Annotated in this window: 48 protein-coding genes and 1 pseudogene (1 of these 49 running past the window's edge); 22 read left to right on the top strand and 27 right to left on the bottom strand. The window is 70.8% G+C overall.

Annotation, left to right across the window (positions count from 1 at the left end; all coding sequences use genetic code 11):
- The 6 genes from ACWCPW_RS17430 to ACWCPW_RS17405 form a co-directional block, all read right to left on the bottom strand.
- Window positions 1–1275 carry the 5' portion of a chondroitinase-B domain-containing protein gene (locus tag ACWCPW_RS17430; protein ID WP_449762424.1) on the bottom strand. It extends 153 nt beyond the left edge of the window, so 1275 of the gene's 1428 nt are visible here — the first part of the coding sequence; the start codon lies at window positions 1273–1275; its stop codon lies beyond the left edge, outside the window.
- Window positions 1276–1307: 32 nt separating this feature from the next.
- On the bottom strand, window positions 1308–2741 hold the full coding sequence (locus ACWCPW_RS17425) for a chondroitinase-B domain-containing protein (RefSeq protein WP_449762423.1): 1434 nt from the start codon (window positions 2739–2741) through the stop codon (window positions 1308–1310).
- 51 nt (window positions 2742–2792) lie between these two features.
- Window positions 2793–4169 carry an alpha-L-fucosidase gene (locus ACWCPW_RS17420; protein WP_449762422.1) on the bottom strand — a complete coding sequence of 459 codons (1377 nt, stop codon included), beginning with the start codon at window positions 4167–4169 and terminating at the stop codon, window positions 2793–2795.
- A 118-nt stretch (window positions 4170–4287) separates the two neighbouring features.
- Window positions 4288–5154 carry a carbohydrate ABC transporter permease gene (locus tag ACWCPW_RS17415; RefSeq protein WP_449762421.1) on the bottom strand — a complete coding sequence of 289 codons (867 nt, stop codon included), beginning with the start codon at window positions 5152–5154 and terminating at the stop codon, window positions 4288–4290.
- Window positions 5151–6122 (bottom strand): carbohydrate ABC transporter permease, encoded by a 972-nt coding sequence (locus ACWCPW_RS17410; RefSeq protein ID WP_449762420.1) that lies wholly within the window; start codon window positions 6120–6122, stop codon window positions 5151–5153. Before ACWCPW_RS17410 ends, ACWCPW_RS17415 begins: the two co-directional genes overlap by 4 nt.
- Window positions 6119–7447, bottom strand: a complete 1329-nt coding sequence (locus tag ACWCPW_RS17405; RefSeq protein WP_449762419.1) for a sugar ABC transporter substrate-binding protein — start codon at window positions 7445–7447, stop codon at window positions 6119–6121. Before ACWCPW_RS17405 ends, ACWCPW_RS17410 begins: the two co-directional genes overlap by 4 nt.
- A gap of 482 nt (window positions 7448–7929) precedes the next feature.
- Between ACWCPW_RS17405 and ACWCPW_RS17400 the strand changes: the two genes are divergently transcribed.
- Window positions 7930–8940: a hydroxyacid dehydrogenase gene (locus ACWCPW_RS17400; RefSeq protein WP_449762418.1), complete on the top strand. Its 1011-nt coding sequence runs from the start codon at window positions 7930–7932 to the stop codon at window positions 8938–8940.
- 226 nt (window positions 8941–9166) lie between these two features.
- Here the strand turns inward: ACWCPW_RS17400 and ACWCPW_RS17395 are convergent, their stop codons facing one another.
- The 3 genes from ACWCPW_RS17395 to ACWCPW_RS17385 all read right to left on the bottom strand — a co-directional run bounded on the left by ACWCPW_RS17395 (window position 9167) and on the right by ACWCPW_RS17385 (window position 12639).
- A complete protein-coding gene (locus ACWCPW_RS17395; protein WP_449762417.1) occupies window positions 9167–9994 on the bottom strand; it encodes an MBL fold metallo-hydrolase in 828 nt (275 codons plus the stop codon).
- A gap of 310 nt (window positions 9995–10304) precedes the next feature.
- Window positions 10305–11366, bottom strand: a complete 1062-nt coding sequence (locus tag ACWCPW_RS17390) for an alpha/beta fold hydrolase (protein WP_449762416.1) — start codon at window positions 11364–11366, stop codon at window positions 10305–10307.
- A 10-nt stretch (window positions 11367–11376) separates the two neighbouring features.
- Window positions 11377–12639, bottom strand: a complete 1263-nt coding sequence (locus ACWCPW_RS17385) for an esterase/lipase family protein (protein ID WP_449762415.1) — start codon at window positions 12637–12639, stop codon at window positions 11377–11379.
- 332 nt (window positions 12640–12971) lie between these two features.
- On the opposite strand from ACWCPW_RS17385, the gene ACWCPW_RS17380 reads away from it, so the two are divergent.
- The 3 genes from ACWCPW_RS17380 to ACWCPW_RS17370 all read left to right on the top strand — a co-directional run bounded on the left by ACWCPW_RS17380 (window position 12972) and on the right by ACWCPW_RS17370 (window position 17359).
- Window positions 12972–14291 carry a tannase/feruloyl esterase family alpha/beta hydrolase gene (locus ACWCPW_RS17380; protein WP_449762414.1) on the top strand — a complete coding sequence of 440 codons (1320 nt, stop codon included), beginning with the start codon at window positions 12972–12974 and terminating at the stop codon, window positions 14289–14291.
- Window positions 14292–14442: 151 nt separating this feature from the next.
- The gene (locus ACWCPW_RS17375; RefSeq protein ID WP_449762413.1) at window positions 14443–15237 is read left to right on the top strand and encodes a 3-hydroxybutyrate dehydrogenase; all 795 of its coding nucleotides are present in this window, start codon (window positions 14443–14445) and stop codon (window positions 15235–15237) included.
- Window positions 15238–15406: 169 nt separating this feature from the next.
- Window positions 15407–17359 (top strand): helix-turn-helix domain-containing protein, encoded by a 1953-nt coding sequence (locus ACWCPW_RS17370; protein ID WP_449762412.1) that lies wholly within the window; start codon window positions 15407–15409, stop codon window positions 17357–17359.
- 134 nt (window positions 17360–17493) lie between these two features.
- Here the strand turns inward: ACWCPW_RS17370 and ACWCPW_RS17365 are convergent, their stop codons facing one another.
- From ACWCPW_RS17365 to ACWCPW_RS17355, 3 genes are all read right to left on the bottom strand, one after another.
- Window positions 17494–18504 (bottom strand): TauD/TfdA family dioxygenase, encoded by a 1011-nt coding sequence (locus ACWCPW_RS17365; RefSeq protein ID WP_449762411.1) that lies wholly within the window; start codon window positions 18502–18504, stop codon window positions 17494–17496.
- A 45-nt stretch (window positions 18505–18549) separates the two neighbouring features.
- Window positions 18550–19596 carry a hypothetical protein gene (locus ACWCPW_RS17360; protein WP_449762410.1) on the bottom strand — a complete coding sequence of 349 codons (1047 nt, stop codon included), beginning with the start codon at window positions 19594–19596 and terminating at the stop codon, window positions 18550–18552.
- Between the two features lie 457 nt (window positions 19597–20053).
- Entirely contained in the window at window positions 20054–20344 is a 291-nt protein-coding gene (locus tag ACWCPW_RS17355) for a hypothetical protein (RefSeq protein ID WP_449762409.1), read from the bottom strand.
- 62 nt (window positions 20345–20406) lie between these two features.
- Here ACWCPW_RS17355 and ACWCPW_RS17350 point away from each other — a divergent pair, with 62 nt between their 5' ends.
- Complete coding sequence (locus ACWCPW_RS17350) at window positions 20407–21039, top strand: TetR/AcrR family transcriptional regulator (RefSeq protein ID WP_449762408.1); 633 nt, start codon at window positions 20407–20409, stop codon at window positions 21037–21039.
- A 220-nt stretch (window positions 21040–21259) separates the two neighbouring features.
- Here the strand turns inward: ACWCPW_RS17350 and ACWCPW_RS17345 are convergent, their stop codons facing one another.
- From ACWCPW_RS17345 to ACWCPW_RS17320, 6 genes are all read right to left on the bottom strand, one after another.
- Window positions 21260–22072: a GntR family transcriptional regulator gene (locus tag ACWCPW_RS17345; RefSeq protein ID WP_449762407.1), complete on the bottom strand. Its 813-nt coding sequence runs from the start codon at window positions 22070–22072 to the stop codon at window positions 21260–21262.
- Between the two features lie 168 nt (window positions 22073–22240).
- The gene (locus ACWCPW_RS17340) at window positions 22241–23035 is read right to left on the bottom strand and encodes a sulfite exporter TauE/SafE family protein (RefSeq protein ID WP_449762406.1); all 795 of its coding nucleotides are present in this window, start codon (window positions 23033–23035) and stop codon (window positions 22241–22243) included.
- A 31-nt stretch (window positions 23036–23066) separates the two neighbouring features.
- Window positions 23067–24464 carry an MBL fold metallo-hydrolase gene (locus tag ACWCPW_RS17335; protein WP_449762405.1) on the bottom strand — a complete coding sequence of 466 codons (1398 nt, stop codon included), beginning with the start codon at window positions 24462–24464 and terminating at the stop codon, window positions 23067–23069.
- A gap of 102 nt (window positions 24465–24566) precedes the next feature.
- Window positions 24567–25769 carry an NAD(P)/FAD-dependent oxidoreductase gene (locus ACWCPW_RS17330; protein ID WP_449762404.1) on the bottom strand — a complete coding sequence of 401 codons (1203 nt, stop codon included), beginning with the start codon at window positions 25767–25769 and terminating at the stop codon, window positions 24567–24569.
- Between the two features lie 574 nt (window positions 25770–26343).
- Window positions 26344–28041 (bottom strand): flavin monoamine oxidase family protein, encoded by a 1698-nt coding sequence (locus tag ACWCPW_RS17325; RefSeq protein WP_449762403.1) that lies wholly within the window; start codon window positions 28039–28041, stop codon window positions 26344–26346.
- Window positions 28042–28286: 245 nt separating this feature from the next.
- On the bottom strand, window positions 28287–28982 hold the full coding sequence (locus ACWCPW_RS17320) for a TetR/AcrR family transcriptional regulator (RefSeq protein WP_449762402.1): 696 nt from the start codon (window positions 28980–28982) through the stop codon (window positions 28287–28289).
- Between the two features lie 230 nt (window positions 28983–29212).
- Between ACWCPW_RS17320 and ACWCPW_RS17315 the strand changes: the two genes are divergently transcribed.
- The 6 genes from ACWCPW_RS17315 (at window position 29213) to ACWCPW_RS17290 (ending at window position 36427) form a co-directional block, all read left to right on the top strand.
- Window positions 29213–30895, top strand: coding sequence for an amidohydrolase (locus ACWCPW_RS17315; RefSeq protein ID WP_449762401.1), 1683 nt, complete (start codon window positions 29213–29215; stop codon window positions 30893–30895).
- Window positions 30896–30992: 97 nt separating this feature from the next.
- A complete protein-coding gene (locus ACWCPW_RS17310) occupies window positions 30993–32648 on the top strand; it encodes an ABC transporter substrate-binding protein (RefSeq protein WP_449762400.1) in 1656 nt (551 codons plus the stop codon).
- A 26-nt stretch (window positions 32649–32674) separates the two neighbouring features.
- Entirely contained in the window at window positions 32675–33676 is a 1002-nt protein-coding gene (locus ACWCPW_RS17305; protein ID WP_449762399.1) for an ABC transporter permease, read from the top strand.
- Window positions 33673–34554 (top strand): ABC transporter permease, encoded by an 882-nt coding sequence (locus ACWCPW_RS17300; protein WP_449762398.1) that lies wholly within the window; start codon window positions 33673–33675, stop codon window positions 34552–34554. The genes ACWCPW_RS17305 and ACWCPW_RS17300 overlap by 4 nt, the downstream gene beginning before the upstream one ends.
- On the top strand, window positions 34551–35552 hold the full coding sequence (locus ACWCPW_RS17295; protein ID WP_449762397.1) for an ABC transporter ATP-binding protein: 1002 nt from the start codon (window positions 34551–34553) through the stop codon (window positions 35550–35552). The genes ACWCPW_RS17300 and ACWCPW_RS17295 overlap by 4 nt, the downstream gene beginning before the upstream one ends.
- The gene (locus tag ACWCPW_RS17290) at window positions 35549–36427 is read left to right on the top strand and encodes an ABC transporter ATP-binding protein (RefSeq protein ID WP_449762396.1); all 879 of its coding nucleotides are present in this window, start codon (window positions 35549–35551) and stop codon (window positions 36425–36427) included. Before ACWCPW_RS17295 ends, ACWCPW_RS17290 begins: the two co-directional genes overlap by 4 nt.
- Before the next feature lie 216 nt (window positions 36428–36643).
- On the opposite strand, the gene ACWCPW_RS17285 is transcribed toward ACWCPW_RS17290, so the two are convergent.
- On the bottom strand, window positions 36644–40048 hold the full coding sequence (locus ACWCPW_RS17285) for an outer membrane protein assembly factor BamB family protein (RefSeq protein WP_449762395.1): 3405 nt from the start codon (window positions 40046–40048) through the stop codon (window positions 36644–36646).
- Window positions 40049–40507: 459 nt separating this feature from the next.
- Between ACWCPW_RS17285 and ACWCPW_RS17280 the strand changes: the two genes are divergently transcribed.
- From ACWCPW_RS17280 to ACWCPW_RS17260, 5 genes and pseudogenes are all read left to right on the top strand, one after another.
- A complete protein-coding gene (locus ACWCPW_RS17280) occupies window positions 40508–41488 on the top strand; it encodes a sigma-70 family RNA polymerase sigma factor (RefSeq protein WP_449762394.1) in 981 nt (326 codons plus the stop codon).
- A 236-nt stretch (window positions 41489–41724) separates the two neighbouring features.
- Entirely contained in the window at window positions 41725–42135 is a 411-nt protein-coding gene (locus tag ACWCPW_RS17275) for an SgcJ/EcaC family oxidoreductase (RefSeq protein WP_449762393.1), read from the top strand.
- Between the two features lie 340 nt (window positions 42136–42475).
- Window positions 42476–43588 carry a serine hydrolase domain-containing protein gene (locus ACWCPW_RS17270; RefSeq protein WP_449762392.1) on the top strand — a complete coding sequence of 371 codons (1113 nt, stop codon included), beginning with the start codon at window positions 42476–42478 and terminating at the stop codon, window positions 43586–43588.
- 581 nt (window positions 43589–44169) lie between these two features.
- On the top strand, window positions 44170–44550 hold the full coding sequence (locus ACWCPW_RS17265) for a hypothetical protein (protein WP_449762391.1): 381 nt from the start codon (window positions 44170–44172) through the stop codon (window positions 44548–44550).
- Between the two features lie 168 nt (window positions 44551–44718).
- A pseudogene (locus ACWCPW_RS17260) lies at window positions 44719–44865 on the top strand (aldo/keto reductase); the annotation flags it as partial.
- Window positions 44866–44930: 65 nt separating this feature from the next.
- On the opposite strand, the gene ACWCPW_RS17255 reads toward ACWCPW_RS17260, so the two are convergent.
- From ACWCPW_RS17255 to ACWCPW_RS17245, 3 genes are all read right to left on the bottom strand, one after another.
- Window positions 44931–45386: a tellurite resistance TerB family protein gene (locus tag ACWCPW_RS17255; RefSeq protein WP_449762390.1), complete on the bottom strand. Its 456-nt coding sequence runs from the start codon at window positions 45384–45386 to the stop codon at window positions 44931–44933.
- Window positions 45387–45512: 126 nt separating this feature from the next.
- The gene (locus ACWCPW_RS17250; RefSeq protein ID WP_449762389.1) at window positions 45513–45785 is read right to left on the bottom strand and encodes a DsbA family protein; all 273 of its coding nucleotides are present in this window, start codon (window positions 45783–45785) and stop codon (window positions 45513–45515) included.
- 47 nt (window positions 45786–45832) lie between these two features.
- Window positions 45833–46834, bottom strand: a complete 1002-nt coding sequence (locus ACWCPW_RS17245; RefSeq protein WP_449762388.1) for an MFS transporter — start codon at window positions 46832–46834, stop codon at window positions 45833–45835.
- Here ACWCPW_RS17245 and ACWCPW_RS17240 point away from each other — a divergent pair.
- Window positions 46817–47146, top strand: a complete 330-nt coding sequence (locus ACWCPW_RS17240; RefSeq protein ID WP_449762387.1) for a hypothetical protein — start codon at window positions 46817–46819, stop codon at window positions 47144–47146. The two genes, ACWCPW_RS17245 and ACWCPW_RS17240, sit on opposite strands and share 18 nt — an antisense overlap.
- Before the next feature lie 538 nt (window positions 47147–47684).
- On the opposite strand, the gene ACWCPW_RS17235 is transcribed toward ACWCPW_RS17240, so the two are convergent.
- Window positions 47685–48077: a hypothetical protein gene (locus tag ACWCPW_RS17235; RefSeq protein ID WP_449762386.1), complete on the bottom strand. Its 393-nt coding sequence runs from the start codon at window positions 48075–48077 to the stop codon at window positions 47685–47687.
- A 953-nt stretch (window positions 48078–49030) separates the two neighbouring features.
- Here ACWCPW_RS17235 and ACWCPW_RS17230 point away from each other — a divergent pair.
- A complete protein-coding gene (locus tag ACWCPW_RS17230; RefSeq protein WP_449762385.1) occupies window positions 49031–49522 on the top strand; it encodes a hypothetical protein in 492 nt (163 codons plus the stop codon).
- Window positions 49523–49681: 159 nt separating this feature from the next.
- Here the strand turns inward: ACWCPW_RS17230 and ACWCPW_RS17225 are convergent, their stop codons facing one another.
- Entirely contained in the window at window positions 49682–50188 is a 507-nt protein-coding gene (locus ACWCPW_RS17225) for a DUF1269 domain-containing protein (protein ID WP_449762384.1), read from the bottom strand.
- A 761-nt stretch (window positions 50189–50949) separates the two neighbouring features.
- Here ACWCPW_RS17225 and ACWCPW_RS17220 point away from each other — a divergent pair.
- Both ACWCPW_RS17220 and ACWCPW_RS17215 read left to right on the top strand, forming a co-directional pair.
- Window positions 50950–52065: a hypothetical protein gene (locus ACWCPW_RS17220; protein WP_449762383.1), complete on the top strand. Its 1116-nt coding sequence runs from the start codon at window positions 50950–50952 to the stop codon at window positions 52063–52065.
- 461 nt (window positions 52066–52526) lie between these two features.
- Window positions 52527–52835 carry a chaplin gene (locus ACWCPW_RS17215; RefSeq protein ID WP_449762382.1) on the top strand — a complete coding sequence of 103 codons (309 nt, stop codon included), beginning with the start codon at window positions 52527–52529 and terminating at the stop codon, window positions 52833–52835.
- 226 nt (window positions 52836–53061) lie between these two features.
- Here ACWCPW_RS17215 and ACWCPW_RS17210 read toward each other — a convergent pair whose 3' ends face one another.
- Window positions 53062–53292, bottom strand: a complete 231-nt coding sequence (locus tag ACWCPW_RS17210; protein WP_449762554.1) for a hypothetical protein — start codon at window positions 53290–53292, stop codon at window positions 53062–53064.
- On the opposite strand from ACWCPW_RS17210, the gene ACWCPW_RS17205 reads away from it, so the two are divergent.
- On the top strand, window positions 53185–53541 hold the full coding sequence (locus tag ACWCPW_RS17205; protein ID WP_449762547.1) for a helix-turn-helix domain-containing protein: 357 nt from the start codon (window positions 53185–53187) through the stop codon (window positions 53539–53541). The two genes, ACWCPW_RS17210 and ACWCPW_RS17205, sit on opposite strands and share 108 nt — an antisense overlap.
- Here the strand turns inward: ACWCPW_RS17205 and speB are convergent.
- Together speB and ACWCPW_RS17195 are read right to left on the bottom strand one after the other, a co-directional pair.
- Window positions 53474–54727 carry an agmatinase gene (speB, locus tag ACWCPW_RS17200; protein ID WP_449762381.1) on the bottom strand — a complete coding sequence of 418 codons (1254 nt, stop codon included), beginning with the start codon at window positions 54725–54727 and terminating at the stop codon, window positions 53474–53476. The genes ACWCPW_RS17205 and speB overlap by 68 nt on opposite strands.
- A gap of 238 nt (window positions 54728–54965) precedes the next feature.
- Window positions 54966–56303, bottom strand: coding sequence for an aminotransferase-like domain-containing protein (locus tag ACWCPW_RS17195; RefSeq protein WP_449762380.1), 1338 nt, complete (start codon window positions 56301–56303; stop codon window positions 54966–54968).
- Between the two features lie 257 nt (window positions 56304–56560).
- Between ACWCPW_RS17195 and ACWCPW_RS17190 the strand changes: the two genes are divergently transcribed.
- Complete coding sequence (locus ACWCPW_RS17190; protein WP_449762379.1) at window positions 56561–57406, top strand: aldo/keto reductase; 846 nt, start codon at window positions 56561–56563, stop codon at window positions 57404–57406.
- Window positions 57407–57671 lie beyond the last annotated feature (265 nt).

Below are 57671 nucleotides of genomic sequence, written 5' to 3'. Positions count from 1 at the left end.
GATCGCCGGGCTGCCCGCCGTCAGCCGCAGAACGCCGTCCGCGCCCTGACCGAGCCGGGGGTCGGCCCGGATGAAGCTTCCGGCGGGGATGTTGCCGTTGGCGGCCGCCCCCCACAGCAGGTTGCTCTGCCAGGTGAAGCCGGTGGTGGCTCCCATGGCGACGAGGCTGCCGGAGTCGCCGACCAGCAGGTTGTCGGCGATGGTCACGTCCTGCGGCTCGAACGCCCGCGTCTCGCCCGACAGCATGCCGGCGTTGTTGATCAGGGAGTTGTGCGCGATCACCGCGCGGTCGCAGGCGTCGTTGCCCCGCCGCTGGGTCTCCGTCTCACTCGGGGTGTGGTCACGGGTGCTGCCGCTGCCGACCACCAGGGCCCGGCCGGACAGCCCGCTGAGGTAGTTGTTGACGATCACATGGTCGTTGCCGTAGATCCGCACCCCGTCGATGCCGCCGATCAGGTAGTTGCCCTCCACCGTCGAACCGTTGCCGTGCCGCAGCACGATGCCGCCGCGGCTGTCGCGGATGGTGTTGTACCGGATGGTGTTGCCCGAGGACTTCACCGAGATGGCCTCGGGGTCGCCGTCGCAGCGCTCGAACAGGTTGTACTCCACCTTTCCGCCGGCGTCGGCCAGGGCCCGGCCGCTGACGCCGAAGCGGATGGGCTCGCCGCCGTTGTCCCCGGTGAAGCTGTGGTCGGAGAAGTGGTTGCGGAAGATCTGCACGTTCTGCGCCATGTCGGTCTTGCCGGGGCCGTCGACGACGACGAAGATGCCCGTGGTGGTCTTGTTGTGGAAATGGTTCCGGTCGATCTTCGTGTCGTTCGCCCGGACGACGACCCAGTACGGATCGCCGCTGTCCGCGAACTGGAAGTCGTTGCGGGTCAACCGGATCGCCGAGCAGTTCGTCGGGACCTCGAGCGTGGTGCTCTGCCGGAAGGCGAAGCCGCTGATGACGATGTTGCTCGAATTGGCGAGCACGAAGCCGCGTGCGCCCCGCAGCACCACACCGCCGCGCGTCTTGGACACGATGGTGATGGGCGCGGCGCTCGTGCCGTTCTTGCCGGAGATGTTGATCGAGCCGCCCGACGGGACCGTGTAGGTTCCGTCGGCGACGACGATCCGGTCACCGGGTGCGGCGCCGTTGATCGCGCTCTGGAGCGCCGCGAGGGAGGCGACCGGGATGTCGGCCGCCGACGCGCTGCCCGACAGCGAGGTGGTGAGGGGTGCTGCGGCGAGTGCGGCCACGGCGGAGCCTTTGAGGAACGTGCGTCGTTGCATGGTGCCTCCTGGATCGAAGTGGGCGGGTGCGCTCAGTCGGCCCGGGGACCGACGTCGGCCGGGGTCAGGGGTCCGCGCCTCGGCGCCCGGCGGGAGTATTCGTGCGCGCCCACGTCCGGCGTCCTGGTGCGGGGCTGTCCGTCGATGTCGTGCGTGATGCGCGGCCGGCGCGGCGTGCCGGCGTCGATCGCGGGGCTGCCGGCGGCCGGCCGGGCGATGCCGTACGGGTCCTTCACCAGCTTCGGGTCGACCCGGGTACCGCCGCCGGCGGGGATGTTGCCGTCCGCGGCGGCACCCCACAGGAGATTCCCCGACCAGGTGAAACGCACGGTGTTCGCCATCGCGACCAGTTCGCCCGTGTCCGCGACGAACAGGTTGTCGGCGACGGTGACATCCCGCGGCTCGTGCGGACGGTGGCTCTCCCCGGAGATCGTGCCGCCGTTGTTCACCAGGGTGTTGTGGGCGATCAGGATGCGGTCGGGGGCGTCGTTGCCGCGCCGCGCCTCGGGCGTCTCGCCGGGCAGGTGATCGCGCTCCGATCCGCTGCCGATCACCAGGGCGCGCCCGGCCAGGCCGGAGAGGTGGTTGTTGACGATCACATGGTCGTTGCCATAGATCCGCACGCCTTCGGTGCCGTCGATGAAGTGGTTGGCCTCCACCCGGTTGCGGTTGCCGTGCCGCAGTACGATCCCGCCGAAACTGTTGCGGATGGTGTTGTGCCGGATGGTGTTGTCCGAACTCTTCACCGAGATCGCCTCGGGGTCCCCGTTGGCCCGTTCGAACAGGTTGTACTCCACGATCGCGTGGGCGCTGGACAGGGCGCGGGGGCTGACGCCGAGCCGGATCGGTTCGCCGCCGTTGGAGCCGGTGAAGGTGTGGTCGGAGAAGTAGTTGCGGTACACGTGGACGCGCTGGGCCATTTCCTCGGTGTTCGCGCCCTCGATGCCGAGGTAGATGCCGAGGGTGCTCTTGCCGTGGAAGTGGTTGTGGTCGACCGTGCTGTCGTCCGCGCGCACCATCACCCAGTGCACACCCTCGATGTCGGCCAGGTGGATGTCGTTGCGGGTGAGCCTGATGTGCGAGCAGTCCGGGGGGATGTCCAGGGTGTTGCGCTGCCGGAAGGAGAAGCCGCCGAGGGTGATGTGGCACGACGCTTCGAGGACGAAGCTGTGCTCGCCTTCCAGGATGACGCCGCCCTGCGTCCGGGCCGCGATGGTGATGGGCGCGCGCCCGCTGCCCTGCTTGTTCCGAATGGTGAGCGGGCGGTCCGAGGGGACGGTGTAGGTCCCGTCGGCCACCACGATCCGGTCGCCGGGTCGTGCCCGGTCGATCGCGGCCTGCAGCTCGTCCAGTGTGCGGACGGCCCTGGGGGCCGCGCTCGCGCTCGCGGTCAGCGCTCCGCCGACGGGGGCGGCGGCCAGCGCCACCCCTGCCGCGGTACCCATCAGGAACGTGCGGCGTTGCATGGTGCCTCCGTGAGGATGTGGTGGAGGTACGGACGGTGTTCCGGCCTGTGATCAGCCGGCGGTCGGGGTGTCCCGGGTGGTGTCCTCGGCGTCCCGGGTCGCCTGGGCGTCCAGGAACAGTTCGATGACCGGTACGGGGGTGTCGGGGCGCCTGACCGGGAGTTGGAGCGTGAGCGTTCCGGCGGGTTGGCCGCCCATCTCGGTGTTGACCGCGGGCCGGTCCGGGTCGATGTGGACCGGGACGATCTCGGACGCGTCGTTGAGGAGCTGGGCGTAGCGCACCCGGCCGGCCAGGCCCGGCAGGTGCAGGTGACGCATCGGCCAGGCGAACAGGTGGACGTAGAGCCGGTCGCCGCGCTGGGTGTACCGGCATTCGGCGGGGGCGGTGTACGAGGAGGGGCCGCAGTCGCGAATCGACCGCTCGTGCAGCCGCATCCACCGGCCGATCTCGTCGAGGATCGCGGTGTCGCGCGGGTCGAGCGCGCCACGACCGTCGGGCCCCGCGTTGAGCAGCAGGTTGCCGCCCTTGGACACCCCGTCGACGAGCATGCGGATCAGCAGGTCCGGACTCTTGTGGTCCAGGTTGTCCCGGTCGTAGCCCCAGCTGCCGTTGAGCGTCTGGCAGGCCTCCCACAGCACGGGTCGCCCGTTCTCGGTCATGGGACCGGACGGCTGGTACTGCTCGGGGGTGACGAAGTCCCCGGGGATGCCGGTCCGGTCGTTGACGAGGACGTGCGGCTGCAGTTCGCGAATCGTCCGCAGGAGCCGCGGGGAGTCCCAGTCGTCGGGTCCCTTGCCGCCCCACCAGGAGCGCTCGGCATACGAGAAGTCGAAGAACAGGTAGTCGATCCGTCCGAACGAGGTCAGCAGTTCGCGGACCTGACCGTGTAGATAGCGCTGGTAGTCGCGGATGTCCCGATCGGCGTTGGCCGCCTTGAACGCCTCGTCGTCGCGCTGTGGATGGGTGCCGTCCACGGGGAAGGACGGGTGGTGCCAGTCGATCAGCGAGTAGTAGAGACCGACCTTGAGCCCTTCGGCGCGGCACGCCTGGACGAACGGCCCCACGAGGTCACGGCCGTGCGGGGTGTTGGTGACCTTGTACTCGGTGAGGGCGCTGTCCCACAGGCAGAAGCCGTCGTGGTGCTTGGTGGTGAGGACCACGTACCGCATGCCCACCGCCTTGGCCGCCCTGGCCCACTGGGCGGGGTCGTAGCGATCGGGTTCGAAGTGGTCGAAGTACACCTGGTATTGCTCGTCGGTCAGCTGCTCACGGTTTTTGACCCACTCGTGCCGTGCGGCGAGGGAGTACAGACCCCAGTGGACGAACATGCCGAACCGGGCGGTGGTGAACCAGGTCGTCTCCGGACCCGCCTCGGGGTCCGGGGTCGCGGACGGATGCGCCTGCGGGAGGTCAGCGCTCGCAGTCATGGGGAATCGCTCTTTCTCGTCGGCGTCCGGTGGCTTTTCGGCGCGCGTCAGGGCTCGGTGCGGGGTGCGGGCCCGGTACGGGCTACGGAGTCGACGGGGCCGCGGGTCGGCCCGCGGGTCAGCCCTTGAGTGCCCCGGAGGACAGACCGCTGACGAAGGACCGCTGGAAGAACAGGAAGACGATCACAGAGGGCAGCAGGGCCAACAGGGAGGCGGCCATCACCACTCCGGGGGTCACGGCCGGGTCGATCCGCAGGGTCCGCAGCGCCAGCGGCAGCGTGTACGAGGAGGAGTCGGTGGCGACGAGCAGGGGCAGCAGGTACTGGTCCCAGATCATGGTGAAGCCGAAGACCCCGATGACGCCGAGGGCGGGCTTGCACATCGGCAGAATGATCTGGGCGAAGATCCGCAGGTCTCCGGCGCCGTCGATGCGCGCGGCCTCTTCGAGTTCGCGCGGCACGTCCTTCATGAACTCGGTCATCACCAGGATGGAGAATCCCCAGGCGCCCAGCGGGACGATCATGCCGGCGAGGGTGCCGATGAGGTTGAAGTGCACGACCGGCAGGTCGGCGAGAATGACGGACAGCGGCAGGGCCAGGATCTCCTCGGGCAGCATCAGCGTCGCCAGGATGGCGACGAGTGCCAGCGTCATTCCGGGGAAGACCTTCCTGGCCAGCGCGTATCCGGCCAGGACGGAGACGGCCACCTGGAGCAGCAGCCCGAAGCCGACGACGAAGAACGAGTTCAGCAGGTACTCGAGCACCCCCTGGTCGAAGGCGATCCTGAAGTTGTCCAACGTGAAGCCCGAGGGCACCACGCTCAGTTGCGTCGGGTCCTTGATATCGCCGAAGGCACCGACGAGCAGGGCCAGCAGCGGACCCGCGAACATGGTCAGGACCAGGAGGTGGACCACGGCCTTCAGAATCCGTCCGCCGACGCTGCGGCTCTCGGTCAGGCCCAGCGCGGTCTCGGTCGACTCGCTCACTTGCTCTCCCTCCGCCGCAGCAGTTGGACGATGATGGTCAGGATCAGCGTCGCGACGAAGAGCAGAACCGCTCCCGCCGCACCGACACCGAGCCGGTTCTGCTCGAGCCCGAGCTTGTAGATGAGGGTCATCAGGACCTCGGTGGAGCCGTTGGGCCCCCCGTTGGTGAGCAGGAACACCTCGGTGAACACCCGCAGTCCGCGAATCGCGGCGAGGATGAACAGGATCGAGAACACCGAACGCAGTCCGGGCACCGTCACGTGCCGCACCCGCTGCCACCGGGACGCGCCGTCGACCCTCGCCGCCTCGTACAGACCGCGGTCCACACTCGTCAAACCGGCGAGGAAGATCATCATGTCGTAGGGGGCGCCCCGCCAGACGCCGGTGAGCATGATGGACGACATCGAGGTGTCGGGGTCGTTGATGAACCCCGAGGGGCCCAGCCCCGCCAGGCCGAGAACGGAGTTGAGCATGCCGTCCCCGGTCGGGTGATACATGATCCGCCACAGTTCGGCGACGACCGCCATCGGCACCACCACCGGCAGGAACGCCGCGGAGCGCACGAAGGACAGTCGACGGCTCTGCCCCTCCATCAGCAGGGCCAGGGCGAAGCCGAGCGCCATCGAGCCGGCGGTCTGTCCGGCGGCGAGGACGACCGTGTGCCACGCGGCCTCGCGGAATCCGTGGGACTGCAGCACCGTGGTGTAGTTCTCGGTGCCGACCCACTTGTTTCCCAGGTAGGGCTGAACCTCCTGGAAGGACATGGTCACGGCGCTGGCCATGGGGATGAACTTGAAGTACAGGAAGAGGAGCAGAGCCGGGGCGAGGAACAGCCAGGGCGTCCACCACCGGCCCGATCTGCGGTTGCGCCCCCGGCGGCCGGCGATCCCGCCGCCCCGGCGGCCCGCTTCTCGCGGGGCGGAGCCGATCGCCGACTTGGCGGCCGGCTCCGCCTGGTCGAGACTCATGACGCGGCGATCCCCTGCTCCTTGAGGATGTCGGCGAGCTGCTTGTCGAGCTCACGCAACTTGGCGTTGATGTCGAGGCCGCAGTCCGCCATCAGCGCGTTCACCGCGTCCGCCGTCACCTGCCGCACCGGCGTCCAGTTCGGGATGGCGGGCGCGTACCGCCCGGAGTCCTGGTACGCCTGGGCGTAGGTCTTCCAGCGAGGGTCGGGGCGGATCTGGGAGATGTCCACGGCGGTGTTGACCGGAATCTGCACGGTGTAGCCGGTGGTGCCCTCCATCCCCTTCTTCTGGCCTTCGACGGAAACCGCGAAGCCGGCGAAGGCGTCCTGGCCGGCCCGGTTGTCGGAGCCGGCCATCAGGTAGATGGAGCTGCCCTCGGCGAGGACGGTGGCGTCCTTGGGCCCCTTGGGCATCGGCACGACCTCGTACTTGTCCGCGCCGAGGGACTTGTCGAAGCGCGGCAGCAGGTACGGGCCGACGACGTACATGCCGGCTTTGCCCGCCTCGAACGTCTCGTTCGTCGGCGGGGTGTCCATGGTCACGGCGCCGGGCTGGATGGCCTTGGCCTTGCACCCCAGGTCGCGGAACCACTGCATGGCCTGCACGGACGCAGTGGTGGTCATCGCCGGCTTGTACTTGCCCTTCCCCGCCTCGGTGATGAAGTCGCCACCCGCGGCCCAGAGGAAGTTGGAGAAGTACCAGGAGGCGTAACCGCGCTTGGTGGACAGCGGGGCGGCGAGCCCGGCGGTGTTGTTCTTGCCGTCGCCGTCGGGGTCCTGGGTGGTGAAGGCGGTGGCCATCGCGGCGAAGTCGTCCCAGGTCCGCGGGACGTCGAGCTTCAGCTTCTCGCGCCAGTCCTTGCGGATCAGCAGCGCGGACGCCTGCGCGGAAATCGGCAGTCCGTACTGCTTGCCGTCCAGGCTCTTCCCGGACTCCAGTCCCTGTCCGATAATCTGCTTGTTGTCCTTGATCTTGCCCAGGTCGATCTCCCGGAGCAGACCTTGGCTGTGCATGGTGCCGATCTGCGTCACGTCGTTCATGACGATGTCGGGAAGCTTCTTCTGGGCGGCCCGCTGCTGCAGTTTGGTCTCGAAGTCGTCGAAGATGGCCGTGACCTCGACCTTGAAGCCCGTGGCCTTCTCGAAGGCGGCGGCGAGTTCCTGCGCGCCCTTCTCCCCCGGTCCGCCCGGCGTCGTCCTGGTCCAGAGCTCGAGAGGCGCCTTGGAGTCCTGCTTGGCGTCCACTCCCGCAGGCCCGGATGTACAGCTGGTGAGGATCAGGGCCGAGGCGAGAGCCCCCGCACCGATCCATCGCGATCTCTGCATGACAACTCCTGTTTCCGCTGCATCACACTGGCCTGGAAAGCGCTTGCCAGGACGGTAACCGGGTCCGAATCGCCGGTCAATAGTCCGATGAATACAAAGGATTCTGACGGCCGTCGAGAGTCCTCATCCAGCGCGCTCCCGCGCCCCTCCCACGTGATCCGACGGACGGGAAGGGCAACCGAATACCCATAAATAGGCTCTTGAATGGGCAAATTGGGCATCGATCGGAACGGCCGTCCACCCTGAGGCGCGTCTCGCTCTCCGCAACAGCCACCCGACCACAGCGAGATCGGGTGTCCAAGGTCACGGCGATGACATTTCAATGATCCGATGTATGGTTCCTGCGAGCTACAGGCCGGACAACGCACAGGCCACACCGATCCGCGGCATTCACTCAGCCGCTTGCCACCGCCTCCGCGCGGGGACCGCCGACCGTCCGGCCGTCGGTCCACCACCGGACAGGCCGAGGAGACCGACTCGACATGAACGAACCGGCCACCGCACCGACAGCCCTGCTGGTCATGGAGGAGGAACGCCGGGCCGACGTCTACCCGCCCGAAGTGCTGGCCGAGATCGGCCGGCTCGTGCACTGGCAGGGACCGCCCCTCACCCGGCAGGAGCTCGACGCGGACCCCGATGTGCTCCGGAACGTCGACCTTTTGCTCACGGGCTGGGGGGCACCGGTCCTCGACGGCGCCCTCATGTCGCGTGCCCCTCGGCTGCGGGCGGTTCTCGTCGCGGCGGGGTCCGTCCGGCACCTGACCACGCCCGCCTTCTGGGAGCGCGACATCCCGATCGTCTCCGCCGCCGCGGCCAATGCCGTTCCGGTGGCGGAGTTCACCCTCGCCCATGTCCTCCTGGGACTGAAACAGGCCCACCTCATCGAGCGTGAGATGGCGCAAAGCCGCCGCTTCCCCACCGATCCCGACGTCCCGGGCGCCTACCGGTCACGGGTGGGCCTGTTGGGACTCGGGCACATCGGCCGGCTCGTCGCCGCCCACCTCGCCCGCTTCGACGTCGAGGTCCTCGCCACGGATCCCGTCGCCTCCCCGGAGACCGCCCGGCGCGCGGGAGTCCGGCTGATCCCCATCGAGGAACTCTTCGCCACCTGTCACGTCGTCAGCCTGCACCTACCCCTTCTGCCCGAGACCCGCGGCTCGATCGGGGCACGCCTGCTGAACTCCATGGGGCCGGGTACGACACTGATCAACACCGCGCGGGGCGCACTGATCGACGAGACCGCCGCCGCGCGGGTCCTGCGCGCCAGGCCCGACCTCACCGCCGTACTCGACGTGACACACCCCGAGCCGCCGGCCCACGACTCGCCGCTGTTCACCCTTCCCAACGTCGTCCTGACACCGCACCTGGCCGGCGCCCTGGGCGCCGAACGCCACCGCCTCGGACAACTCGTGCTCGACGAACTCCGCCGCCTCACCCGGAACCTGCCGCTCCAACACGCCATCGACCCCGCGCGCGCCGCCTCGCTGGCCTGACACCGCCGGGCACTGCCGGGCGCTGTCGGGCACTGTCGACGAGGCTCCCTTCCTCGGGAGCCTCCGATCGGCGACGTCGCGCAAGGTCGTTGTAGACGAGTCGGGCAACGCAACCGCCCCGCGGGACGCGGCGCCCGCGATCGAGCGCTCAACGCCTTCTTCGCCGGGGCCGAGGCCCGGTACCGGGAGGACATGGGCCGGGTCGTCGTGTGCCGCGGCCCGATCGTCAGCCGGGCGTACCGTCGCACCCCGTTCTTTGGGCCTGGCGCCGGAGTTGCCCCGTGTGCACGTCGCTCACCCATTCCCAGCCGGGCTCGGCCGACGGGCCGATGCGCGGGTCGTCGAGAGTACGGCCCTCCCGCAAGGCATGCGCGTACGCCCGGTCCCGGTCGATCCGTACGCGTAGCTGGTCGGCTCCGCAGACGGACCCGTGTCCGGGGACGAGGACATCGACGTCGCCCACCACGCCCTCCAGCAGCCGCAGCCCGACAAGGTAGTCCTCGATCGGGTCGGTGGTGTCGTCGAGCATCGGGACCAGGACGTCGGAAAGCATGTCGCCGGCGACGAGAACGCCGCTCTCCTCGATCAGCAGCGCCGCATGGCCCGGGGCATGGGCCGGATGCTCGATGATCCGCACCCGAGGGCCGTCCCAGGGAATCCACGCGGTTCCGGCGGGCAGAGCGGTGATGAGGCCGAACTCGTCCAGCGGTGTCTCCTCGGCGATCTCCGGCGGCAACCCCTCGGCGACCCGGGCCCTCCAGTCCGCGTTCGCCCGCACATCCCGCATGTGAGCCGCACACCGGGCCGTACCGTAACGGGGCGCTTCGCCGAGCTCGGCGTGCCAGAGCACGTGATCCCAGTCGGGATGCGTCGCGAAACCCGCCACAACGGGCCGGCCCAAGTCGCGAAGGTCGTTCGCGAGGCAGGCCAGCTCGTCGCCGGTGATGCCGGGGTCGACGACCAACACGCCGGCCCGGCCCTGCACGACAACGGTGTTGTTCCGAAGCAACGCGCTCTGGTGGACCAGAACGCCCTCCGCGACCCGCCTCAGCATGGGGACTCCATCCGCTGGTGATTGCCAACCGCTTGTCGAGACCGTACGGCCTGGCGGTGGTGATCTGTGCGCTCCGGAGCACCGGCCGGGGCGGCGAACCTCGCGACCGGCGGCTCGGCTGCCGCTCTCGGGGCCTCGGGGCCGGCGAAGGGACCGGGTCGACGTACTCCGGGCCCCTCCGCCACGACCCGCACAGTAGACCCGACCACCGACACCACACCGCGGGTCGCGCCCCACCCGGCGTTGAGACGGCGCACCGGGGCGGACGCTGCCCGACGGCTCGAGACAGGCTCTCCCGGTGTCTACGCGGTCACCGGGCCGGGGCTCCGGCGCCACCCTCGCGCAGCACCCCCAGCAGTTCCGCCAGGAACTCCTTCGGGCGCTCGATGTGCACGCTGTGCCCCGCGTCCTCGACCACCGCCTCCCGGACCGGGCCGCCGGCTGCCGCGTAGCGGGCCAGAACGGCGCGGGTCTGGGCGAGCATGGGCTGGGCCGGGCAGCGGTCCTCGCCGGGCCAGCCGGGGACGGCGCCCAGTGCGCCCAAGTGGGCCAGGTCGAAGAGCGAGGTGTCGGAGACGATCACGTCGGCCGAGCCGCGCAGCCAAAGCACCGGAGGCCGGGCCTCCGCGAGTTCCAGGTCGTCGATCCGAAAGTGCGTCGGCGCCAGGCAGTTGAGCACGCCACGGTCGCCCGGAGCGATGCCCGGCCAGGCCTCGCTGGTGCGCGAGTCTCCGGGGTAGTGGTCGTCGCCGACCCGGGTGGAGAGCATCGAGGCGACATAGCCGTCGGCCGGCTCCACGGGCGCGTTGACATAACAGGCGGCGAAAACCGCGCGGGGTGAGAGCGGCGACTCCCCGCCCTTCTCGCCCGCCGCCAGCAGCCGGACGAACTCCGGGTTCGCGGAGCCGCCGCCGGAGCCCGCGCCGTCCGGGCTGTTCAGCCGGCCGTCGATCCCGCGCGTGCCGCCGAAACCGTAGGGGGAGACCGGGTTGACCAGTGTCACCGAGCGCAACCGCCGGGCGTGGTCCCGCAGTTGCTGCAGGACCACGCCCCCGCCCAGGCTCCAGCCGACCAGGTGCACCCGGCCCAGGTCGAGCGCCTCGATCAGCGCGCTCAGATCGTCGCTGTAGTCGCGCAGGCCGCGGGTCGCGTCCACCGGCAGCGGGTCGGTGTCGCCGAAGCCGCGCAGGTCGAGCGCGATCGGCCGGTATCGCGCCGGCAGGTCGAGCATCGCCTGTTGCCAAAAGAGCGAGGACGAGACGTTGCCGTGCACGAAGACCACCGGCTCGCCGAGGCGTCCTTCGATCTGAAGGCAGTTGACGGAGAGCCGGGAGGTCGCGATCCGACCGGCGGCGATGGTGGGCAGCAGCATGCTTGATCCTTCAGTCGAGCCAGCCGGCGACCTGGGCCGAGACCGCGGCGTTCCAGCCGAGTTCGAGGTGGTTGGCACCGGCGACCAGCGCGGTCCCGCCGACCGTACCGACTCCGGTGGTGTCCAGGGCGCTGGAGACGAAGACCACGCCGTCGCTGGGTCCGCGGTTCTCGTTGAAGATGCCCAGGATGCTCGGTGTACCACCGGCCAGCAGGAAGGTGCGGACCTGGGCGGGGATGCCGGCCTGGTGCAGCGGTGCGATCAACGAGCCCGCCGCGATGGCGGATTGGATGCCGGTGCCGTCGGTGTAGAAGCCCTGGCCGCCGTAGTAGGTGGTGTACCAGTCCTGTTGACTCCGGTCGACTCCGTACGTGCCGTCCCAGCGGGCCAGCATCTGCCGCTGCCCCGGGTAGTCGTCGTAGCCGCCGGTCGGGGTGAACGCGTACTCGGGATGCGCCTGATAGGTGCCGTAGCAGGTCATGCGCAGGTGCGGGGAGGGCGCGTTGACCTTGCCGCCGCACTCCGGCCAGATGCTGAAATCGTGCGCCCAGCCGTGCGCGTAGGGGTAGTCGTAGCCGCCGTTGGGGCCGCCCAGGGTGATCAGCCGCCGCACGTCGCCGGCGTACGGCCGCCCCCACGAGGGCTTGACCGAGGAGACGTACGCCCGGGTGGACATCTCACCCTTGCTCCAGCCGACCAGATCCACCTGGCCGACGCCCAGCTTGGCGCGGATCAACGCGACCGCGTCGCCCACCTCCTGCGCCTGCATCAGGTTGTCACCCTGCTTGTGCGCGAAGCCGATGGCGAAGACCCGGTATCCCCGCGTGGAGAGGTACTGCATCAGTCCGGTATTCGGGCAGGACGCCCTCCCGCAGCCGTAGCCGCCCGACTCGCCCGGATTGGCCCAGGCCCGGTCCGGGTTGTCGTTGGCGCCGTGCACCAGCAGCACCGGCACCTGGTGCGCGCCGCTGTTCCAGCCGGGCGCGGAGTAGAGCAGGAAGCGCCCCGAATACGGCTGCTTCACCCCGCCGAAGAAGGTCGATCGCTGACCGTCCTGGTCACCGCGACCGTCCGGCGGGTACTGCTCCTGGCGGAAACCGGCGGTGGTGTCGAGATAGCGCTCGACGTGGTCCCACCCGTTGGCCGGCGTGTCGTACCTCGCCTCCATCGTGAGGTAGGCCGGCGCCGCGGCCGAGGCGGGCGGCGCTCCGGCGAGCCCGGTCATCAGCGCGAGCAACACCGCGAGGATCCAACCGCCCGACTTGCGCACCATCGTGACTCCTTCGCCCGGCGGGCCCGGAGCGGCCCGCCCCGACACGGTAGGCGGGACCGGTGGACCGGGCCCATGAGGACGGCCCACACGACGAGCGGCCGGAGGTGTGGGTCGCACCCCTGGCCCCGGGTCCCCCGCCGCGTCGCCCCTCTCGCCGCCCTCGACCGGGAGTCGAACAGTTGCCCCGGCCGGTGTGGTCCGCGACCATGCCCGGGCGGCATCGCATGAGACTCGACGCCATGGACGAGGCCCGGGTACCGCCATACCGTCGTGCGGATACCCGGCGCCCGGCACGATGCGGGCGCGTCCCACCCGTTACGAAGGAGCCGGCGATGGCGGACACCACGGAAGGCGGCGCCGTGCGCGCCGGGGGCGTCGAAGCCGGCCCGACGGTCCGCGTGCCGGGAGCCGAACACCAACAGGCCGTGCGGCTCGAGGATTTGACCACCGTGGGCACCGCCGCCGGAGGGCACACCGTTCCCGCCGACTGGGAGCACCTGCACGCGTCCGGGACCCCACGGCCCGATCCGGTGCCGGGACTGCAGATCGACGGCTGCTTCCCCGCCGAGACGCGGCTGAACCCGCACCACGGCTGGTACCACGACGCGCAGTTCGTGCTGCGCCTCCCCGACGCCTGGAACGGCAAGCTGGTCGTCACCGCGGCTCCGGGAGTCCGACGGCAATACGCCGGCGATCGCGTCATCGCCGACGGGGCGCTCGCCGCGGGCTATGCCTACGCGGCCACCGACAAGGGCAACTCCGGCCCCGACTTCCACACCGCGGGACGCCGCCCCGGCGACGCGCTCGTCGAGTGGTCCCGCCGTCTGTACGAACTCGCCGTCGCCGCACGCCTGGTGGTGCGACGCCACTACGGCACGGAAGCGCAGCGCACCTACGTCACCGGGATCTCCAACGGCGGCTACCTCACGCGCGCCCAGCTCGAGCGGCACCCGGACCTGTACGACGGCGGCGTGGACTGGGAGGGCCCGCTGTGGCCGGCCGAAGGCCCCAACCTGTTCACCCATCTGCCGACCTTCCTGGCCCACTATCCGCGCTACCGGGACAGCGGTGATCCGCACGCGTCGGCACGGCTGATCGACGCGGGACTGCCGGCCGGCTCGGAGTTCCTGTGGGAGATCCACCACCGGACGTACTGGGACGTCACGCAGCGCACCTACCGGGCGGTCTTCGACCCGCACTATCCCGGCCCGGGTCTACCACCCGCCGGTGTCCCCTTCGTCGGCGCCGGCGAAGCGGGCAGCGACGCCGACTACGACTACCCGAACCGTCCCCGTGCCGTCCACGAGGCCGTCGCCCGGGTGGCACTCACCGGGGCGATCGGCAAACCCCTGCTGTCCCTGCACGGGACTCTCGACGCGCTCCTGCCCATCACGCTGCACTCCGACCGCTACGCCGACCTTGTCGCCGCCGCAGGTCGCGCCCACTTGCACCGCCAGTACCGCATCGAGGGCGGCAACCACGTCGACGGATTCTGCGACCTCTTCCCCACCCGGCTGCGTCCTCTCCTGCCCGCGTACCGCACCGTGTTCAAGGCCCTCGAGGACTGGGTCGAGCGCGGCACGAACCCGCCGTCGAACCGCACCGTGGCCTGGCACGACGGCGTCGACGACGGCGATATCAGCACCTGGTGACCCGGGGGCGAGGGTTCGGGCATCCCGTCGGCACGCGCTGCGATGCCGCCGCGTCGGCGGGATCGGGATGGGGCTTCGGGCCACGGTGTGCCCCGCGACTATGGCGATGGACTCCATGTGCCCGCAGGCCCGCGTTTCCTACGGTATGGCCATGGACACCAGTGCGATCACCGGCGACCTCTCGCCCACCCCCCTCGACGACCCATTCCTCGCCGGACGCGTCGCGTTGGTGACCGGGGCGGCGAGCGGGATCGGACGCGCCTGCGCCCTCGCGTTCGCCGCCGCGGGCGCGCACGTCCATGTCGTGGACATCGCGGTCGACGCGGCCGAGGCGGTCGCCGAGCAGATCGGCGGCACCGCGCACGGAACCGACCTGGCCGACCCGGACGCCGTGGACGCCCTGCCGGGCCGGGTCGACATCGTGGTCAACAACGCCGGCCTGCAACACGTGGCGCCGATCCAGGAGTTCCCCCTCGAACGGTTCACCCTCATCCACAAGGTGATGGTGGAGGCGCCCTTTCGCATCATGCGCCGCACCCTGCCGCACATGTACGCGCGAAACTGGGGGCGCGTCGTCAACATCTCCTCGGTGCACGGTCTGCGGGCGAGCGCGTTCAAGTCGGCGTACGTGAGCGCCAAGCACGCCCTGGAGGGACTCAGCAAGGTCGCCGCCCTGGAAGGCGCGCCGCACGGGGTGACGAGCAACTGCGTCTGCCCCGGCTACGTCCGCACGCCGCTGATCGAGGGCCAGATCGCCGCCCAGGCCACCGCGCACGGGATCCGCGCCGACGACGTCGTCCGCGACATCCTGTTGGACCGCACGGCGATCAAGCGGCTGATCGAACCCGAGGAGGTCGCCGCGGCCGCCCTCTTCCTGTGCCGGCCGCACGCCCGCCACATCACCGGAACCTCGTTCGCGCTGGACGGCGGCTGGACCGCGCACTGACGCGCGCGCCGGCGCCGCGCCCCGCCCTCGCCGCGCTCGTCATGGTGTGCCCGCACACACATCGATGCCGGGCTGTGTCCTCTGGCACCATGTCCCGTCGTGGCGGGCGCGTCTACGGTGGCGCACGCATCCCTTCCCTGCCACCACCTCGGCGGATGGACGGACCACCATGGCAGAGCAACACCCCGGGCGAACCGCACGGTTCACCCGGGACCTTCTCGACCTCCTCTCCGCGGATGCGCCCGCCGAGGACTTCCGGGCCCTGACCGCGCAGGCCCGCGCGGCCGGTGCCACTCCCGACGACCTCGCGGAACTCGGGGACGCCACGGCGAAGGCCCTGCGCATCCGCGGCACACTGCGCGAACACCGGCGCCGGGAACGGGAGTTGACCGCGCTGTTCGACACCGCGAGCGACCTCGCGGCGCTGCGGGACCTGGACTCGGTGCTGCGGTCCATCGTCCGGCGGGCGCGGATGCTGCTGGGCACCGACACCGCGTACCTCACCCTGCCCGACGAGGAGGCCGGCGACACGTACATGCGGGTGACCGATGGATCGGTCTCCCCGATCTTCCAGGGCCTGCGCCTGGGGCTCGGGGATGGGCTCGGCGGCCTCGTCGCGCAGACCGCACGGCCGTACGCGACCCCCGACTACCGCACGGACACCCGCTTTCGGCACGTCGACCGGGTCGACGAGGGGGTGCTCGACGAGGGGCTGGTCGCCATCCTCGGGGTGCCCCTGCTGCTGGGTTCCACGCGCGGCGACGGTGGCAAGGTCGTCGGTGTCCTGATGGCGGCCGACCGGGCCCCCCGCGCGTTCGGCGGCGACGAGGTGGCGCTGATGAGCTCGCTGGCCACCCACGCCGCCATCGCCATCGACACCGCGCGCGCCATGGCCGACACCCGTGCGGCGCTCGCGGAACTGGCCGAAGCGAACACCGTGATCCGCGCGCACGCCAACGCGGTGCAGCGCGCCGAGGAGGCGCACGACAAGCTCACCGACCTGGTGCTGCGCGGCGGCGACCTGCCGGACGTGGCCGCGGCGGTCGCCGAACTCCTCGGCGGGTCCGTCGCCATCCACGACACCGGCGGCCTGGACCTGACCGGCACCGCGACGGACGCCGACTCCGTCCCGCTCGACCGCGCCGACCTGGTCCGGGCCGCCGAGGAGTCGCACGCGCTCGGACGCGCGGTGGCGCGGCACGGTGGATGGGTCTGCGCCGTCCTGGCCGGGCCCGAAGCCCTCGGCAGCCTGGTGCTGCACCGCGCCGATCTCGACGACGCCGACCGGCACGTCTTCGAGCGGGCCGGCGTCGTGGCCGCGCTCCTGCTGCTGCTGCGCCGCTCGGTCGCGGAGACCGAGAACCGGGTCCGCGGCGAGTTGCTGGCCGACCTGCTGACCGATCCCGACCGCGATCCCGCGTCCTTGTCGGCACGGGCGCGGCGTTCCGGAATCGATCTCGACCGCCCCCACCTGATCCTCGTCGCCGACACCGCGACCTCGTGTCAGGAGCGGCTCGCGGCCCGCGCCCGGCAATACCTGTTCGCGGGCGGCGGCGTGACCGCGCAGCACGCCGGGTCCACGGTGTTGCTCCTGCCGGACGAGGGCACGCCGCCCGGCGAGGCGGCCCGGCGCGCCGCGAGCCGGCTCGGAGTACTGACCGCAGCGCCGGTCACGGTCGCCGCGGCGGGTCCCGCCGCGGGTGCGCGCGGCATCGCCGCGGCCCACGCCGAGGCGGCCCGCTGCGTGCGTGCCCTGGTCGTGCTGGGCCGCACCGGCGACGGCGCGTGCGCCGCGGAGCTGGGGTTCCTGGGCGTTGTGCTCGGCAACCGGCAGGACGTCGAGGCGTTCGTCGGTGACGCGTTGGGCCCCCTGCTGGCGTACGACACGCGGCGCGGCACCGAGCTCGTGCGCACACTCCGGGCCTACTTCGCGTGCGGCGGCAGCCTGACCCGGGCCAAGGACGAGCTGCACATCCACGTCAACACGGTCGTGCAACGGCTGGACCGTATCGAAGCCCTCCTGGGACCGGGCTGGAGCCGGCCGCAGCAAGCGCTCGAACTGCAACTCGCCCTGCGCCTGCACCAGCTCACCGAACGCACTCCGCCGAAACGGAACACCTGACCCGCAGGCGGGGAACGGCCGATCCCGCGCCGCCCACGCGAAACCGCCGCACCTCCGGCGCGAGTTCCACGCCCGCCCGGCCCGGCGCAGCGACGCACCGCGTACGTGAACACCCCCGTGGGGCCGGACGCCGGTCAGCGGGCGAGTACGTGGCCGTCGTGAGGGCGGTGATCGCGGGAGCGGCGCAGGTCGGTGCTGACGTAGGTGCGTTGCAGCCAGCGGTCTGCCCCGTCGTAACGGGGGCGGAAGGCGGTGCGGCCGTGGACGGTGACGCGGTTGTCGATGATGACCAGGTCGCCGGGAGTCAGGCGCAGGGTGCGGGCGGTCGCCTCGCAGGCGCGGCCGAATTCGGTCAGCGCCGCGGTGGCCCGAGGGGTGAGCGGGGTCGTGACGAGTTGGGCCATCCGGATGTCGGGATCCTCGACCGCTCCCGACAGCACCGGTCGGGGCTTGACGTCGGGCGCACTCGCGGCGGCGTCGGGGCCGAAGGAGGGTGGTGGTGTGGTGATGAACTCCGGTGCGAACAGGGCCTGGCGGCCGGCCGGGGTGAGAAGCGGCAGCGCTTGGCGGATGCCGGCGACGCGCATGCCGGCGATCCGGTCGTGGTCGGCGCGCAGGCACAGGAAGACCACGTAGTCGGGTGGGTGGGGGTGGAAGCCGTTCTCGGTGTGGAAGGACAGCGGCACCGATCCGGCGTTGCCGTGGAAGCTCTCCTGCCCGGGCACGGGTACCACGTCCTGCACGAGGGCACCGGTTTTCTCGGCCCGGTAGGCGAGAGGCTCGCCAAGCCCGCAGGCCACCATGGTGAGCACCGCGGCCGAGACGGTGGCCCGGCGCTGGACCGAGCCGGGTACGGACGGTGTCGCGGGCAGGGCCGCCTGATCGACGGGCAGGCCGCCGATCACCAAGGTGCCGTGCGGGCCGGAGTGCCTTCGAAACCGGCGCACCCCACGGCGCAACGGGAACGGAAGGTCCTCCCAGGCGTCCCGGGCCCGGGCCACCCACTCGGGGTTGTCGACGTGTTCGTGCCCGCCGGTGCACAGGGCGCGGGCCAGCCGCTCGCACGCGCCGGCATCGGCCGGGTCGAGCGCCCAGTCGCCGGCGACGGCGGAGTCGGGGGTGGTGCCGGGCGTGGTCTCGGGCATCAGGGTCTCCTACCTACCGAAGGTGTGGGCGGCGGACACGCGAACTCACGAGTGGCGCAGGCCGGCCACGGCGTCGGCGACGTAGTGGTCCCCGAATCGGATCAGGGGGGCGTACCGGGCGGCGCGGCGATGGCGCATGTGCCGTAGCTCGGCGACGGCGTTGTCGGGGCCTTCCGGTTTCTGGGCGATGGAACGATGCAGATGCACCATCGAGTACGCGAGGGTGACGTGCCGTTCACCGTCCACGATGTCGGCTTCCAGAAGAGCGTCCCGCGCCTGGGCCAACTCCGGTGCGCGGGCCGCCAATTGCTCGTAGGAATCGGGAACCGCGGACACCAGGTCCTTCATCGCCCCGCGGAACAGCTTGTATCCGCGATGTTGGCGCCCGCTCAGCGGGACGTCCACCGACGGAGGCGCCATGGTGTGGCGTATCGCCGCCATGTAGTAGTCGGCCGGGACCGTACTGGCGTGCGTCATGGCCGCGGGGAAGCCCCGCACGTACACCGTCGCATCCGCCAGCCGCGGCAGAGCGGCATCGCCGTCGCCGTGCCGCAGATGGCGGGTGGCGTCGGCCACGGCGACCGCGGCGCAGACGTTGAACAGGACATGGACCTGGTGCCCGATGAGCCACCGAGCACTCCACACACTCTCCAACGACGCCTCCGCGGCAGGCTCGGGGACGGCCTGCGGTGGTGGTGCGGATTCGGGGTCGGTGCCCGGCGCCGCGCCGGTGAGGTCGAGCACGGACTGCCGCATCCCGGCCGCCTCCAGCGCCAGGTCGGCACCCGACAGCGGGGCCTCACACAGGTCTTCCAGACCGCGGTGGACGACCAGAACACCGTGCAGGGCGGCCTGTTGGTCCGACAGTTCCCGTTCACGGACCCGGAAGAACGACTGACTGGTCGACTCCGCCGGCAGTCCCTCACCGGCCACTGCCGGAGCCAGAGCCGACAGCGCGGCCACCAACTCCCCGGCAGCCGCGGCGGCCTGCCGTAGCGCGACGGTCCGCTCGACGGGTCTGGCATGGGTCGCCAACCCGGCCAGCACGCGCGCGGTGCGCTTCGCCTCGGCATCGACCCGCCTGCCCAGCACCGGAGCGGACCGCCCGCCTCGGGGCTCACGGAAAACTGCGACAGCGGGATGACCGGCAACCGGCGATATGTCCATGGCTGAAGTTCGCCAAGAACACCCCGCATGAAACCCTGATCCGCAAGACCGTTCCCGTGCGGTGCCTCGGAGTCGGCCGGCGCGGTCCGCGGCGGCGGGCCTCGCGGCACCTGCAACCTGGCCGAGTTCATGGTGGTGCCCGGTCTCTCGCCTGCCCTCTACCCGGCCCGGGCGCGCAGCGACGTCGCCCTGACGGCGACCGTGGAACTCCTCGCAGACTTGTTCGAAAGACCGCAAGGACCTGCCGGACCTGCCGGGCCCGCACACGCACGACCCTCCGGCTGGAGGAGGCGTCACACCTTCGGGAACTCGAGGATGAGTGGGACGACCGGCTCCGGTGCCTTCAAGATCGGACTGTGGCCGGTCGGACTCCCGTCTCCGGTCAGTCGCCGATCCAGGCGTCGATCATCTCCAGTTGTTCGACCGCGGGCTCGGGCGGACGGAAGCCCAGCGCCGCGGTGACCACACGATCCACGACCGGATGCAGGCGCTCCCCGGCGAACCTCCTCCAGTGGGCCTCCGACTCCCACACGTCGACATACCGCAGCCCACCCGGTGTGCGGTGGACGAGGTGGGCCACCAACCCCGGGGGCTTCTCCGACCCCAACGCCTCCTTGATGCGTGCGTAGGTGGCCGGGTCGATCGGCACCTCGAAGGTGAACGCGTACGTCACGGGACCACATCCCTCATATTCAACCGAAGCCGTTTCGGATGAATACGATTAGCATCGACCGTGTGGACACAGAGCACAAGAGGCAATACGACACCAGCCGCCGCCGGGCCGCGGCGCGGGAGACCCGTCGGGCGATCCTGGACGCGGCCACGCGGCTGTTCGTCCAACACGGCTACGCGGCGACCACCATGGCGCAACTCGCCGACTCCGCGGGCGTCGCGGTCGACACCGTCTACACCGTCGCCGGCCGCAAACCCGCGCTGTTCCTGCACCTGGTGGAGGCCGCCGTGTCCGGCACCGACGACGCCGTCCCGGCGACCGAACGCGACTACGTGCGCGAGATGCGCGCCGAGCCGGACGCGGCCCGCAAACTTCGCCGCTACGCGCGGGCCATCCGGGAGATGCACGTCCGACTGGCACCGCTGCTGCGCGTCGCCCGCGCCGGACCCCCCGAAGTCGTCCGGATCTGGCAGGACATCACCCTGCGCCGCGCGGACAACATGCGACTGCTCGCCCGCGACCTGGCGGCGACCGGACAACTGCGACCGGGACTGGACCCGGACGAGGTGGCCGACGTCATCTGGGCCACCAACTCGCCCGAGTTCTACTGCCTGCTGGTCGAGGACCGCGGCTGGCCACCGGAAAGGTTCGAACGGTGGCTCGCCGACACCTGGTGCCGACTACTGCTCACCTGACAGCGGGATCGGCCGGCAACGGCGTCGGCAGCGCGGCTGCCGCATCGCGTCCTCGTTCCCGGCACTCACCGGTCGGCGGCCCCCGGATGCGGTCACCCGACGGGTCGAACGGGCCTGCCGCGTCCAGGGGATCACCTCGACGGCGCCGACGAACGGCCGCCGGTCCACCCGGCCTGCCGCACCCAACGGATGGGGTGGCGAATCCGCCGCGACCCCGCGTTCACGCCTTGGGCATCGCCGGCGACAACCGGCCTTCCGCTTGCTCGGCCGTCCCCAGTCGGTATCCGTCCTCGGCGGAAAAGGCCGCGGTCACCGTGAACCGATCGGCACGCACCAGCGTCTGACGCCACTCCACCGGACGGGCCGAGGCCACCCCCAGTCGGTCGATCGCGAACAGGGCCGTGTTCGACGGGCATTCCAGCAGCGCGCGCTCGGCGCGATTGGGCACCACGGCTCGGATGCGTTCCCATCCCCCGGTGATGCCGATGCCGCAATGCCGCTCCAATTCGGCGTACAGCGCCGTGTGCGTGAAGTCGACCCCCAGCAATGGGGCGGTGATGTCGGCGGGGAGCCATACCCGATCGACGGCGAGCGGCCTCTCGTCGGCGAGGCGAAGGCGCTCCAGGTGGATCAGCGGTGTCGACTCCTCGAGGCCGAGCCGGGCCGCGACCACCCCGTCGGCGCGCCGATCCAGGACCCGCACCACACTGCGCTGCACCGCGCCGATCTCCTCGACCGAGGCGAAGAGACTGTACGGCGTGCCCACCTGCTGTTCCATCGAAGTCTCCGCGAGTGCGGACACTCGTCCCCGGTGGGCCGTGACGATGCCTTCGCTGCGCAACTGACGCAGGGCCTCACGAACCGTGTGGCGGCTGACTCCGTAGTCGGTCGCGAGGGCGTGCTCGCCGGGGAAGTGGTCGCGGAACTGGTCGGCCTCCAGGCGACGGCGAAGGTCGGCTCGCAGTTGGGCCCACAGCGGCACTCCGCTCGTGCGATCGACGGGATGCGCTCCCGCGGGCTGTGGTGATGTCACCGAGGGTTCCCCTGACGTGCGACGGATCCGTGCTCGTGTCCTGTGTGAGGCCACGAAAGTACGGAAGCGCGCCGTCCGGTGGCAACTCCGCGCGGGCGCGCCGTGGGCGTCCGGAGCACTCGCTCGGCGAACCGCGCGTACCGGGCGTTCACGGCCCCGTCCCACCGGTCAACGAAGGGCATCCACGAGCATGAACACCGCCAGGGCGACGAGGAGCGCGGAGAACATCCGTTGAAGGGCGATCCCCGACAGTCGGGCGGCCAGACGCCTGCCGTCCCAGGCCCCCAGGATCGCCGCGCCGGCGAAGGGGCCGAGCGTCGCCGGATCGAGTGTGGTCGGCCCCACCGCCAGTCGGGCGGTGAGCGCGGCTACGGAATTGACGGCGATCACGACCAGGCTCGTACCGACCGCCAGGCGCATGCGCAGCGACAGGACCGTCACCAGGGTGGGCACGGCCAGGAATCCTCCGCCGACGCCGAGCAGACCCGTGACGGTGCCCAGACCCGCTCCCGCGCCCATCACCTTGCCGACGCCCTGAGCCCCACCGGCCGACGTCCCCCGCGCGCCTCGATCGGGTTCGCCGTGCTCCGCCGACTCGCCCGGGCCGGCATTGCGGAGCATCGCGATGGCGGCGAGCAGCGTGACCACCGCGAACGCCGTCGTGAGCGCGGCCTTGGGGATGTGGCCCGCCAGGATGGAAGCGGCGATGGCGGGGAGCACGCCGGCCGCGGCGAAGACCACGCCGACCCGCCAGCGCACGGTCCCGGCTCTGGCGTGACGGAACACGGCCGTCACCGAGGTCGCGGTCACGACGATCAGGCTGGTGGTGGACGCCTCGGCCGGCGCCACGTGCAGCAGGTACACCAGTGCGGGTACGGCAAGGACTCCCCCACCGCCACCGAGCGCGCCGATGGCGAGCCCGACCGCGGCGCCGGACACGAGCGCGACGATCAGGACGCTCACCCGGGGGCCGAAACGTCGGTTGTGGCGCGGCTCACGGGGAGTCCGGTCGTGCGATGGGGTGCTCGTCGCGGTAGGAGGCGAAGCCGCCCCGGAGATCGCACACGTTCGTGAAGCCCGCCGCACGCAGGACCGACGCGGCGATGGACGATCTGCGGCCGCTCGCACAGAACACGGCGACGGGCTCGCCGGGCACCAACTCGTGTATTCGTGACGGGAGTTCGGGGAGCGGGATCAGTTGGGCCCCGGGGATCGTGCCATCGGCGCGCACCTCGCCGGGGTTGCGGACGTCGACGACGCGCGTGTCCGCGCCGAGCGCGAGGAACTCGTCGACGCGATACCGTACGGCGATCCGAAGGTGTCCGGGCTCGATGCCGGGCGCCCCGTCGGCCAGCGCTCCCGGCACGCGGTCGAAGCCGATCCGGGCCAGCCGGTTGCGGGCCTCGCGTTCGGTGCCGGGGTCGCAGACGAGCAGGATGGGGCTGTCGGCGCTCAATACCTCGCCCGCGAGTTCGGCGAATCGACCGCACAGGGGGATGTTGATCGAGCCGCCGAGATGTCCGGCGGCGAACGCGTCGGGATCTCGGGTATCGAGCACGACGCCCCCGGTCGATGGGGCATGCGCGATCTCGGCGAAGGGCAGGGCGGGAACCGGGGTGGTCTCGTCCAGGGTCGACCGCCTCTGCCGATTGCGCGCGGCCGTGAACGGGAAGTAGCGCGGCACGCGGGTCCGCACGGAGCACAGCAGATCCACGAAGTCGTCCTCGGCCATGTCGGCCAGCGCGTAGTTCGTACGCCGTTGCTCTCCGATGGTGCTGCAATGCGCCGCGGACAGGTTGCCGCCGCACGACGACCCGCTCCCGTGGGCGGGATGGACGCCCGTGGCGTCCGGGAGGGTGAGCAGGCGTCGGGTGGAACGGTACAAGGCGCGTGCCGATTTCTCCGGCGACCAGCCGGCGCCGGCGGCCAGATCGGGACGTCCCACGTCGCCGACGAACAGCGTGTCCCCGGTCAGGACGCCGAAAGGCACCCGGTCGCCCGCGCGGGCTCGCACGACCACGCAGATCGATTCCGGGGTGTGCCCGGGGGTGTGCAGGATCTCGAGTTCGACCTCACCGAGCGAGAGTTTGCGGCCGTCGTGCAGCGGATGGACGGCGAAGTCGACCCGGGCCGTGGGGCCGTAGGAGATCCGCGCCTCGGTGCGGGCGGCGAGTTCGAGGTGTCCGGACAGGAAGTCGGCGTGCACGTGGGTTTCGATGACCCGCTCGATGTTCAGGTTCAGTCGTGCCGCGTCGGCGATGTACTCGCCTACATCGCGTTGGGGGTCGACCACGACGGCGCGTCCCGAAACGCGGTCGCCGACGAGGTACGAGGCGTGGGAGAGACAGTCCAGGTAGTACTGCTTGAAAACGAGCGTGTCGACGCGTTCCACTGCGGAGCTCCCGCCGGGTCGGATGGGTGATTTCTTCGGGTGCGGCGAACACGGACGGGCGCGACTCGTCGCGGCGGCCTCGCGGCGGGGGTGGCGATGTTGTCAGGCGCGCCCGCGAAGCATCAGGTTCCAGTACAGGAACGGCAGTCCGTAGCGCTTGAGGTACCACATGTCGGTGCGTTCCCGGGTTGTGTCGATCACCGGGATGGAGGGGGTGGGCCTCATCGAATAGTCGAATTCCGCGAGCAGCATCTTGCCCCGGGCGGTGGTCAGCGGGCAGGACGCGTAGCCGTCGTAGCGGGCCGGTGGATTCAGCCCGCTCAGGTGCGCGAGGAGGTTTCGCACGACGACCGGGGCCTGCCGGCGCACGGCGGCGCCGGTCTTGGAATTCGGGGACGAGCCGACGTCGCCCAGCGCGAAGACGTCGGGGTAGCGCGGATGTTGCATGGTCCACTGATCGACGAGGACGTAGCCCGCGGGGTTCTCGGGGTCGGCCAGGGGGCTCTTCTTGATCCAGTCCGGAGCACTCTGGGGAGGCACCAGGTGCGCCATGGTGTAGGGCAGCGTGGTGGTCGCCCGGGTGCCGTTGTGGGTGACCACGACTTCCTTGGACCCGGAACGGACCTCGCTCACCTCGCTGTCGAAGTGCACGGTGATGCCGTATCGCCGAACGACCCGATCCAGGACGCGAGAGAACTCCGGGACCGCGAACATGGTGGGCGTCGGGAGCACCAGGTGCACATCGATGTTGCCCAAGACGCCTTCCCGGCGCCAGTAGTCGGCGGCCAGGTAGGCGATCTTCTGCGGCGCGCCGCCACATTTGATGGGCCCCGACGGCATGCCGAACACGGCGGTGCCCGATCGGGTGTCCCGGATGAAGCGCCATGTCGCCGGTGCCGTTTCGGGCAGATAGTTGCTGGAGACGCCCTCCTCACCGAGCGTGGCCTCCAGTCCGGGGATTCTCGACCAGTCGAGCTGGATCCCGGGACACACCACGAGGCACTCGTAGGCGACGGTCCTCCCGTCGTCCAGGGTGACCTCCCGCACGTCGGGATCGATGCGGACCGCGCTCCGATGGATCGACCGCACTCCCCGAGGCACGACGGACGCCTGCGGGCGTGTGCTCTCCCCGATCGCCGCCAGCCCGCCGCCGACCAGGGTCCACAGCGGTTGGTAGTAGTGCCGGGTGGCCGGGTCGATGATCGCGATGTCGCGCTCACCGGAGCGGCGCAGCCGTGCCGCCACGGTGATACCCGCGCTCCCTCCCCCGATGATCACTGTCCGATGACGTTGCGTCGACACCATCACGACCTCCGCATCAAATGTCCAGACATTTAATATGGCCAGAGGCCTCCGGCTTGCGCAAGTGAATGTCCGTACATTTTGATTCCGGCTCATGCGGGGGCGTCCGAGTCACTCGGACGGTTCGGCGGCCCCGAGCCGGCGAAATGCAGCCTTGCCCGGACCACCGGTGATGCCGGGCAGGCGCGGCGTCGGCGACATGTCCCCCTGTCGCGCGGCCTCCCACGAAGACTCGCGGCGAGGCGCGACGACAGCGCAGGATCGGGACACGCACCGACTCGAAAAGGCGGGTGCCGGGCCGAACCAGGGGCGGCGACGGCGGTACCGGGAGATACCACACGGCGCCGTCGGGAGCGCGCGGGGCGGGGGCGGATGTCCGGCGCACACGACACCGCCCGCCGACGGGCGCCGGAACTCCCGGACCGGGTCGGCATCACCGACCCGCCCCGGGTGTTCCGCGCCCACCCCGCACCGGATCTCCGCCGCGCGGCCCGGCGCCCGACCGCCGATCGTCGACGAGCCCGTCACCGCGCCGGACGTCACCGCCCGAAGCCGAGATCCTCGACCCGCCCGGTCCTCAGATCTGGCAGGCGATCTCGTCCGCGACCCGCTCGCCGGAGGCCACCGCCGCGTTCAGGGTGGAGTTGTCCACGTCGGTGTGCTCGCCCGCGAAGTGGATCCTGCCCTCCTGGACGCCCTCGTAGCCGGCGATCGAGGTGTACTGGCCGACCCGGTAGTAGTGGTAGGCGCCCAGCGACCAGGGGTCGAGCGACCAGTGGTCCTCGTACGCCTTGCCGTTGTACGCCGCCGCGGTGCCCGGGAACAGGTGCTCGATCTGTCCGTGGAACCATTGCACGTCGGCGGCCGGTGCCGGGCCGTGCGCCGCTCCGGTGAGGGTGTTCCGGGCGGTGTCGCCGCCGGGGAAGTTCACCAGCAGGGCCGGCGCGCCGTTCTCGCCCAGGTGCACCGAACCGTCCCAGGCGGTCTGGTAGCCGGCCGGGCCGGTGTTGCTGATGCCGTTGCCGCCGACCGCGGGCCAGGTCTTGCGGGTGAGCTGGGTGACGATCTTCGCGTTCTGTCCCATGCCCTGCTCACGGATCGCCTTGAGTTTGAGCGCGGACAGACTCGCACCGGACAGGTCGACGTCGCGCAGCGTGCTGAACGGCAGGGCCAGCACCACGTGGTCGGCGGTGACCGAGACCGTGCTGCCGGCGTGGTCGAACGTACAGGTGTAGCTGCCGGTGGCGTTCCGCCGCAGTGCGACCAGTCGATGGCCCGGTTTGACGGCGCCCGCCGGGAGTTGCGCGACCATGCCACTGACCAACTGGTCGTTCCCGTCGACGATATGGTACTTCTCGTCGAAGCCGCCGCCGGCGAAGACCTCGGAGGAGCCGAGGAAGCCGATCAGGCTCATCGCCGAGGAGTCGCCCGGCTCGCCGCCCGATTGCAGTTGCAGCGCCTGGATCAGTTGGCCGAGCCGGGAATCCGCCGGCAGCCCGATCTCCGCGAGGTAGTCCAGAGCGGACATCCGGTCGAGCCGACGCGCCTCGGCGGTGAAGTTGTTGTAGCGGGGCGTCCCCGCGGCGGCGAAGGAGGCGCTGAACGCGCTGTAGGCGTGCGCGACCCAGTCGTCCTGCTGGGCGATGCCGTCGTACCCGGCGCCGTTGATCCACGCCTTGTAGTCCCCGGTGGCCAGCGCCCCGCCGGCGGCGATCTCCTTGTTCAGACCCAGTCGGCGGGAGAGGGCGAGGATCGCGGTGTCGGTGGAACTGATGAACGAGCCGCCGTGCTCGTGCACTTGGCCGCCGGCGAAGTAGCCGCGCAGGGACCGGCATCGGCCACCCAGGTGAGTGTCGGCCGCCTCGTACACGGTCGCGGCGACGGGGGTACGACCCGTCCAGAGTCGGTGTGCGCAGCGCAGTCCGGCCAGACCCGCGCCGACCACGACGATGCGCGGTGCGCCGGCCGGCGTGGTCGCCGAGGCGCGTGCGGGTGTGAGCAGCCCACCCGGCAGTGCGGCGGCGACGGCGAACGCGCCCGCGCCGCCGAGGAGTCGGCGTCGACCGGGGTCGGCCGCGGCCTCGCGCTCCTCGGCGCGGCGGGCCCGTTCGCGCCGGACGGCCTCGGCCCGCTCGCCGGCCACCTCGGCCACGGGCAGGCCGCGCCGGCGAGCCTCGGCGTGGGTGGCGAAGACGGCGCGCAGCGGTGCGGGCAGCCCGGCGCGGTCGACGGTTCGTGCGGGGGCGGATCGTGGGCCGAAAGGTTCCTTGGGCATGAAATCCCTCGTCTCGGGATCGTGGCGACAAGTGGCGAGCGGTGATGTTCGCCCTGTCGGGCGAACGCGGCCTGTTGCGGCAGGAAGACCCGGACCGGTCGGCGAGCGAAGCGCGACCTGTGCGATGGGACGAGAGTGAAGCGCCTGCGCATCACCGATGTCAACAGTGTTGCGCAGGCGCTGTGGGAGAGATCTTCGTTTGTCGCGGGGGTGCTCCGGACCGGTTCGCCCGTGCGGCCGGGGTGTCAGTCCTCCCGGATCGCGGCCGCGCGCTGCTCGATCGCGGTGATCAGCGCCTCCACCCGGGCGTGGAAGATCCGGTCGTGCGAGACCTCGGCCAACTCCGCGCCCAGCCGGGTGATGTGCGGGAATCCGCGCCCGTCCACCAGCCGGTACTCGATCTTCCAGGCGGACTCGTCCGACGCCCGGACCTCGGGATCGAACAGCAGATAGGCCGCGCGCTGGCCGACATACGCCAGCAGCGAGTCGCCGACCATCCGGTAGTGCAGGGCCGCGTCGGCGCCGTCGAGGCCGGCTTCGGTGACCATTCCGAGGATGAGTTCGACGACGCGGAACTCGTTGGCGCGTCTGGTGGTCCGGCTGGCCATGGTCGAGGCGACCACCGGGTACTTCAGCGCGACGGCGAGCGAGCCGTCGGCCAGCGCGCGCAGTCGATCCCGCCAGTCGAGGCCGTCGGGGATGCTGTCCAGCACCTCGCCCAGCGTGCGGTCTGCGACGGACAGCAGCAGCTCGTCCTTGTCGCGGAAGTGCCGGTAGATCGCGGTCGGGTCGGTGCCCAACTCCTCGCCGAGGCGACGGATCGTGAACGCGTCCGCGCTGCCCCGCGCCGCGATGCGCAGGCTCGCGTCGATGATCGCCTCGGGGGTCAGCTGGGTGCCGGTTCTCTTGCTGCGGACTGGGGTTGCGGGTGGTTTCGGCATGGTGGGGCCAGTGTATCGATTCGACCGTCGGAGTGCGCATCACTGTTGACAGCAGTGTTGCGCTGCCGTTTCACTCCTCACCACGGCCCACGCCCACCGAATTCACCGGGCCGAGGCACGCCGTGCGGACACCACGCACCGCCCCGAACACCGAACCGGCACCGAACCGGCACCGGCACCGGCACCGAACACCGCACGCGGAACACCGCACCGACCCGAAGGACGCGTTGATGGGGACCACCCGGCCCAGGGCCGACACCGTTTTCGTAGGGGGCAGGGTCTTCACCGCGACCTCGCCCGCCCCGATCGACGCCGCGGTCGCGGTCCGGGACGGTCGGATCCTGACCGTCGCCGACGAGCACGCGGTGCGCGAACTCGTCCACACCGACACCGAGGTGGTCGACCTCGCGGGCGGCCTGCTCATCCCCGGATTCCAGGACGCGCACGTACACCCGGCGGTCGCCGGCGTACAGATGGGACGCTGCGATCTGGCGGGCGAACGCTCCGTCGACGGCTACCTCGCGGTGATCGCCGCCTACGCCGACGCCCGCCCCGACGCCGACTGGATCTGCGGCGGCGGCTGGTCCATGGACGTCTTCCCGGGCGGCATCCCCACCCGGGCCATGCTCGACGCGGTGGTGCCGGACCGACCCGTTCTGCTCACCAACCGCGATGGCCACGGCGCATGGGTCAACAGCCTCGCGCTGACCCTGGCCGGCGTCGACCGGAACACCCCCGACCCGACCGACGGCCGGATCGAGCGCGAGCCCGACGGCACCCCGGGCGGCATGCTCCAAGAGGGCGCGATGGACCTGGTCGGCGACCACGCACCGCCGGCCACCCCCGACGAGGCGCTCGCCGGACTGCTGGCCGCGCAGCACCACCTGCACCGACTCGGCGTGACCGCGTGGCAGGACGCCATGATCGGCGTCTTCCCCGGCAACCCCGACAACTTCGACGTCTACCTGCGCGCCGCCGGCGACGGCTCGCTCACCGCCCGCGTGGTCGGCGCCCTGTGGTGGGACCGCGAACGCGGCCTGGAGCAGATCCCGGACATCGTCGAACGCCGGCGCACCGGCCGCGTCGGTCGCTTCGCCGCCACCACCGTGAAGATCATGCAGGACGGCATCGCGGAGAACTTCACCGCCGGGATGCTGGAGCCCTACCTGAACGCATGCGGCTGCGCCACCGCCAACTCCGGCCTCAGCTTCGTCGATCCGAAGCTGTTGGCCGAGGCGGTCCGCGAACTGGACCGACTCGCCTTCCAGATCCACTTCCACGCACTGGGCGACCGCGCGGTCCGCGAGGCCCTGGACGCCCTGGCCGCCGCCCGCGCCGCCAACGGCGGCAACGACAACCGACACCACCTGGCCCACCTCCAAGTCGTGCACCCCGACGACCTGCCGCGCTTCGCCGCCCTGGGCGCCGCCGCGAACATCCAGGCGCTCTGGGCCGCCCACGAACCGCAGATGGACGACCTGACCATCCCGTTCCTGGGCCCCGAACGCGCCGCGCTGCAATACCCGTTCGGCGACCTGGCCCGCGCCGGCGCCCGACTGGTCGCGGGCAGCGACTGGTCGGTCAGCAGCCCCGACCCGCTGTGGGGCATCCACGTCGCGGTCAACCGGATCGTGCCGGACGACGCCCCCAACGCGCCCGCCGACCGGGCCCCCCGCAAGCCGTTCCTGCCCGAACAGGCGCTGACTCTGACCCAGGCATTGACCGCCTACACCGCCGGCAGCGCGTGGGTGAACCACCTCGACGACGTCACCGGCACGGTCGAGGCGGGCAAGTACGCCGACCTCGTCGTGCTGGACCGGGACCCGTTCGCGGGCCCGCCCCAGGAGATCGCCGGCGCCCGGGTCCGCCGCACCTACGTCGAGGGCCGCCCGGTCTTCGTCGCGAGCGACTGAGCATCCCGAACGACCGGGCTCGCCACCGACCCCGCGGCCGATCGAGCACGGACCCCGCCCCACCCGACCGCCACGCCCCACCTCCCGGAGGAAGACGATGCCCGCACCCCGTACCAAACGCCCAAGACGCCTCCGCCGCATCGCCCTCGCCTGCGCCCTCGCCGCGACGTTGGCCGCGAGCGCGTGCAACGGCGGCAGCGGCAAGCCGGCCGCGTCCGGCGACCGCGCCTACGAGTTGACCGCCAAGACGCCGCCCGGCACGCCGATCGACTCGTTCACCTGGTCGCTGTTCGCCGAACCCGCGTCGATCGACTACGCGTACGCCTTCGACTACCCGCCGAACCAGATCCTCGCCAACGTGTGCGAGAGCCTGCTGCGCTGGAACCCGGACCTGACCACCTCGCCCGGCCTGGCCAGTTCGTACACCAACCCGACACCGACCTCGTGGGTCTATGAGATCCGCCCCGGCGTGCGCTTCCACGACGGCACCGCACTGACCGCGGACGACGTGGTCGCCTCGCTGCGCCGCAACCTCGACCCGGAGGTCGGCAGCTACTGGGCCTACCCGTACCGCAACGTGCGATCGGTCGACAAGAGCGGCCCGATGCAGGTCACGGTGACCCTCGAGACGCCGGACTCCACCTTCAACAAGTACCTGGCCGCAAGCCCCGGCACGGTCGAGTCCGCGGCCACCCTGGCCAAGGCCGGCAAGGACTACGGGAACCCGGCCAAGGGCGTCAACTGCACCGGCCCGTTCGCGTTCTCCTCCTGGACCGCCGGCCAGTCGATCGTGCTCAAGCGCTTCGACGACTACTGGAACCCCGACCTCAAGGCCAAGTCGGGGCAGGTGAAGTTCGTCTTCCTGCCGGACGCCACCACCCGGGTCAACGCCTTCCAGACCGGCGAGGTGGACGGCGGCTGGATGGTCCCCGCCAACGCCTACGGGCAGTTGCGCGACACCCCGGCCGGCAAGCTCTACTTCGGCCGCAACACCACCGTCGCCGACGAGGTGGTCGGCAACCTCCAGGGCCCGCTCGGCGACGCCCGGGTCCGTCAGGCACTGCTGATGGCCATCGACCGCAAGGGCATCGTCGACGCCGGCGTGGGCGGCATCGGCCAAGTGGCGAACTCGCTGGTCACCGACGACGTGTGGACCGGCGCCCCCGGCCCGGTCCGGGACGAACTGACCAAGACGACGCCCACATACCCGTACGACGTGACCAAGGCGAAGGAACTGGCCTCCAAGGCCGGCGTCAACGGGCAGAAGATCGTGATCGCCACCAGCCCGCTGGACTCGCAGACCACGATCATCACCCAGGCCGTCGCCCAGGCCGCCACCGCGATCGGCCTGAAGCCGCAGATCGACACCATCTCGCCGGAGAAGTACTCCTCGCTGTTCACCGATCCCCAGGCGCGCAAGGGCATCGACCTGTTCCTGACCTTCTGGTACACCTCGATCACCGACCCGCTGGACATGTACGGCTCGCTGCAGACCGGCGCGTTCAGCAACTACGGCAGTTGGTCGCACCCGGAGTTCGACGCCGCGGTCAACCAGGCCCTGGGCGCCCCGGACCCCGCCGGGCAGTCCGCCGCGGCCGCGCAGGCCCAACAGATCGCACTGCGCGAACTCCCGTGGCTGCCGCTGTACACCTCGCCGGTGAGCGTCTTCCTCGGCAAGCGCATCACCGGCGTGCAGCCCTCCATCGCCTACCTCTACTACCCGTGGGCCGCCGAGATCGGGGCGAAGAGTTGACCCTCGCATCCTCGACCGAGGCAGCCGTGCCCGCCGCGACCCGCCGATCCGGCGGGCGCGGCGGGCGCGGCCCGGCGCTCGCCCTGGCCGCGCTGCGCCGACTCGCCGGCATGGCGACGACCCTGCTGGTCACCTCCTTTCTGGTGTTCTCCTCGCTCTACCTGGCCCCCGGCGACCCGGTGAGCTTCCTGGTCAAGGGACGCAGTCCCAGCCCACAGGAACTGGACACGATCCGCGAGCAGTACGGCTTCAACGACCCCTTTCCGGTGCGCTACTGGCACTGGCTGGAGGGCGTGTCGCAGGGCGACTTCGGCCGCTCGTACCTCTTCCACCAGGGCGTCGGCGACGTGGTCTGGGCCCGACTGCCCGCATCGCTCCTGCTGATCGGCGTCTCCATGCTGCTGATCGCGGTGTTCGGGGTCGGCGCCGGAATCGTCGGGGCGCTGCGCCGCGGGACCTGGGCGGACTCGACCGTACTGCTCATGGTCACCGTCGGCGCTGCGGTGCCCTCGTTCGTCGCGGCGATCCTGCTGCGCTCGGTGTTCGGCGTACAACTGGGCTGGTTCCCGACCTTCGGCAACGGCGAGGGGGCGCTGGACCGACTGCACCACGTGGTGCTGCCCGCGATCGCCCTCTCGGTGACCTTCACCGCGCTGGTCACCCGGGTGACCCGGACCGCGATGCTCGACGAACTGCGCCGCGAGCACGTCGAGGTCGCGCTCAGTCGCGGTATTCCGCGGCGCAGCGTGATCAGGCGACACGTACTGCGCAACGCGCTCGGACCGATCGTGACCGTCTCGGCCCTGCTCGTCTCCGGAATGCTGGTGAGCACCGCACTGGTGGAGACCGCGTTCGGCATGGCCGGCGTCGGCTCGCTGCTGGTGCAGGCGGTGAGCCAACAGGACTTCCAGGTGGTGCAGGCCGTCGTGCTGCTCGTGGTCGCCGCGTTCGTGCTGATCAACGCCCTGGTGGACCTGCTGTATCCGCTGATCGACCCGCGGGTCGCGGCACGAGGGAGCGCCCGATGAGCGCCGTCACGCTTGACTCCGCCACCGCCCCGCCACGCCGCGACCCGTTGCGCCGACTCCGCCGACTCGGCGGCTCGTGGCTGGTGAACACGTGCCTGGTCATCCTGGCGGTGTTCCTGGTGGTCGCCCTGGCCGCACCCTGGCTGGCCCCACAGGACCCCAGGTTCGGCGCGTTGTCGGAGACCTTCGCCGACCCGGGCGCCGCCCACTGGCTGGGCACCGACCAGGGCGGCCACGACACCTTCTCGGCCCTGATCGAGGGCACCCGGACCAGTTTGTTCGGGCCGCTGGCGGTGGTCGTCTTCGCCACCGTCGCGGGCATCGCCGTGGGACTGTTCAGCGCGTGGCGCGGCGGCTGGATCGACGCGGCCATCGGGCGCGTCCTCGACATCCTGTTCGCCTTCCCGGCGCTGCTGCTGGCGATCCTCGCGGTCGCCCTGTTCGGCAAGGGTCCGACCGCGCCGGTGCTGGCCATGGCCGTCGCCTACCTGCCCTACACCGCACGCCTGGTCCGCGGCCTGGCCGCCGCGGAGAAGTCCCGGCCCTACATCGCCGCCTACCGGATCCAGGGCCACTCACCGGTGTTCGTCTCGGTCCGCGGCCTGCTGCCCAACATCACACCCACCGTGCTGGCCCAGGCCACGGTCAACTTCGGCTACGCGCTGCTCGACCTCGCGGCGCTGTCCTTCCTGGGCCTGGGCGTGCAACCGCCTACGCCCGACTGGGGCTCGATGATCAACCAGGGGCAGTCCGCCGTCCTCCAGGAACGACCGCTCTCCGCGATCGTGCCCGCGGTCGCGATCGTGCTGGTGGTCGTCGCGTTCAACGTCGTCGGGGAACACCTCGCCGACCGGGTCGCGGGAAGGGACGCCCGATGACCCTGCTCGACATCGACGCGCTGAGCGTCACCCTCCCCGGCCTGGCCCGCCCGATCCTGGACCGCGTCGAACTGAGCGTCGCCGCCGGTGAAACCGTGGCCCTGGTCGGCGAATCCGGCTCCGGCAAGTCGGTCACCGCCCGCGCCGCGCTCGGCCTGTTCCCGCCCGGCGCCGACCTGGCCGGCCGGGTCCGGGTGGAGGACATCGACCTGGTCGACGCCGACGCCGCCCGGCTGCGCGAGGTGCGGACCCACATCGCGGCGATGATCTTCCAGGACCCCCGGGCCGGGATCAGTCCGGTGCGCCGGATCGGCGACTTCCTGACCGAGGCGCCGCGCCTGGTCGGCGGCTGGTCCCGGGCCCGCGCGAACGCCCGCGCGGCGGAACTGCTGGCCGCGGTCGGCCTGCCCGACCCGGAGCGCCACCTGCGACAATTTCCGCACGAGATGTCCGGCGGCATGCTGCAACGCGTGATGATCGCCGCCGCCCTGTGCGGCGAACCCAGGCTGTTGTTGTGCGACGAGCCGACCACGGCCCTGGACGTCGCCACCCAGGCCGAGATCCTGGCCCTGCTGGGACGCCTGCGCCGCGAGCGCGACCTGGGCCTGCTGCTGATCACCCACGACATCGAACTCGCGGCCGCCTCGTGCGACCGGATCTACGTGATGTACGCGGGACGGATCGTGGAGACCGCGCGCGCGGCCGAGTTGTTCGCCCGCCCCCGTCACCCCTACACCGCCGGACTGCTCGGCTCCTCCCCGCCGCTGGAAGGACCGTTGACCCGGCTCACCCCCATCCCGGGCGCGCCGATGAGCCTGTCGGAGTCCGCGACCGGGTGCGCGTTCGCGCCGCGCTGCCGGTTCGTCGAGCCGGGACGGTGCGATCAGGCGCCGCCCGCGCTCGAACCGCACGGCGCCGGTCGGGTCGCCTGCCATCGCGCGGACGAACTCGGGCCGTCCGTGCTCGCCCGCCTCGCCCCGGACTCGGAGGACCGTTGACCACCGACGTCACGCCCCATGACGGCACACCCCTGATCGAGGTCAGCGGCCTGCGCAAGACCTATCGCACCGGCGCCGGCGAGGTGGTCGCCGTCGAGGACCTGTCCTTCTCGCTGCCGGTCGGTGGCGCGCTGGGCCTGGTCGGCGAGTCCGGATCGGGCAAGACCACCACGGCCCGGATGCTGCTCGGTCTGGAACGCCCCGACGCGGGCCGGATCGTGGTGCGCGGCACGCCCCTGGCGGAAGCCGTGCGCGGCCGGGCCGCCCGGTTGGCCCGGGCCAAGGCGGTCCAGATGGTCTTCCAGGATCCCTACCTGTCCCTGGACGGACGGCTGTCCATCGGCGCGACGCTCGACGGCGTACTGCGACTGCACGGAGTGCGCGATCCGGCCGCCCGCGGCACGCGGATCGCCGAACTGCTGGCCCAGGTCGGCCTCGGCCCCCGGGAGGCCGCGACCCGACCGCGCGCACTCTCCGGCGGCCAGCGCCAACGCGCGGCCATCGCCCGGGCGCTGGCGGTGGAGCCCGCGCTGCTGGTCCTGGACGAGGCGGTCTCGGCGCTGGACGTCTCGGTCCAGGCGCAGGTGCTCAATCTGCTCGCCGACATCCGCCGGGACACCGGCATCGCACTGATCTTCGTCAGCCACGACCTGGCCGTGGTTCGCTACCTGTGCGACGAGGCGCTCGTGCTGCACCGGGGCCGTACCGTGGAGCACCGGCCCGTCGGCGACCTGCTCACCGCGCCCACCGACCCCTACACCCGACTGCTGCTCGCCTCGATCCCGCGCCCCGGCTGGGACCCGGAGCACATCGCCCGACAACGCCGCGAACTACCCGCACCGACCCCGGGCGCCGCAATCCCGAACACCCGGTGACGCGGCGGACATCGCCGGATCCGGCAGCGGACCGGGGCCGCCCCCGTGTCCGACCCGTCCGCGACCCCCGGCACCCGACGCACGCACCCCCGGAGGCAGCACGGTAGTTCTTCCGATCGACGGTGCTCCGGGGGTGCCCTCCCCGGCTGGGGAGGGCACCCCCGGAGCGGGGGATGCGCGCCTACCGGTGGAAGGTCAGGCGGTGTGACCGCGCAACTACCGGGCGGCCAGCGCGTGGATCGTCCCGTCGTCGGTCAGGGCGAACAGCCAGTCACCGCTGATGGAAGGCGCCGAAGCCGGCCCGGCGCCGAGGTTGTACTCGGTCAGCAGCTTGCCGGTGACGCGGTCCAGGACAACCAGCCGACCGTCCCAGGTACCGGCGTACACGAAGGACTCGGTCACCAGGGCGTGCATCGTCGGCGACCCGGCTCCCGGGGTGGTGCATCCCATCGCGACCCGCCACTTGTCGTCCTGGGGACTCTCGCCGGGCAGGTAGCCGACGCCGGTCTGCCACAACGGCTTGGCGGGGTCGACCGCCGTGGTGTCGTACGCGCGGACGACGCCGTCGCGCCCCGCGATGTAGGCGATGCCGCCCCGGACCGCGGGGCTGGTCACCGGGGCGGAACCGGGCTCGCAGGTGGAGCCGCCGCCCACACTCGACTGCCAGGTGACCGCACCCTGCTTCTTCGGGTCGTGCCCGCGGGCCCCGCTCGCGGTCATCGTCACGAGCTGCGGGTTGCCGTTCGCCGGATCGGTCAGGACCGGGGAGGAGTGGCTGTCGATCCCCCCGGCGGTGCCTTGCACCCACAGCCGGCTGCAGGTCGCCAGGTCCATGGCGACCAAGGTGCTGCTGGAGTCCGTGTGCAGGTATGCGGTGTCCGATCCCGGCTCGCGTACCGCCGTGCTGTGGAACTGGCCCCAGTTGGTCGCTCCGCCGAAGCCTCCCAGCAGGTCACCGCTCTTGGCGTCGCGGCACTGGATCCTGTCCCAGTCCTGGTAGACGGCGACTGTTCGCCGCGCGTTCTTCAGGTCGAACACGCTGACCGGCCCTCCGGCGCGGCCGTAGCGGCGCACCGTGTTCCCGTGCTGCTCCTCCTTCTCGATCGCCTGCCAGACCACTCGGCCATTGGACGCGTCGAGTGCGTAAATACGGCCGACCGCCGTCGTCAGGTAGACCTTCCCGTCGTCGAACGTCGGCGCGGACTCCGCGTCGCCGTCCAGGTACGTGCGCCAGATCTCGCGGCCGGACGCGACGTCGTAGGCGAGCATCATGCTGTGCGGCGAGTCGAACGCCCGGGACGAGACGATCACCTTGCCGTCGACCACCACCGATCCGTTGAGGTTGAACTGCTCGCCGGTGTTGGCCGCCCAGCGCAGGTCCAGCGCGGTGCCCGGTTCATCGGCACTCGCGGAGCGCCCCGCTTCGTCCCCGCCCTGACGAACCCAGTCCTGGCCGGTGTTCGGGTTGTCCAACCGACCCTTGGGAACCACCTCGAAGGTGTTCGTGATCGTGGTCCACGGCTTGCCCTTCGTGTCGACCGCGGTCATCTCCGCCGTGTACGCGCCGGGGGGAAGAGGTTTGGTCGCGGCGCTTGCCCGGGTCCAGGAAGTCCGCACCGCAGGACACGGCTCCGGTACGCCCCCGGGGGGCGTGTAGCAGTTTTGGATACCCGTCCTGGGCACCTTGCCACCGAACGTCAATCGGCTCTCCTCCCGGACCTTGCCGCGCGCGTCGCGGATGGTCAGCCGGGCCGTGGCCGGGGTGCGGCCGTCGTCCTCGGCGTAGAGTTCGATCGGGATTTCGGTACCCGTGCCGTGCACGCTGCCCTGCGCCGGGCTCACCAACGCGGCGTCGTCGTCGATGGCGAACTGGCGGTGGACGCCCATCACATAGCCGGTGTCCTCGTTCTCCGAGGTCCGGGGATTGTCGGTGATCCCCTTGAAGTCGAGGATCTTGTAGTCCGGGCGCGCGCCGTCGATACCGTACGTGCCTTGGTTGTTGACCTCGACCGACCGGTCGAAGGCGCCGCGACGGAACTCGGCCTGCTGGTTGTGGCCGGCGGCGAACATGCGTACGTCGTACTTGGCGAGTTCGTCGATGGTCGGCTGCATTCCGGCGCCGGGGCCCCACACGGTGAACAGGGAGCGATGCGCGAAGACGAACACCTGCTTGCCCACGGCGTGACGCTTGAGGTCCTCGCGCAGCCACGCCAACTGCGGTGCGAGGCCGCTGGAGTCGTAGTTGTTCTCGAGTACCACGATGTGGCGCCCGTTGCGGTCGAAGCTGTACCACTCGGGGCCCAGGTTTCTGCGGAAGTACTCCAGACTGCCGCCGTATCCCTGGGAGGTGGCGGTGCCGCCGACGTCGTGATTACCCATCACCGGGTAGAACGGGTGCCCGAGCTTCCCGTCGACCAGTCCCTTGCGCAGGATGTCGTACCCGCCCTGACGGCGGGGCTCCGCGGCGTAGTCGGTGACCGTCAGGTCGCCCGTCGTGATGGTCAGGGTCGCGCCGTCGACCTCGGACATCGCCTCGACCTGACCGGTCCACTGCGGCAGCGTCGTGGCCGCGGCCCCGTCCTGGGTGTTGCTGACCTCGACGTCGGAGACCATCTCCCACGTCTCGGTCGGATTGGCGGCGTTCCCGTCCGGCATCAGGGCGAAGTCGACACCGGTGCGGGGCCCGGTGCCGTCGGGCACCTTGCGGAAGAACCCCGGGACGTAGTCGTCGCGCAGGGTGGGCGTGTACCCGTTCGGCGAGACGATGCTGACGAGGTCCGTCTCCCGGCGCGACAGGTCCACCGAGAGGCTGTACGAGCCGTCGGCGCCGGTGGTCGTCCAGACCGCACCGTCGGTGACGTCGACGCCCGGCATCGGCGTCTCGCCGTTGTCCCGCACCCCGTTGGCGTTGCCGTCCGCGTACACCGTGCCCTGAACCGTCACCGGGGCGGCGGTCACCGCCGGGTCGGCGGCGAAGGCCACGCCGGAGACCGCCTGCTGCGCCAAGCCGGCCATGATCGCGGCACCGCCGACGGCGATCCTCGCGCGGCGTCGACGGGAGGCCCGGACCGGACGCGGCGGCAGCGCGCGGTATCGAAGCACCAGGCACACGATGACCAGCACGATCGCGGCGGCGAGCGCCACGCCCACCACCAGCGGGCGCCACGGGAACGAGAAAGCCGTGGGAGCCGCATGCACTCCCGCCGCGTCGACGATCGGCGTCGCCGCGGTCGCGTCGACCGTCGTGCCGTCGAACTCGGTGATCACCTGGGCCAGTTCGCCTTGCTTCAGCAGCGCGGACAGGTCCAACTTGTCGACGTGGCAGCCCCACGCCAGTTCGACCACGACACCGCCGGGTACTCCGCCGCTGTCGCCGGCGACGCCCGATCCGCTCGCGGGGCAGTCGGCGGTGAGCAGGCGCGACGCCCAGGCACCGGCCTGCTCCGGGGACACCAGGTCGCGGTGGACGATCAACCGCCCGCTGGTGACGCCGTCCTTGGTCGAGACGACGAGTTCGGCATGTTGTGGCGACACATGCGCCGACGCGGACTGGACTCCGAAACACAAACCGAAGACGAGCAGCACAAGACCTGCCTTGGCTGCCCCACATATCCATTTCATGCGGCGGAGGCTATTTCCGCCGGGCGTATTTTCCGCCGCGCGCGCGGAGAGTTTGTCGTCGGGACGGCGAGAGTTCGCCTATGGGCCATGTCGTGACGAAGCGCGATCGATTCCCTTCACGCAGCCGCCGCTCGCCCGTAACCCGGCAGGCGTCCGGCGAGTGATAGCCCGCTTCCCATCACGGACCGTCGTTTCGCCGGCGGCGAGGGCAGGGGGCGCCGCCGGGAATCCCTGCCGATCGGTCGCTTCCGAAGCGGGACCGCCGCTCTCCTCTCGCGGCCGGCCCGACCGCTGGTCACTCGGTGCGGATCGCGCCAAGTCCTCATCACCGCGGGGGCGTCGCGCGCGAACGACGCGACACCCGGCGAGGGAGTGCGATCCCGTGGCCGGCCGGCCCGCGGGAGCGTGTCATCGTCCCGCGGGTATCGTGCTCTCGACAGCAGCGGAGAGGGTGTGGGCGTGACGGCCGAGGCAGAGGGCTTCGATCGCCTGGTCGAACCGTTCCGTTCGGAATTGTTGGCGTACTGCTACCGGATGCTCGGCTCGGCGCACGACGCCGAGGACTTGGTCCAGGACACCTACCTGAGGGCGTGGCGGGCGCGCGAGCAATACGACGAGACTCGCAGTTCACCGCGTACCTGGCTCTACCGGATCGCGACGAACGTCTGCCTGACCGCCTTGGAGGCCCGCGGCCGCCGACCGCTGCCGTCGGGTCTGGTGGCCGCCTCGGAGCCGCTCGCGCCGCTCACGCCGGGAGAGAACCTCGCCTGGCTCCAGCCCCTGCCGGACTCCTTGCTGGACGCGGGCGATCCGGCCGGGATCGTGATCGAACGCGGCAGCCTGCGACTGGCGTTCGCCGCCGCCCTGCAACATCTGTCGGCGCGTCAGCGTGGCGCGCTGATCCTGCGTGACGTGCTCGGCTTCTCCGCGGCAGAAGCAGCGGAAATCCTCGGCACCACCGTCGTATCGGTGAACAGTTCCCTCCAGCGGGCGCGTACCCGGGTGAAGGAGGTCGGGGGTCGACCGGAGCGTGTCGGCGAGCCGTCGACCGCCGAGCAGCGCGCCTGGGTCGATCGCTACATGAAGGCGTTCGAGCAGGCCGATGTCGAGGGTCTCAAGCGGCTGCTCACCCAGGACGTGATCATGGAGATGCCGCCGATGCTCAACTGGTTCGCGGGCCGCGGCAACTACGGCCTGTTCATGGAGTGGGTCTTCGAGGCCGCCGGAACGGACTGGCACCTGAAGCCGGTCGCGGCCAACGGCCGGCCCGGTTTCGCCGCCTACCGGCGCGTCGGTGGCGGATACGAGCTGCACACGCTCCAGGTCTTCACCGTCACCACCCAAGGCATCAGCCGGAATTCGGTGTTCCAGGAATCCGAGGTCTTCGGTCCCTTCGGACTGGCGACCCGACTCGACGCCCGGGGACTAGCGACCATCTGATCGCCGCCCGGGTGAGCCCGATGAGGATCGACGCCGACGGCGTGTACGGGCAGTCGTAGCCGGACTGCTTCGTGCCGGGGTACGGCCCGGAGGTGATGCCGATCCGGCAACGTCTCCCGGTCGAGCACGCCTCGACATCTTTTTACCGCGGGCGCGATGAGTTCCGACCCCGCCGCCGGTATGTAGTGACGAGTTCGCCGGAACACCCCGGGCGAACCGTTCACAAGGGAGATCCGATGTCCGACAGTCGTGCGGAAGACCGGGCCGCCATCCAGGCCGTCCTGGTTGACTCCTACAAGGCCTGGGAGGGCGGCGACGCCGAGCGCATGGTCGCCGACTACACCGTGGACGCGACCGCCATCATGACCGGCTCGCTCCGCGACAGCCGAGAGGTGATCCGCGAGAACATGGCCCTGGCCTTCGCCGGGCCACTCAAGGACACCTCGACCTACAACAGGCAGCTCAGCCTCCGCTTCGTCGGCAGGGACGCCGCGATCGTCGTCAGCGAATCCGGCATCCTCTTCCCCGGCCAAGCCGAGGTTCCGGACTCGGGCAAGGTGAACGCGACCTGGGTTTTCGAGAAGCGGGACGGCCGGTGGCTCATCGCCGCCTATCACAACAGCCCGGCGGCGACGCCTGGGCAGTGAACCCTTCCCGGTAACCGGTGGGCGGTAACCGGTGGGCGGTAGCCGTGTGTTGCGGCCATACTCGGCGTGTATACGCGCCGAGTATGGTCCGCCCGCCGGCCCTCGGCCGCCAGGATCGGCGCGCACTACGCGCCACCGTCCCAGGCCCGCCGTCGAAGACGGGCTCGCCACGTGCCTGCCCATTGCCGCGCCCATGTGTGGAACGCCGTCACCGGGTGGGGGTAGCCCCCCGATGGATACGGCCGCGAGCCCCATCGTCGGTGGACTGCGTTGCCCGACAGGCTTGTTGCTCACGGGGATCGGCCCCGAGGTTCACAACTCGGAAGAATCGGGGGCTGGGATGAAGCGCGTACATCGGGTGTTGGTGACCGCGGCAACGGCTTTGGCGGTGGTCGCGGTGCCGTCCGCCGCGCTTGCGTCGCCGGCGAAGGCGGATCGCAGCGGGTTGCAGAAGGGGCTGGACGACATCACCGCGAACGGCGCCGTGGGTGCGCTCATGGAAGTGCGTGGCGACGGCGGCGTGTGGCGGGGCACGAGCGGTGTCGCCGCGTTGGGCACGACGCGGGAGATGCCGGCGCACGGCCGGTTCCGGGTGGGCAGCATCACGAAGACGTTCGTGGCCACCGTCGTCCTGCAACTCGTGGACGAGGGCCGGTTCCACCTGGACGACACGGTCGAGAAGTGGCTGCCCGGCGTCGTCCCCGGAGGTCATCGGATCACCGTGCGGCAACTCCTCAACCACACGAGCGGGGTGCCCGACTACCGTCGCACGCTGCCGATGCCGCCGACGCCGGAATTCGAGGCCGACCGGTTCCGGACCTGGTCCGCGACCGAGCTGATCCAACGCGCGGTGGCCCAGGCGCCGACTTCCGAACCGGGGACCCGGTACGCGTACTCCAACACCGGCTACCTCCTGCTCGGCGAAATCATCCGGAAGGCGACCGGCCGGTCGTACGCCGAGGAGATCGAGCGCCGGATCATCGAACCGCTGCGGTTGCACGGCACCTCGCTGCCGGGGACGTCGTCGCGTATCCGCGGGCCGCACCCGCACGGCTACATACCGGTACGGCAGGGCGACGAGACACGACTCGTCGACTTCACCGAGATGAATCCGTCGCTGATGGGCGCGGGCGGCGAGATGATCTCCACGACCCAGGATCTCAACGGTTTCATGGCCGAACTGGTCGGTGGGCGCCTCCTGCCCGGTCGCCTGCTCGACGAAATGAGGACGGCGGGCGTCGAAGGGAGGCAGTACGGGCTGGGACTGCAATGGCAGGACACCTCGTGCGGGGTTCGCGTATACGGCAACGACGGTGACGCCTTGGCCTACCAGACCTGGTCGTTCTCCACGCAGGACCGGCGCCGCCAGGTCACGATCGCACTCACACCCGACTTCCGCGGTGACCCCGACGACGCCGTCGAAGCCCTCCTGGACAAGGCGATCTGCGACTGACCGTCGACCGGCCGAATTTCCGAGAAGGACGGTGAGGTCTATGCCGTAGCCAACTCGGAGGGAGAGATCCGCTTCAACGAGATCTGGGCGGGAGTCGACGATCGGCAGGCCATCCTGGCGTCGATCAAGAACGACGTGGCCGAAGGATACTGGGCCGGGGGCTCCCCGGAGAATCCGATGGCAATCGCAACGCACTAATTCGGTCATATTCTTCAATTCACCGCCCAGAAACTCGGGAAGAACGGTGGGGCCGTAAAAGCGAGCGACATCATATCGAAAATCGGACGCAACGCGCGGCGCACGCGAAACAACACCTCCACCGTCGAAGCGGAGCGGGTGCTGGGGAAATATGCGACCGAATTCAAGAAGCTCGACGGCCAAGAGTGCGAACTGCAGGGCCTGGCCTATGAGTCCGTCGAGCTCGGTGCCCGCCTTCCGCACCAGCTCAGCGTGGACGCCTACGGCGAACTGATGAAGGGACTCGGCCGTCCTTGGTCAGGGACGGAGACGGCCGCCGCTCGACCATGCGAGAACGTGTACGAGACAACGTCCAAGAAGCGAAGAGTCTGATCTCCCGCCCGATGCGAAAGGTCGGCGGGGCCGTACTCCGCCCCGCGCGCAAAGTCGGCGAGGCCACGGCGCGCCTCACCCACGGATTTCGCAATGCGCTGCCGGGCTTCAAGCCCCGCGTCTCCGTTCCGTCCTCGGCGCTCAACGACACCAACAGGCCCTTGCCCGACGTCTTCCGGTGGGCAACGCCCGAGGTCGTGACCGCGCTGAAGGCCGGGGGGCAGACAGCGACCCGCGGCTCGGGCGCCGCGCTGGAGAGCCTCGGCTTCGAGCCGGCCGCCCGGACACGAACGAACTCCCGGGCATCGATCGATCACCTGCTGCGCGACCCCGCTCTCAGCGCACTGACGGCGATGGGCGCCGGAGCGGACAAAGCCCTCGAACGGGCATGACGATCCAAGGGACCGGGAGCGCCCCGGACAGCCGATCTGGGACGGCCGACCGTGTCGTACGGTTCAGGCCGGCCCGGTGCGGCGCCGACCCGGTCCCCGCGCCCAAGGCTCGGGGCGCCCGAAGGCCGCGCCTGTGGTGCTTCGTCTTTCGAGCAAGCTGCAGTCCGGGCCAACATCCGCACCGCCGTCGAGGGCTCCCTCAAGCGCCTGCGCACCGACCGGATCGACCTCTGCCACCAACACCGGGTCGACCGGAACACCCCCATCGAGGAGACCATCGGCACCGTGGCCGAGCTGGTCACGAAGTCGTCGGTGTCCCAGACCCGTCCTCCGCCGCGTCCAAGTCCACGCCGGTGATCTCGCGTAACGCGCGCCGTCCCTCAAAGTCCGAACTCGGCACGGGCGATGCCCAATGCGAAGCACGCCTCACGGATGACCGTCCGCTCGCTCGGGTCGAACCTGCCGTCGGCGCCGCCGATGACGATGCCGATCTGGATGACCGCGCGCGCCTCGTCCGGTTTCGTCTTCGCCTTGGCGATCTCCTTCATCACCTGTGCCTTGCCGAGCCGGAAGTCGGTCGACAACCGATCGGCGTGGGCGCGGAAGCGACGCTGCAGGTCGTCCTTGTCGAACTGGCGCAGAGCTTCGTTGTCGGCGATCAACTGTGCGACCTTCCGCGCCTCGGCCTCGTCGATCCTCCCGTCCGCGGCGGCGACCAGCGCGCACATCGCCATGCTCGCGTCCCGGAACGCGTCGCTGGTCAGATCCTGCCTCTTCGCGGTCAACTGCGTCTGCATCTGCTGAACGGACTGCTTGACCTTGTCCCACAGGGGCATGACGTCTCCGTACGTTGCCGCGTCTCCGATCCCGCGCGGTAGCCGCTCGGGCGCACTCCATCCCGACCAACGTAGAGGAACACGGCGTGCGGATGCGGCGCGGGTCGCTAGTGCGCCGCATCGGAGTCAGGTGTCGGTCGCCCGGGCGAGGAGGGCGGCCAGGGCGGCCGGTTCCTGGACGGCGGAGATCGGGGGGCCGCCGTCGACGAGGAGTGTCGGCACGCCGGTGATGCCGTTGTCGGCGGCTCGGCGTTCGTCGGCTCGGACTTCGTCGGTGAATGCGGTGCCGGCCAGGAGTTCGCGTACCCGGCCCGGCGACAGGCCGGCGCGGGTGCCCAGGGTGCGGAGGACCCGGTGGTCCGCGATGTTTTGGCCCTCGGTGTGATAGGCGTGCAGCACGTGTTCCAGGACGCGGTCGGCCAGGTCGGTGGTCGCGGCCAGGTGGATCAGGCGAATGCGTCCCGGGCAGCTTCGGCGAGCGGGGTACCGAGGCTGTCGGGGAGCAGTTCGGCTTCGGACAGCGCGGCGGGCAGCGTCTGGCGCGCGGCCTCGGCGGTGGCGGCGGAAACGCCGTCCGGCATGCGCCCGTCGATGGATTCTGCGTAGACGGCGGCGGCGACGCTGCCCATGACGGCGATGCCCAACGCGCCGCCGAGTTCCGCTCCGGTCTCGGACACCGCCGAGGCGGCGCCGGCGCGTTCGGGCGGAACCGCGTCCAGACCGGCGCCGGTGCCGAGCGCCATGAAGGGTGTCAGTCCCGCGAAGAGGAGAACTGATCCGGCCACCAGGACCGCCGGATTGCGGTCCACCTGGGTGAGCAGTACGGGACCGAGGATCGCCAGGGCGGCGCCGGCGCTCATCAGCACGGGCGGGCGGATCCGGTCGGCCAGGCCGGAGGCCGCCGGCGCCACGGCGGCACCGGTGACCGCGGTGGGAAGTTGCCAGAGCCCCGCCTGCAACGGCGGGTAGCCGAGCACCAGTTGCAGGTACTGCGAGGTGAGGAGACTGGTTCCGAGCAGGAGGAAGCCGACCAGCACCATGCCCGAGACCGCGACCGCGAACGCCGGCGTCCGGAAGAGCCCGAGATCCAGAAACGGCTCGGCCGATCGGCGCTGCCGGCGCCCGAACACGACTCCGGCCGCCACGCCGAGGGCGAGCCCGGACAGGGATGGCACGCCGGGACCGTGGACCGCGAGTTCCTTGATGCCGTACACAACGGCGAGGGGTGTCACCAGCGACAGGGCGAGACTGGCCGGATCCGGACGCCCGACACCGCGTGCGGGTGGATCCGGAAGCAGGAACATGCCGGTGGCAAGCAACATCGCCATGGTCGGCACGGCGAGCAGGAACACCGACCCCCACCAGAAGTACTGCAACAGCACCCCTCCGACCAGGGGGCCGAGCGCGTCGTCGTCCGGGACCTCGCGTCGTTGTGCGACGACGCGCACCTGCTGTTCACGTTGCGCGTCGCGCTGCCCGAGGTGCGGGTGCACGCCGCGCGCGACGCCGACGGCGTGAACGCGTGGATCCACGACGGCGACACCGCCTGGGCCGTGTACTCCGCACAATCGGGCGGCCGAACCACGCTGTACCAGGGCGGAGCGCGGCGACCGGGCGACGAGTTGGAAACGGCCTGGGACCGGTGGATCGCGGCGGCCGGTCCGGGGCTGTACGACTACGGAATGACCGTCACGCCCGCCACGCAGTACGTCTGGGCCCACCACCCCGACACCGGGCCCAGGTGGCCGGCGACCACGTAACCGCGTGTGGACGCCCGGCCGCGGCTGTATCGCCTTCTGTGACCGTTCGCCAAAGACGACACCGATGGAGCATGCCGAGCAGGCCCGATGCTTCGCGTTGATCGCGTTGGGTGGCAACCGTTGGATCGCGCCGACGACATCGCTTCAACAGGCCGGCAACCCCGCAGCGAGCAGCGAGCTTTCGCCGCCTTCCCGAGGGCGCCCACTCGACCGTGGCGACCATACGGGAGGGCGGGTCGGGGCCGACGGTCGCCCACCGGCCCGACCCTCTGCGAACCCGAGGGGGGTTGCGTCCTGGTGGCGGCCGGCTCGGCCGCCACCCACCCCCTTCGTGGTACCTCGACGTCGTCGCGATCCCTGCGGTGCACGTCCGGATCCTCGGCCGGCGGTTCCCGGCGCCCCCGCGCCGTGGCCCCGGAACAGCCGCCAAGGCGTGGCCGAAACGGCCTACCTCGAAGAATCTCGAAGAATTCCGCATGCTCCGTGCCCCTGGCCCCATGGCCGTTCGGGCCGCCGCGCTCCGGTCGAGGTATCCCGATCAGGCTTTGCCGTATTTCCAGCCGGTGCAGAAGTCCGTCGCCTGGTTCCGGCAGAGTCGGATGCGGATGTCGCCCGACCCGTAGTAGACGTAGCTCGCCTTGGTGCCGTACCCCGTGTTGTTGTACACGGTCGTTCTCGTGCTCCAGACACCATTGGTCTTGCCCTGCAGTTGAATGAACACGCCGTAGCCGTCGGCCCGCATGTCCCAGACCGTGCCCTCGTTGTCGACGGCGTCGTAGTACGACGAGGCCACCATCGCACTGCCGACGTAGAGCGAGATGTAGTCCGTGCCGGCGATCGCCTGGGCCTGGCCGGTCATCGTGACAGTGGCGGTGAGCGCGAGCCCGGCGGCTGCGCCGGACTGGGCGATCCGCTTGGTGATGGTACGCAAGGACGTTCGTTCCTTCCTGGAACAAGAAGACATTCGGGCGAGGGGTCGTTCGGGCAAGGGGTCGAGCCGGGTCTGCGCAGCGCTGCCGGCGGCACAACGCGCTCGTTCGCCGCACGTCATGGACAGCATCGGCGTTGCCGCTCCCGGCCTGGTCCGGCGGTGGCCGGCGCAGGAATCGAAGACGCCGACTCAGGCAGCCGCAGACCGGGTACGCATGGGTGTACGGGCGGATCCGTTGGGAGACGACGACAGTCAGCGGATGTGCGAATCCAGGATCACCGCGGGACAGGCGGCACTTCGAGGAGTTCCCCCGCTTCCCGGACTACAGCGCCGCGCGAACGTGTCGGCGGAGCAGGGAAGTTCCGATGATCCGGCGGAACGCTCGCGACACACGGGCGGTGATCCCGTCGGCGACCGCCGACGGCGGCGTGTCCCGTAACGAAGTCACCTCGAATCCTGACGGCATGATCGTCCTCTTCTGTCACGGCACCTATCCAGGCCGGCCAAAGTCTCGTCTCGGTGCGGTCGGCGGTGATGAGCACGCTAGAGGGGGAAACCCGGACCGAACTACGACCGTCGTGCACCAATTTCCGCGGCGGATGGGGCCTTGTGCACCATCTCTCCCACCGGATGTGCGTGGCGGACGCCACCGCTCGTCCACCGGAGGGATCGCGTGCACCGACGCGCGCGGCGTCGCTGAAGGCCCGGGCGTCCGGAGCAGCGTCGAACCGGTGTCGCCGTCCCCTCGTACGGCTTCCGCGCGCCGGCCACGAATGCAGCACTCGGGAGGGGAGGGTGCGGGTTCGCCTCCGACTCCCATCAGGTCTCGCCGATCCGGTCTCGCCGATCCGGTCCGGCGAGTTCGCGGGGGTTTACCCGTTCCGTTGTGTGGACACTCGGGTGTTCGTCCGCGGGCGCTTTCATCCTGCGGTGTCACGCGAGGAGCGACGAACATGACAAGCAGGTACGGGCGTGCCGCGGGAGCGATTTCGATCGCCGCGGTCCTGGTCCTGACCGCGGCGGCGTGCGGTGACGACGACAACGACGGGGGCGGCGACACGTCGACGCCCTCCGCGATCGTGTCCGCGCTCGAATCCGCCGGCAAGGAGGCCAAGGACGCCGTCGCGTCGGCGAGCGCGTCCGCGGCGTCCAAGCTGGACGAGATCAAGGACGGCGTCGACGCCAAGGCGGACGCGAGCGTCGGCCCGACCAGCGTCGACGGGGACCGCACCACGGCCGAGGTGACCGTCGCCAACGGGACCGACAAGAGCGCCGAGTACACGCTCACCGTCAACTTCCGCGACGACGCCGGCAACATCCTGGACGTCGTCGTGGTCGACATCGACAACGTCGGCTCCGGCAAGCAGGGCAAGACCACCGCCCGCAGCCACCGCACCCTCTCGGGCCCCACCAAGGCCGACATCGGCCGTGCGATCCGGCACTGAACACGCCGGGGCCGGGCAGGGCCGAATCCGGACCGCACGGCCGGATCCGGCCCGACACGCCGGTCGGGGCTCCTCCAGCCTCGCGCGGCCGACCAGCGCGGGACGCCCGCCCCGACCGTGCGGCGCCACCGTCGTCGACGGCAGCCGGCGCGAGGAGCGTCAGGAGACGTCGCCGGCGGCTTCCCGGATGGCCTTGTCGATGTCCTTCGAGCTCACGTCGAGATCCTTGGCCACCTGCTTCTCGGCCTTCAGCTCGGCCTTGGCCAACGCGTGCTCGAGCGTGCTCTCGCCGACGATCACCAACGCGGCCTCGCCCTCGTCGATGAGCTCCCCGAACTCCTTCACGTCGGCTCGGGACATGCCGCGCCACAGGTGGCCGCCCACCCCGCCCGCGGCCGCCCCGACGATGGCGGTGCCCACGATCGCCGGCGGGAACAAAAGGCCGACCAGCGCACCTGCCGCGGCACCGCCCCACGCGCCGTGCCGGGTAGCCGTCTCGTCCTTGTTGACGTGCACTTTCCCGCCATCCTTGGTCACCACCGACGCGTCGTAGCTGCCGACGGCACCGAGCGTGTGAAGCTCCTTCACGACCTGGTAGTCGGCACGAGCCGCGGTCTCGTCCGGATAGGTCCCGATGTAGATGAACACTGCCTCGGGCTTCGCCATCCCATTGATCCTTCCTGTGCTCACCCCTGGCTCACCGCACCCGGAAGGACACGGCGACGATCGACGGCCGCACCACGGAACGTAGGCGACGGACCCGCCCAGGCCGAAAGCCGTCCGATCTTGTGGGTCGGTTCCAGCATGTGCTCCTCCACCCGACTCGGCATCCCGTGCGACGGCAAGCCGACCACCGCGCCACCGGCGCTGCGGATCGCGTCCTTCGGCAGGGCCGAAGGTGAGGCCGACGGTGAGGCGGCGACCGCGGTCAAGCCGAGCCGGGACGGCCACGCGCGGCGCCGTCTGCCAGGTCCGCTCGACCGGTGCACCGAGCAGCCGACCTGCCGGAGCGAACAGGCCCGGCCCGGCGTTGCCGGTGAGCGTTGGGTTCAACGGTGAACGTCGGGTTCGACGTGAGCAGCGGAGCGGGCCGAGTCCACGATCCACGAAGCCTCGCCGGGCGTTGCTCTATGCTCGCGACGATCAACGTTGGGCGAGTTCGGGGGAACGTCATGCGTCAGAGAATCATCGGTGTCGTCGCGGTGGGGGTGCTCGGGCTCGGGAGCCCGATGTGGCTGTCCGGCTGTACCTCGTCGGATGGCTCGGGTTCCTCCGCGTCGAAGGGATCCCCCGGGCCGGCGAATGGCCCGAACACCGGGAAGGGGCCCGCCTATTCGGGTCCCACGCTCCCGGGGCTCCAGCCGGGCCCGGTGTGGTCGCTCCCGACGCCGGACGGGGCGGGCGGCGAGATGCCGAACGTCTTTCCGGTGGGTACCGCGGTTGTTGTCGCCACCCCGAACGGCGCACGGACGGCGGTGGAGTTGCGGGACGTCGCCACCGGACAAGTCCGCAAAACCTTCACCGCCGACGGCCGGGTCAGCGGTGAAACGTGGTGGGGCAAGCCGGCGATCGTGGTCCGGGGACAGCGCGTTGTGCCGTCGGACGGCCTGAGCGCCGAGAAGCGCTCGTGGTCGGTCGACGCGTACGACGAGCGCGGCGAGCCGCTCGGGCGAGCCGAACTGCCCTTGTTGGGGCGGGAGAACACCACAGGCGCCGCGGTCGAGGACGGCTGGCTGATCCGGACCACCGACAGCCGCCCGGGTGGGAGTGTGACCGTGTTACGTGCCGGCGACACGGGGCCGGGGCATCAGTTCACCTGCGCGAGCGATTGCGGTTTCTCGGTCGGGGGTGGGCGTCGCGCCTCGGTGGTCGGTGGTGGCGAGGTGCCGCTCCTGGTGAACGGAACGGTGTTCACGGTCGAGCGCACGGGCACCGCCACGCTCGCCCCGCGTCGGATCGTCGCCCATGACGCGGCCTCCGGCGCGCGGCTGTGGGCCACGGATACCGTGGAAAAGCCGGCCGGGGCCGATGCGAAGGCATACGACACCGGCTCGCTGCCGGACGTCCTCGGCTCCGTCGGCGGCAAGATCGCCATCGCGTGGGACACGAAGCCGTACGGCCAAGCCGCGGTGCTGAGTCTCCACGATCCGGCCACCGGTCGCCTGGTGGCCACCGGGCCCACCAGTCCCGAAGGGGCCTCGACCGTCCTCAGCGACGCGACCGGCGCGGTGGCGGTGCTGGGCAGTGGCGGCAGCAAGTCGCGGAGCACCGTCTGGGAGCCAGCGTCGGGCCGTATGTTGTGGCAGCAAGCCGCGGACGAACGCCCGCTCAGCGCCGACAGCGTCGTCGGTGGTGTGCTCTACGGGATCCGGGCCGACCAGGACATGATGAGCACCAGGACCCCCATCGCCGTCGACGTGCGCACCAAGCAGGTTCTGGCGCAGGGCTTCGACACGATCTACCTACCGAAACCGATCGGCGACCGCTTCGCCGTGGTCACCACCCGCCCGGCGATGTTCGTCTTCGCCGTCCAGCCCCGGTAACCGCCGAGCGCCCAACCTCGTCCCGGAGTTCCTCGCGTCGCGCGCACGCCCGCGCCCGCGCCCACGCGAGGAACTCCGGGCGTTCTTGAACGGATCGCCGAGGCTCGTGCACTCGAGTCGCAAGGTGGCCACCCACAAGAACCGGTGGACCCCACCTCGCGGGGGTACCGGGGACGCCTGCACGCGCACGTCGTCGGAGCCGGTCGGCCCGTGAGCGGGTCTTCGGCGGGTTCCCGACGCGCCGCGGGTGTACGAGCCACCGGCCGGGCATCGTTTCGATCGGCCGCACCCGGTACGCCGTCGTCCGCAAACCTCGGGAGCCGGAGCCGGAGCCCGGAATCCGGAGCCGCCGCGTTCGGGTGAACGAACGCGGCGGCCGGTTGCCCGAAGGGGCGGGCGGTCGTTGGGGGTTCGTGCCTCGCATTCGCGGGGCACGACGGACGAATTTCGGGAGAGTACCTGTGAACACGTTCAGGAAGGCCACCATCATGGCCGCCGGTGCCGCCGCGCTGGTGATGACCGGCGCCGGGGCCGCCAGTGCCGGGGCCGACGCGGACGGCGCGGCCGTCGGCTCCCCCGGCGTGCTCTCCGGCAACAACGTCCAGGTCCCGGTGCACATCCCGGTCAACCTGTGCGGGAACACCGTCAACATCATCGCCGGCGGCAACTTCGCGTTCGGGAACACCTGCCTGAACATCGACGGTGACGACGACCACGGTGACCACGGCGACGGCCGGCACGGCGCCGGCCTCGCCGGAAACCACGGCTGACCCACCGAGGGACACCCTCCCTGGGACGTTCCTCCACGTCCCACACCACCGAGACCCCCGCGCCCGCATCCCGCGGGGGTCTCGGCACACCCGCGACCACATCCGCCACGACGGGGCCACCGGGTCGAGTTGCAGCGGCGTTGGCGCCTGGGCTCCGAAGACACTCGAGAGTCGTCCGGGTGTCGGATGTCGCGAGTTTCGAAGGCGCCGGGCTCTGGGGGCGGAGTCAGGAAACGCCGAGAACGGCCTTGCCGCGGACGCGGCCGTGGCCCAGGTCCTCCAGCGCGGTCGCCGTGTGCTTCCAGTCGGCCCGGTAGCCCACGTCGGCGCGCAGTTTCCCGTGGACCGCGTGGTCGAGCAGGGCGGCCAGGTCACGGGCGTCGTCGGCGTCCGGGCTGTCGTGGTGAGCATCCAAGAGGTGGCTCAGCGGGCCGGTGTCGGCGCGACGACCTTCCACCGGCACTTCCCCACCAAAGGCGACGTCGTCGGCGAAGGCGCCGGATCCAGGCGGCGCGATGCCACCACCACGGGGCCGACGCTCGTCCGCGATCGGGGGTGGCCGCTCGCCGACGCGTCGGCCGTGTCGGCCATGTCGTCAGCGCCCATGGACGGGCCGTCGTCGTCGACCGGGCGATGGGTCACGGTATCTCGAGGCCGGCGTCGCGGTCTCGGTCCGCTTCGGTCCCGGCGCGTTGCTCGGCGGTGAGTCGGGTGCCCAGGTGTCCGTTCTCGACGAGTGTGGCGAGAGTGTCCATGACGACGCGGGCGCCGAGCTGCGACGTGGTGTCGGCGACGTCGTACGGCGGGGCGATCTCGACGAGGTCCATGCCGACCAGGCCCTCCTGCGCCACCATCCGCACCGCCTTGAGTGCTTCGCGCGGCGACATGCCGCCGGGTTCGGGTGTGCCGGTACCGGGGGCGCAGCCCGGGTCGACCACGTCGATGTCGAAGGAGAGGTAGACCGCGTCCGCGTCCTTCCACGCGATCTCCAGGGCGATCTCCATGACGCGGTCGACGCCGAGTTCCTCGACGTCGAACATGGTGATGACCGTCGTGTCGCGCTCCTCGGCGACCTGGACGCCGGAGTGGTTGCCGATCCAGCCACCGATGCCTATCTGGACCAGGTTCGACGCGGGTACGTTCGGCAGGTCGGTGGCGTGCGACCAGTGGGTGGTGTGCATCCGCTCGTCCATGGTGGTGATGGCGGTGTCGATGTGCCGATCGAAGTGGATGATGCCGAGCCTGCCGTCGACGTGCTCGGCGATGGCCTTCGCGTCGGGATAGCCGATGCTGTGGTCGCCGCCGATGATCACCGGGAACGCACCCGCGTCGAGGATGTGGGACACGCCCAGGTCGACCTGGTCGAAGGTCTTCTCGATGTTGGCGGGGATGACGAAGATGTCGCCGGCGTCGCCGATGGTGATCTCCTCCAGCAGGTCCATGCCCAGGTCGGGGCTGTACGAGTCGTACAGCGCCGAGATGCGGCGCACGGCCTGCGGCCCGAATCGGGCACCGGAGCGGTAGGTGGTGCCCATGTCGAACGGTGCGCCCACCACGGCCACGTCGTAGCGACCGATGTCGCGAATGTCCTCGACGTACGGGGACTTCAGGAACGTCGGGATACCCGCGAACATCGGGTCCAGCCCCCGCGAGAACAGCGAGATGTTGCGGTCCTTGACGGACCGCGCGGCCTCCAGCCCCAGGTCCAGGGAGCGCTCGACCAGTTCGCGCCGCTTCACCTCGGGCACGTCCTTCAGCCGCCGCCGGGCGCGCATCCCCGACAGGGCCGCACGCTCCGTGGACGCTCCGGCGCCCTCGGTGGCGCTCTTCGGCGGGTTGGGCCGCAGCGGATTGCGGTGATGGCGCTCGTTGTACGCGCGTTGACGGTCCATGACGGCGTCCTTCCCGGGCACGCCCGGCTGCCGGCCGTCTCGAGGAATCGGGGCCCGATGGGGACTGTGCCCACCCGTCCCATGCTGCCTCCGAGTCCCCGCCCCTGCCATCCAAGGCGACGCGGGCGCGAAGCGGCGGCTGTCGTCGACCCGTCCCTTCGAGACGCCCCGGCGTCGCGTGGGATGTGGTGCGCTTTCGGTCCGGGTACGCGTGTGGCAACGGCGGTGTCGTCGCGGGCTAGTCGACCGGTTCGTGCTCCGGGATCGAACCGGCCAAGGCCGCCAGGGCCCGCAGAGCCGCCGAAAGCGCGTCCGGGGTCTGGGAGGCCAGTCCCAGTCGGATCGCATCGTGGGCGGTGGCGGGCGGGACCGCGAACGCGGCGCCGGGTGTGACCGCGATGCCCCGGCGCGCGGCCGCCGCCACGAACGTGTCCGCCCGCCACGGTTCCGGTAGTTCCCACCAGCACATGTAGGCACCGGGAGCGGTCCTCAGCCGGAAACCCGCGAGCTCGGAGCGGACCGCTTCCTGACGGACGCGCGCGTCCACGCGCTTCGCCTCCAGAACGGAGCCGAGTGTGCCGTCGCTCATCCACCCGGTGGCCGCCTCCAAGGCGTAGCGCTGGGCCGTCCACGCACCGGTTCGCAGCGATGCGCGCACCGCGCCGGCGATCCGAGGCGGGACGACCGCCATCCCGATGCTCAGCCCGGGCGTCACACGTTTGGACAGGCTGTCGACGACGACGGCGTACTCCGGAGCCTTGAGGGCGATCGGCGGCAACGCGGCGTCGTCGAACCGCGACCAGACCGCGTCCTCGATCACCGGAAGCCGCAACCTGTTCGCCAGGGCGGCGAGTTCGTTCCGCCGCTCGGCCGGCATCGTGATCGAGAGCGGGTTGTGCAGCGTCGGTTGGAGGTAGATCGCCTGGAGTCTCGCCGCACGGTGCGCGGCGGCGACGGCCGCGGGCCGTACACCGGCGGAGTCCATGGCCAGGGGGACGAGAACCACACCCAGCCGTGCGGCGATCGCGCGGACCACCGGATAGGTCAGTTCCTCGACCCCGAGCCGGCCTCCGGGCGGAACGAGCGCGGCGATGGTGGCGGCGATGGCCTGGCGCCCGCTGCCCGCGAAGAGGATGTCGGCCGGATCGGGGGCCCATCCGGCACACGCCAGTGTCGTCGCGGCCGCCGCCCGGGCCTCCGCGGTTCCGGACACGCCGACGGGGAGCAGGGCGTTGCGCAGGACGTCGGGCCGCTGCATCCGCGCGAGGCCCTCGGCGAGCAGCGGAAACTGCTCGGGGACCGTGGGCACGCTCAGTTCGAGATCGGCGGGCGCGTTCGAGGGCTCGGACAGTGCGAGGGGGCGCTCGGCGGCGGCGCGGACGAAGGTGCCGCGGCCGACCTCACCGAGGATCAGTCCCCGTCGACGCAATTCGGCGTAGACGCGCCCGGCGGTGGAGGTGGCGATGCCGTGGGTGCGGGCGAACTGCCGTTGCGTGGCCAGTCGATCGCCGGGCCGGAGCCGCCCCGCTTCGATGTCCGCCTGGACCGCGTCCGCCACGCGTCGGAAGTCTTCCATGCAAGTGCACCGCCTCGTAGCGTCCCCGAATTCTCAATTGCACCGAGTGCAATTCCATGATTGCACTGAGAACAGGATGTGCATAGCATCGCATGGTGATCGGTGCACGGGTGATGCACGCGGAACCGCCGCAGTACCGGCGGGGCCGCCGCGGTACCACTCGACCCGGTCCCAGTCGTCGACCTCGTCGACACCACGACCCGAGCCCGCACTCAGGCGAGTGCCCGTCTCGGCCGACTCCGACAAGGCCGGAGACGATGCATCCCGACTTCTTCACCCTCGGCCGAAGTCCGTTGCCCCAGCGTCTGGGTCTGTCCACCAGGGGCCTGACCGGCCCGGGGATTCAGAGAACGTCCGAGGCGGGCCGACGGGCTCGAACCGTCCTGCGTCAAGCCGTCGACCGCGGGGCGCGCCTCGTCGATGTCGAGGACACCGCGGAGGAATTGGTCGCCCACGCGCTCCACCCCTATCCGGCGCACCTCCTCGTCGCGGCCCGAGCCGGCGGCACGAACACGCGTACCGATCGTGCGTCCGCGCCGGATCACCCCGATCGGCTCCGTAGGCAGTGCGAAGCCGGCCTCCGCGGACTGCGAACGGAGGCGATCGACCTCTACCGCCTGCCCGCGGCGGATCCCGCCGAGACGCCGTCCTGGATGGACCGACTCGGCGTGCTGGCGGATCTGCGCCGCGCGGGAAAGGTACGCCACATCGGCGTCGAGGCGAGCAGCATCGCCGAGGTGCGGCAGGCCATGACGATCACCGAGATCTCCGCCGTCCACGCCCCGTACAACGTCGCCGATCGCACCACCGAGGACCTTCTCGGATTCTGCGAATCCCAACGCCTGGTGTTCGTACCCCGACGGCCCCTGGGTACCGGAGCCCGGACGAGCTCGGCCGTCACCGCCGTGGCCGAACGCCACGGAGCAAGCGCCGCCCAGATCGCGCTGGCATGGCTTCTCACCGACTCGCCGGTGCTGCTCCCGATCGTTGCCCCGAGCACACCCCGACAACTGGACGCCTACTGGGCGGCGGCCGAGATCGACCTCTCCGACTTCGACCTGGACACCCTGAACGCACTCCCCCGAACGCCCACACCGGTGTGACGCGTCACCCGCGTCCGCGTCCGAGCTCGTATCCGCGCTCGCATCCGCGTCGCCCCCGGCCGCTCGGCGACCCGGTGAGCCCATGCCGACCGCAGGCGACACGGCTCCGATACGGCTCCTCGTCGAGCAGGCGGCCCGCGCTTGGCGTCGCTTGGCCGACCCGGACACCGGCGCGGGGCGGCAAAGCACGGCTCGGGCTCAGGCTCAGACGAGGACGGTGGTGTTTTGGGGGGGCGCCCCCGGGGGGGGGGGGGGGGCCCACACC

The sequence above is a fragment of the Embleya sp. NPDC001921 genome (assembly GCF_053594475.1).
This window is presented reverse-complemented; position numbering and strand designations above follow the sequence as displayed.

Coding starts and splice junctions, on each gene's coding strand:
- ACWCPW_RS17405 (WP_449762419.1), bottom strand. CDS start 7,447: ATGCAGAGATCGCGATGGATCGGTGCGGGGGCTCTCGCCTCGGCCCTG.
- ACWCPW_RS17420 (WP_449762422.1), bottom strand. CDS start 4,169: ATGACTGCGAGCGCTGACCTCCCGCAGGCGCATCCGTCCGCGACCCCG.
- ACWCPW_RS17370 (WP_449762412.1), top strand. CDS start 15,407: ATGGCAGAGCAACACCCCGGGCGAACCGCACGGTTCACCCGGGACCTT.
- ACWCPW_RS17330 (WP_449762404.1), bottom strand. CDS start 25,769: ATGGTGTCGACGCAACGTCATCGGACAGTGATCATCGGGGGAGGGAGC.
- ACWCPW_RS17270 (WP_449762392.1), top strand. CDS start 42,476: ATGAAGCGCGTACATCGGGTGTTGGTGACCGCGGCAACGGCTTTGGCG.
- ACWCPW_RS17275 (WP_449762393.1), top strand. CDS start 41,725: ATGTCCGACAGTCGTGCGGAAGACCGGGCCGCCATCCAGGCCGTCCTG.
- ACWCPW_RS17380 (WP_449762414.1), top strand. CDS start 12,972: ATGGCGGACACCACGGAAGGCGGCGCCGTGCGCGCCGGGGGCGTCGAA.
- ACWCPW_RS17400 (WP_449762418.1), top strand. CDS start 7,930: ATGAACGAACCGGCCACCGCACCGACAGCCCTGCTGGTCATGGAGGAG.
- ACWCPW_RS17285 (WP_449762395.1), bottom strand. CDS start 40,048: ATGAAATGGATATGTGGGGCAGCCAAGGCAGGTCTTGTGCTGCTCGTC.
- ACWCPW_RS17310 (WP_449762400.1), top strand. CDS start 30,993: ATGCCCGCACCCCGTACCAAACGCCCAAGACGCCTCCGCCGCATCGCC.
- ACWCPW_RS17410 (WP_449762420.1), bottom strand. CDS start 6,122: ATGAGTCTCGACCAGGCGGAGCCGGCCGCCAAGTCGGCGATCGGCTCC.
- ACWCPW_RS17190 (WP_449762379.1), top strand. CDS start 56,561: ATGCATCCCGACTTCTTCACCCTCGGCCGAAGTCCGTTGCCCCAGCGT.
- ACWCPW_RS17295 (WP_449762397.1), top strand. CDS start 34,551: ATGACCCTGCTCGACATCGACGCGCTGAGCGTCACCCTCCCCGGCCTG.
- ACWCPW_RS17230 (WP_449762385.1), top strand. CDS start 49,031: ATGACAAGCAGGTACGGGCGTGCCGCGGGAGCGATTTCGATCGCCGCG.
- ACWCPW_RS17225 (WP_449762384.1), bottom strand. CDS start 50,188: ATGGCGAAGCCCGAGGCAGTGTTCATCTACATCGGGACCTATCCGGAC.
- ACWCPW_RS17365 (WP_449762411.1), bottom strand. CDS start 18,504: ATGCCCGAGACCACGCCCGGCACCACCCCCGACTCCGCCGTCGCCGGC.
- ACWCPW_RS17390 (WP_449762416.1), bottom strand. CDS start 11,366: ATGCTGCTGCCCACCATCGCCGCCGGTCGGATCGCGACCTCCCGGCTC.
- ACWCPW_RS17255 (WP_449762390.1), bottom strand. CDS start 45,386: ATGCCCCTGTGGGACAAGGTCAAGCAGTCCGTTCAGCAGATGCAGACG.
- ACWCPW_RS17385 (WP_449762415.1), bottom strand. CDS start 12,639: ATGGTGCGCAAGTCGGGCGGTTGGATCCTCGCGGTGTTGCTCGCGCTG.
- ACWCPW_RS17300 (WP_449762398.1), top strand. CDS start 33,673: ATGAGCGCCGTCACGCTTGACTCCGCCACCGCCCCGCCACGCCGCGAC.
- ACWCPW_RS17375 (WP_449762413.1), top strand. CDS start 14,443: ATGGACACCAGTGCGATCACCGGCGACCTCTCGCCCACCCCCCTCGAC.
- ACWCPW_RS17325 (WP_449762403.1), bottom strand. CDS start 28,041: ATGCCCAAGGAACCTTTCGGCCCACGATCCGCCCCCGCACGAACCGTC.
- ACWCPW_RS17195 (WP_449762380.1), bottom strand. CDS start 56,303: ATGGAAGACTTCCGACGCGTGGCGGACGCGGTCCAGGCGGACATCGAA.
- speB (WP_449762381.1), bottom strand. CDS start 54,727: ATGGACCGTCAACGCGCGTACAACGAGCGCCATCACCGCAATCCGCTG.
- ACWCPW_RS17265 (WP_449762391.1), top strand. CDS start 44,170: ATGCGAAAGGTCGGCGGGGCCGTACTCCGCCCCGCGCGCAAAGTCGGC.
- ACWCPW_RS17315 (WP_449762401.1), top strand. CDS start 29,213: ATGGGGACCACCCGGCCCAGGGCCGACACCGTTTTCGTAGGGGGCAGG.
- ACWCPW_RS17425 (WP_449762423.1), bottom strand. CDS start 2,741: ATGCAACGCCGCACGTTCCTGATGGGTACCGCGGCAGGGGTGGCGCTG.
- ACWCPW_RS17395 (WP_449762417.1), bottom strand. CDS start 9,994: ATGCTGAGGCGGGTCGCGGAGGGCGTTCTGGTCCACCAGAGCGCGTTG.
- ACWCPW_RS17320 (WP_449762402.1), bottom strand. CDS start 28,982: ATGCCGAAACCACCCGCAACCCCAGTCCGCAGCAAGAGAACCGGCACC.